We start from the raw sequence: 57,671 nt of genomic DNA, 5'->3' as shown, positions 1-57,671 counted from the left end.
GCAGCAAATCAACTTTACAGGTAATGTGGGTCAAGCTCTTGACGAAACGATGAATACGAAGCAACATGCTCAAAAGAAACAAACTGATCAGAAGCAGCAAAATCGATAAGCTGGTAACTTGTGATTAATATTACATGTGACCCATAATGGAAATCCATATCATAGCAATGGATTTCCCTTTTATTTTCCGTTCGGATAATAATACTAATCATAAAACGTATGGTGAAAAAATGAATGGAAATAGGACATTGCTACTAAGTGTCAACTCGCTTATCACCTTGATAAGCTATTAACCGACCTGAAAATTCAAGTATGAAATCAACCAAAATTCAAAAAATAACAATAGAAATTAAATATTGTACGAGCTTCAATCATACACGGAGGACCCGATGAAAAAATATCTATACACTATATTACTAACCCTCTCATTATTCACTTTATTTGGCTTCAATGCTTTTAACCATACAATAGACAATCAACAAAAAAATAAAAACCTAGTAAATATTGATTTAAAAACTAGCCAATCCTCCCAACAAGTCAATCAACAATATCAAGCCTCAAAAACTTATAACGACAATGAACAGGGCCTTTCAAAAAATTATCATGGCCATATCGAACGACGTCCCGAGTTGCCACTCAATCGCAATAAAGAGAAAGAAAACCCGCAATACAAGCAAATCCAGCTACTTGGGATTAATGATTTGCACGGTCAATTAAATGTCACCAGACAAGTCAATGGCAAGCCTGCAGGACGTGCGGATTATCTTGCAGCATATTTATTGCAGCGTACTCACGAAAATAAAAACACATTATTCGTACATGTTGGTGATATGATTGGAGCCAGTCCGCCGATTTCCTCATTACTGCAGGATGAGCCAACAATTGAATTTTTAAATACAATAAACATTACAATTGGAACAGTTGGAAATCATGAATTTGATAAAGGAATAGCAGAGCTGCTGCTGTTGATAAATGGAGGAAAACATGAAGCAACAGGGGATTTTGCTGGTTCTCAATTTCCGTGGGTTGCGGCAAATGTGATTGATAAAAAAACAGGTAAAACCATTCTCCCTCCATATAAAATTTTAAAAAACAATGGGATGAAGCTTGGATTTATCGGAGTTGTAACAACAGACACGCCAAGCTTAGTTGTACCAAGCGGTGTGGAAGGAATTACGTTTCTTGATGAAGCAGAATCCATAAACAAGGCTGCTGCAGAGTTAAAAGAACAAGGTGTTAAAGCAATTATCGTCCTTGCACATAACCCTGGAACATCAAAGGATAATGGCGAGCAAGCAACAGGAGAAATCGTTAATATAGCAAAAGCGGTTGATGATGAAGTCGATATTATTTTTGGCGGTCATAATCATGCCTATTTAAATGCTTTTGTTGATGGAAAACTATTGGTTCAATCTTATTCATATGGTACAGCTTTTTCTGATGTTGATATTGAAATAGATCCGCAAACAGGTGACATTGTTGGGAAGCGATCTGAAATTGTTACGGTTTACCAAGAAGGGATCTCGCCACATCCTGAGACAAAGCAGATGATTGAGAAATATGAAGAGAAAATAGAACCGATTGTAAGTCGTGTCATCGGGACAGCTGAAACTTCGATCACAGCTGCGCAAAATGAAAACGGCGAATCTGCATTGGGCAATTTGATTGCAGATGCCCAGCGCGAGGCAATGAAGGCGGATATTGCATTAATGAACCCAGGAGGAATCAGGGCAGACTTGGATGCTGGAGAAGTGACATGGAGGCAATTATATGTTGTCCAACCCTTTAAAAACAATTTAATTAAAATGAGTTTAACTGGGCAACAAATTCAAAAGATATTGAATCAACAATGGCAAGCAAGCAGGACGAAAATGCTCCAAATCTCTGGGTTCACGTATACTTGGGATGCGAACCAGCCTGCAGGAGCTAAAATCATTTCCATGCAGCTGCCTGATAGATCAGATATGGATCCCAACAAAAGCTACACAGTTGTTGCCAATGCTTTCTTAGCAGAGGGAGGGGACAACTTTACAGGCTTCCGTAAAGGGAAAAATCGAAAAACTGGACCAGTTGATGTAGATGCACTTGTTGATTATATCAAATCAATGAAACATCCGTTTGCTGCACAAATCGAGGGGAGAATTCAACAAATTAACTAATAGAGGGTGAATTATTTCACCCTCTACATCCTACTTTACAATCGTCACCAATTTACTAGCTTCTAATGTCTCTTTCAGCACTGCTTTTTCACCATTGTTCAAAGGAATCATGGGTAAGCGAACCCCGCCAACATTGACACCAATCATATTTAATGCCTCTTTGACCGGCGTTGGGTTTGGCGCTGCAAATAATGCGTTCATAACCGGGAGCAGCTTGCGATGCAAGGATGCCGCTTGCTGAACATCGCCATTTTTAAAATGATTGATCATTTCCTGCATCTCATTGCCGATGATGTGGGAAGCAACCGAGACAATACCAGTTCCGCCGATGGATAAAACAGGAAGCGTTAAGCCGTCATCTCCACTATACAGCGTAAAATTTTCAGGAGTTTTGCTAATGATCTCTGCCATCGCATCTAAATCACCGCTCGCTTCCTTTATTGAGACAATATTATCAATGTTAGAAAGATGAACAATGGTATCAACAGACAGATTCACTACACTTCGTCCAGGAATATTATAAAGCATGACCGGCAAGGATGTTGCTTCAGCAATTGCTTTGAAATGTTGGTACAATCCTTCCTGTGATGGCTTGTTATAATAAGGAGTCACAAGCATAATCCCATCGACTCCTGCTTCCTCCGCAAGTCTCGTTAAGCTGATCGATGCCTTCGTATTATTAGATCCAGTTCCTGCGATTACCGGCACTTTTTTATTTACGACCTTTACAACAAACTTAAAAAACTCGACTTTTTCCTCGGTTGTTAACGTAGGGGACTCACCAGTTGTACCTGTTATCACAAGTCCATCAGTTCCATTTTCAATTAAATAATTAACTAATTGTTCTGTTGCGTTAAAATCTACCTCGCCATTTTGATCAAACGGGGTAACCATTGCTGTTAGTACTTGCCCGAAATTCATAGCTTCACACCCTTTATCGTATTTTCATAAGGATAGGTGTTTAGAGCCATTCAAAAAGAAACGCAAAAAAGCAGCAACGAGGGGAATCGCTGCTGCAGTAGAGACAATATCAAGAAATATCGTTTCCGTGCGTAAGATAGCCCTCCATATAGTGACCTATATGACAGTTCTGTATTTATTCAATAACAGAACCAGCTTCAAGAACATGAGATTCTTTCTGCTTCGGCAAATTCCCCTTTCCACAATCATCACAGGATCTCATTCTCCTCAGAATGTGTACTCATGAACTTTGCACCTCTATCCTCACTTCAAAAAGTATTGAAATAAGAAAAATTTAATTATTGGTAATATATCATGAACTTCCTTCTCTTACAAGGATTTTATGTTAAGAAGTCCATATTGACCACTTTAGAATAATAGATAGTGAAACAAAAAAGTTCTACCAGTAGTCATATTTCCTAGTACTTGTCGGAGATAGACACCCAATTTTATGTGCTTTAATGAAAATCAGAAAGGAACTCTTTTACATTTAAATCAATAAGTCTATCATTTAAAATAGTACTTATAGAAATTAAATAAGGATGATGACGTTTGGATCCAACTATGAAAAAGATTATCGAGGCTAGCTATTTAACAGCAGATTCTGCGGCACACTATCGAACGATCTTAAGATATTTTTATCATCAGCATGAAAGAATGAGAGATTTCATTGCTCCTGAAGAAATACTAGATCATATGCGCTCAATTCCAGCATTTTTTGATTATGAAGAGGAGCAACTTCATCAACAATTAGCTCAATTGGTAAAATGGAATAATTTAATCGCTCGCCAAGATATGGCGAATGCCAAAACAATTGAAGAGTATAAGAAAAAAAGGTTTCGATATCAATGCACACCATATACTGTTGAAATTGAGAGAATGCTTGTGCAATTGGAGACAATAGGCGATACGTTTCAAGGCTCTTTGGAACGTTCTCAGTTTGACAGGCTCCTCCAAGCTCTTATAACCCTTCAAAATGAACTGAATTTAGAATTAATTAAACCAGCAGAAGAATACATGCGGATTTGGGAGGATGTATTTCGATATTTTCAATCAATTCGAACAAGTACAGCAGATTATATTGCCTATATTAACAGTGAACAAACGGATCAACGAATGCAAACCGAGGCATTTCTTGTATATAAAAATCAATTTACAACATATTTACGCGATTTTATTGTGTCCCTTCAAAAAACATCTCTGCAAATACAGCAGAGGTTAGGGGAACTGTCTTTGGCGAAACTACAGTCTTATTTTCAAAAGTTAATCGAACATCGGAGGTCGATTCCTCGTCTTGAGGACATATCGTCTTCATCAGCGGAGTGGCTGGTTGAATATGAGGAATATTGGGATTCGCTTCGAAGCTGGTTTTTAGGATCAGGTACCCAGCAAAGTGAGCTTGAGGTACTTCAGTGGCAAACAAATGAAATGATACGGAGGATGACAAGATACGTACAACGTATTGGTGAAAGACAACAACATTTTCGCAGTCGAAAGAAAGACTACTTACATTTAGCAAAATGGTTTGCAGAAAGCCAGAATTTAGAAGAAGCTCATAAAATTTCATCTGTCGTATTTGGGGCGATGACGATTCAACATCTTCAGCTTGAAGATGGAACAACAGAAAATCTTCATGTCGATCCATGGGATGAGGTTCCTACGCTCCTTACGATTAAACCGAGGACTAATCGATATCGTAAAAAAACAAAGCCTGGCTCAATGAAATCAAATGAAGAAAAGAAAAAACAACAGAGAGAACAATATTTAAGGGAACGTGAACAGGAAAAGAAATTAATAGAAAAATATATGGAGCAAGGGGTTATTAAACTTTCATCCCTTTCTACAGTTGAACCGTTCATCAGAAAGGTTTTATTAAGCTGGATCGGAAAATCTATGACTTCTAAGGATCGAGTTGTCAAAACGGATTATGGTTTATTAGTTAAGGTAAAGCTTGATCAAGAACGTACCATTACTTTGCAAGCTGAAGATGGAAATCTCCTAATGCCTGATGCAACATTTCAGTTTGAACAGCAGGGGTGATAAGAATGGAGCAATTCGATGTTTTTGATGAAAAAGCAAGACAAGGAATGGATTTGTTGTTCCATCATTATTGGATTTTACGTGCGAAACATCCAGAATGGTATCAGCTTATTCGTGAGCGGGAAAAGGTATTGCGCCGCTATATTAATGAAAAATTCGGGTTACGGCTTATTGTTCACCAATATTTTATTAAATTAGAAAAAATCCCTGTAGAGCCGGAACGTTGGATGGGGATTCAGCATTTCCAAGAGCCTATGGATTATGCTATTTTCTGTTGTGCTCTTTCCTTTTTAGAAGGAAAGGAGGTTGATGAGCAATTTCTTCTGTCAGAGTTATGTCAAGAGATACAAAGTGATTACCCTGGGGATTATCCACTTGATTGGACCCTTTTTACTCATAGAAAATCTTTGATTAGGGCTGTCAACATTTTAATCGATTTTCAGTTGATTCATACAATTGATGGTGATATTGGGCGTTTTGATCATAACGAAGAGCAAGAAGTTTTATATGAAGCAACGATATATAGTCGGTATTTCATGAGAACATATCCAGAAGATTTTTCGACTTATTCTCATTGGAATGAGCTCCTGCAAGATGATTGGAAGCTAAACCAAGAGGATGAGCGTCGTAAACGGGTGTATCGTAAACTATTCTTTTCTCCAGGCTTGCACCGTAAAGACCAGCAAGACCCAGACTTCCTCTATATTCGAAATTTCCGGAATCGGCTCGCAGAGGACATTGAAAAGCATAGTGATTATCAGCTTCATGTTTATAAGAATACGGCATTTCTATCAATCTCTGAACCTAGACAATATCATCAGCTTTATCCTAATACGAAGGCATCTACGGATATCCTTTTACAGCTAGCAAAGGAGATTCACGGACAGCCCGAACGGTTCGTCCCTAATGAAAACGGTGAAATCCTTGTGACAGAAGGAGAGTTTGAGCAAATAATAGATACTTTACGTGAAAGCTATGGCTCGGGTTGGTCGAAGTATTTTCGTGAAAAAAGCACGAGTGCAATTCGTACAGAGCTAGTTGCTGCAATGAAAGACTGGATGATGGCAGATGTAGACGAGGACACCTCGCTTATTCGAATAAGACCACTGTTAGGCGTAATCACTGGTGAGTACCCAGCTGATTTTTAAGAAAGGCGGAGAAAAATGACAAATTCAAAATGGGTAATGAACCGGGCAGGGTTATTAAACTTTTGGTATTATGATGATGAAATTTTTACGTTTTCGGATGGAAAACTTCTCCTTCGCGGCACAAATGGATCAGGAAAATCGGTTACGATGCAAAGTTTTTTACCTGTGTTATTAGATGGGAAAAAGACACCTGACCGTTTAGATCCGTTTGGATCGAAGGCACGAAGAATGGAAGATTATTTGCTTGGTGAAAAGGAAGTTGTCAATCGTGATGAGCGTACAGGCTATTTATTTATTGAATATAAAAAACAAGGTACGGAACAGTATGTTACAACCGGAATAGGCATGCAGGCTAAAAGACATAAAGGGATAAAATCGTGGTATTTTCTCTTAACAGACAATCGACGAATTGGGCATGATTTTCAGCTTGCGCAAACTCATCTAGGAGATCGGGTACCATTTTCGGCTAAAGAGTTAGAAAATCGCATTGGCCAAGGTGGGAATGTTGTCCATACGCAAAGGGAATATATGGAGCTAGTTAATAAATACATTTTCGGCTTCGAATCAATCGAAGCTTATGAGGATCTCATTAAACTGCTTATTCAACTCAGAAGTCCTAAATTGTCTAAAGACTTTAAACCAACGGTTATTTATGAAATATTAGAGTCTGCTCTACCGCCCCTAACGGATGACGAGCTCAGGCATTTATCTGATACGATTGAAAGCATGGATCAAACCCAGCAACAGCTTGAACAATTAGAGAGAGAATACGAATCAAGTCGCAAGCTAGTCAATCAATACCATCTTTATAATCAGTATATTTTAGCAGAGCGAGCTGCTCAGTGGCATGCTGCACAAAAGAGACATAAAGATGCAGACGATCAAGTCAAAGCTTTGGTAAAACAAGATCAAGAACTAGAAAATGAAATCAATCAACTTGAGAAAGAAAAAGAACAAGTTCAGCAGCAAAAGCTTATTGCAGAAAATGAAAAAGATCGATTACAAGGTCATGAGGTGTGGAAACTTGAAAAGGATTTGACCGAAAAGAAAAAAGAATTTGTTACGTTAAATGAAGATCTTCAAGCACTTAACGTTAAATGGGATTCTAAAAAGAAGCTACATAGTCGTGATTGGCGAGAAAGAGAGCAAATTCAAGAAGAATTAAGAAAGCAGGAAACCGTTGTAAAAGACGTGCTAGAGGAATTGCATTTGGATGCGGAAGAAGCGGCATTTCCGCTGCACGAGGTAAATGTAAATGATTTTGAACGTCAAAAGGAAGATGAATTTGACTTTACGGTTTGGATTCAGGAAGCGGGAAATCATGACAGATTACTAACTTCCTTGAAACAACTTGCAGAAGAAGAGGCTCGCCTATCAGAAGAACACCTACGACTAGGGCGACTATCTTCTGAGAAAAAGCAGGAGATAGATGAGTTGCGGAAGGAACAAGATCATTTAGAGCAGTGGTTTACCGAACAGAAGCAACAGTTAGAGCATGAAGTATTTAGCTGGATTGAACATCATCCAAAGCTTTTATTTTCTAATGAGAGGCTTCAGGAAATCGCACGTTCTTTACAAGGTTTATATGAAGTGAATCGCTATGATGATGTACGCGAACAATTATTTACTGCTATTAATGATTATGTAGCCGAGATGAAAACAGAGAAAAACCTTACCGAAAAACGAAAAGTTACAAAAGAACAGGAGATTGAAATTGTAAAAGATGAGCTCCACCAATGGAAGACAATGAAGATAGCTAATCCAGAGCGTGCCAAAGATACAGAGGAGTTTCGAAAGAAGCTACATGACAAAAATCAATCATATGTTCCCTTTTATGCAGCGGTCGAGTTTCAAGACCATGTGACAGATGAGCAAAAAGAAAGATTAGAGTCTGCGTTAAATCATATTGGATTGTTAGATAGTTTGATTACCGATCAACAAATTTTACCGACCCATGATCGGGTAATTCAAAAAGAGCCATTGATACTCAAGCCTACATTAGCGGATTATTTGCGTCCGGATCTAGACGAAGATAGTCTAATTTCTAACCATCATGTCGATGAAGTATTAAGAAGCATTCCACTTAAACAAGAAGGTACAAGGTTTCACGTTGATGTCGATGGAACGTATTCTATCGGATGTTTAGTAGGACATGCCCCAAATCAAGGGCCATCAAAGTATATTGGCCGATCTTCCCGCAAACGATATCAGCAAGAAAAAATTCATGAATGCGAGCAGCAGCTAAGGGAACTACATGTCGAACTAGAAACAATAAAGCATCAGTTGTTGCAAGTTGAAGATGAGCTTCAGAATGCTGATGAGTGGAAAAGGAAGATACCATCGGACAAAGTTTTAAGTGAGCTAAATGTTGATATTGAAACGAATGATCATCGTCTGAAACAACAGCAAAAGACTCTGCTCGAGGTGGATAATCAGTGGAAAAAGGTTCATCAACAAATCCAAATGATTAAACTTAAGCTCCACCAGCAAGGAAGTCAGCTTAATCTCACCTTAACAAGAGAATCGATTGGACAAGCATTACAGGCGGCAAATCGTTATCGAGATCATGTTCATGAGCTTCGCGGAGCATTTCAAAAATGCTTATTTTCTCGTCAACGTATTGAAGATCTTCATAGTAGAATTCAAGAAAAAGAAGAGGAAATGGATGAAATTAAAGGGGAGCAAAATGTAAAAAATTCTCAACTTTTTCAAACAAAGGCTGAAATTAATTCGATTGAACAACAATTGAAATTAAAAGGAATTGATGAGGTTAGAGCACGTATTCAAGAGGTACAGCTGCTACTTGCAGATGCCGAGAAAAGAATGGAACATATCCAAGAAACTCTTCCACAGAAAAGAGTGAATCGAGACACATGTGAAAAAGAGCTAGAAGGAGCAAAAACAAGTGCTGAATTCTGGTCGAATATGGCTGCAGAATGGGGAAAAATCGTAAAAGGTGAGGTAGCCCGCGGCTTTATTGAAATCGATAAGATTAACCCTTCTGCCATTCTCACACAGCTTGAAGCAATTGTTGCAAAATATGATCGTTCAAAGCTAAATGAACAACTTACAAAAGTTTTCTTTAATGAACAGTTACATCTAACAGAGTATCGAATGTTTGAATACACAGAAGAAGCTGAAAGACCTGACTGGTTTTCTATCGAAAGAGGAGATTACTACGAACCTTTTAAAAATGAGTGGAATCAGTTGCGTGGACGACGAATTATCCAAATGGAATACCATGGTCAACGGGTAAGTCCTTATTATGTATTAAAATCATTAGAAAAAGAATTAGAAGATCAAAAAGGATGGCTAGATGAGCAGGATCGCCAGCTATATGAAGATATTATTGTAAATACAGTTGGAATCATCCTCCGCAACCGAATCCATCGGGCGGAAAAATGGGTCCGTGAAATGAACAAAATTATGGAAAGTCGAGACAACTCTTCAGGATTAACATTCTCAATAGCATGGAAGCCCTTAACAGCAGAATCTGAACAAGAACTAGATACGAAAGACCTTGTAGAACTTTTACAACGGAACAGTAAATTTTTAAACGAAGAGGATTTAAATCGAATTACAAAGCACTTCCAATCTAGGATCGAGAAGGCAAAAGAATTAATCCAGCTGCGAAATGAAGGATCAACATTACATCAAGTATTAAAAGAAGTGTTAGATTATCGAAAATGGTTCACATTTGTCCTATCTTTTAAGCGTGTCAATGAACCAAAACGAGAACTAACAAACAATGCCTTCTTTAAATTTAGCGGAGGAGAAAAGGCGATGGCCATGTATATTCCTCTCTTTACAGCCGCTTATTCACGTTACAAGGAAGCAGGAGATATGGCTCCGTTTATCATTTCTCTTGATGAAGCTTTTGCAGGTGTAGATGAAAACAATATTCGTGATATGTTTGAAGTCGTTGAACAGCTCGGATTTAGTTATATTATGAATTCTCAAGCATTGTGGGGGGATTATGATACCATATCAAATTTATCAATATGTGAACTTGTACGACCTAAAAACGCTGACTTTGTCACCGTCATCCGCTATCAGTGGGATGGGAAAAAACGAACATTAGTTTTTGACAAGGAGCCTGTACAGGAGTTGGTTACGAATGAATGACAATGTACAAGTCTTCAGGGAGGAACCTGGATTTCTCAAGCTATTTACTTTATTTAAGGAAAAGTATCGTTCCCTCGGTCGTGTCGGGGGAGCGGTAAGTATCATTGATTTTTCTAATGAGGAAGTAGAATCGATCGCAGGATTTATCGGTCAGTCTGTTGATACACTGCGGGATAAGGGGAAAATTTCTTTACTTTCCTTTGAAAAGGCAATAGCACGTACTCCTTTTGCTAATTATTCACTCACTCAGTTACTTGAGGAAGTGCTGCAAGAATCGATCCTCACAAAAAATGAAGAACAAGCATTTGACAAAGAGAGGGAAAGGTCTTTCTTTCAATCACTATGTTCAATGTTTCAAGATGGAAAGTGGTGGTGGGACTGGATCCAGTCTAAATCCTCAGATACTAGATGGATTTGGTCACTTTATAAACAGGATCCTAATCGCTTACTTGAAAAATTAACAGCTGTATTTAAAGCATTTCAACAACTTCCTACCAATGGTGAATTTGAACGGCTTCCTTTATTTGCCCAAAGAACTACAGGGAATCCTCATTTTTTTGATTATGACCAAGTGACAGGAAAATTGCTGATACACTGTTTACATGTTGATCAAGCTATAAAGGGATTTCGTGAATCGGGTATGCCAAAAACAACAGAAGAATTAAATGATTTACTTGGTCAATATGGATTAATGCGAGACGACTTATGGAGCTTTGTAACATGTCGGGGACTTTTAGCAGAAGATGAATACGGAGTTCATCCAGTTTGGAAAGCCGCAGCTAACAAAGATACGGTTTTAAACGTACCTATTAAGGAACTATTAAAAGTGAAAAAAGTATCGCCAGTTAAAGGTGATAAAGTCTGGGTCATTGAAAATTCAAGTGTATGTTCTACAATTGTCGACGAAGTACCTGCAGCTCCGATTATTTGTACCCATGGTCAATTTAGAACAGCCAGCTGGGTATTGTTAGATCACCTTATTCAAACTGGCTGTTCCATTTACTATTCAGGAGATATAGATCCTGAGGGACTTACAATGGCACAAAGACTTAAAGACCGTTATCAAGATCGTGTGACTTTTTGGAGAATGGATAAAGATTCTTATGAAAACATGCTATCTGAAGAAGACATATCTACTAGACTCACAAAAATTGATTCAGTAACATCGCCAGAACTTAAAGAAGTAGTAAGGTCAATAAAAGTAAGAAAAAAAGCAGCTTACCAAGAAGGGATAGTAAGTAAGCTCATTCATGATATTAAAGAAGAATTTATAAAATGATTAACACACAATAGACTAATGTCAATATGTAAATGTCACCTTCGATATTTCATTTTGCTAAGTTTAAATATCTTTAAGAAGAAAACATTAGGCTCCTTGCTATATGGAGCAGCTTTGGGAGCAACTGGAATATTTTTCACTGCTTGCACTTTATTATTCGCCCAGCTTTCAGAAAATGCCCGAGGGACCATTGGCCAACCCTTTACATTCCTTGTGGCAGCATATTTACTGCGTGCAATCGGGGATGTCAGTAATGAAATTCTCTCGTGGTTATCACCGTTTGGCTGGATTTTAGGGACGGAAGTGTATGTTAACAATATTTGGTGGCCTATCGCTTTGACAGTTGAGATTTCCTTCGTATTGGGAGCTTCATACGGATCTGTGTTTGGTGATTTAGAGACGTTTTTTTCGAATATTGAAATGATGACAAATCTATTAAAATCAGGTGACGGGTTATCGTTAACCGAACAATTTTTATCCATGCTTATGTCTGTTCTTTCAATGATGTGTACGATTCCTACGTTGATGATCATGCTTAAGCTGAAGGCTGAAGAAAAAAGGAACCGGACAGAGCATTTATTATCTCGCGCAGTTTCCCATACAAAAGTAATGGGAAGCTACCTTTTCCTTTCAATCGTATTCGGATTTGTTATGTTATTCCTAGCGTTAATTGGTTTATGGTCTGCAGCCTCTCCGGCGATGGAGGATCCGATTTCCTTTGAAATGATGTTTGAAGCAGCAATGGTTTACTTACCAGCTATCTCGATCATGATTGACTTGGCTGTCCTGCTTATCGGCTTATTCCCACACTTAACCGGGATGATCTGGTTGTATTTAGGTTATTCCTTCTTTGTTGTTTATTTAGGAGGTTTGCTGAAGCTCCCTGAATGGATGGAAAAACTCTCGCCATTTGGACAGATTCCTCAATTGCCGGCTGAAGAGATGAATGGTTTAAAAGTAAGTATGTTAACCTGTATTGCAGCCATTCTTATGCTAATAGGGTTCATCGGCTACAAAAAACGTGATATCACAGGATAGATTTCTATTTTTTAAGCCATTTGTTTAGCTTACAATATGAACAAATGGTTTATACTTTTAGTAAGGTAAACAACCGGCAAAACTTCATCTTTTTTCTAAAAAATAATAAGGAAAAAAGTTTCAGATAAAGAAGTACCCTGCAAAACCGTGCATGAAATGTCGGATGAACTTTTTTCACTCCTGCTATTCTATTGATAACGGAGGTCACATAAATGGATATGCTGAAACATTTTAATAACGCAATGTCGTATGTAGAAGAAAGTCTGACAAATGACATTGACTATAAAGAGGTTGCAAGGCTGGCTCTTTGTTCCGAATATCATTTTAAAAGAATGTTTTCCTTCCTTGCTGGAATAACATTATCAGAATACATCCGCCGCAAACGACTTACTCTTGCAGCATTTGAGCTTAGAGATAGCAGCATAAAAGTGATTGATGTTGCAGTGAAATACGGATACAACTCACCAGATTCGTTTGCAAGAGCTTTTCAAAACCTTCATGGCTAACCCCATCAGAAGTAAGAAACAGCAGCCACCCGCTTAAAGCGTATCCTAGGATGACCTTCCAATTATCCATTAAAGGAGGAAGTTCTATGAACTATCGTATTGAAGAAAAAGAAGGATTTAACATCGTTGGGCTAAAGAAACGTGTTCCGATCATTTTTAACGGAGTAAATCCTGAGATCGCAGAGATGTGGGAAAGTTTAGATGAGGAAATGATTAGTCAACTTAAAAGCCTATCAAATGTCAAACCTGTGGGACTGCTTAGTGCATCCGCAAACTTTTCTGAAGGTCGCATGGAGGAAAAAGGGGCGCTAGATCATTATATTGGTGTTGCGACAACGAAGGAATGTCCAACAAACCTAGCGAAGCTTGAAGTCTCTGCCTCAACCTGGGCTGTATTTGAAGTGGTCGGGCCATTCCCAGATACCCTTCAAAATATTTGGGGACGGATTTATTCCGAATGGTTTCCATCATCAAACTATGAAATTAATGAGGGTCCAGAAATCTTATGGAATGAAAATAAAGACGTTACTTCACCAACGTTTAAAAGTGAAATATGGATACCGGTTTTGAAAAAATAAAATAGTTAACAAGGATATGATGAGCTGTTTTGGCAGCTCATTTTATTATTTTTTCAGAAATACGAGCAGTAGATAAAGAAAAATCTTGTTTACTGTTGTGAAAGTTTTAATTATATTAATAAAATATACATACTAATATAAATTTCATCACATAGAAATTGATACTTGCTGCTAATTCAGTAAAATGTAGATTTTGCTTTAATTATATAATATTATATATTCTATCCGGTTACTGCTATTTATGCATTATACAAAGTATGTGACTATCGAAGTGGAAGAAGGTGTTTAAATTGGCTAAACCGATCTACGAACAAATATATGAAACCATTAAAACAGCGATTGTTGAAGGTAAATATAAGGAAGGTGAACGTATTCCTTCTGAAAAAGAACTGGCTGATACTTGGAATGTGAGTGTTATCACTCCTAGAAAATCATTAGAAATGTTAGCATCCGAGGGCTTAATCTTCCGACAGGTAGGTAGAGGTTCTTTCGTTAAGGAACTGGCCATTAATGAAACGAAAGTTGATTCCTCAGTCCGAGTTAAACCGGTTATTGGTGTGATCATGACGGACTTTGACGAAAGTTATGGAATAGGATTGTTAAATGGAATCGAGCATGCTGCAGAAGAGAGAGCATTTATCGTTTTGCGCCGCACATTTGGAAGCGTTGAGAAAGAACAAGCCGCTATTCGCGATTTGATGGAGCTGGGAATAGATGGATTAATTATTCTTCCATCACAGGCAACTTTTTTTAATTCCGAAATTTTAAAGCTTATCGTTGACCAGTTTCCTTTCGTCCTCCTCGATCGTTATTTAAAAGGAGTTGCAGCATCTGCGGTAAGTACAGATAATATTGGAGCAGCAAAGAAAGGAACAGACTATTTGTTTGGTCTTGGACATAAAACAATTACATTATTAAGTCCTCCCCCTGTAAGCGCTACTGCCATTGAAGATCGCATTGAAGGTTTTGTTCGAGCACACATAGAAAAAGGAATGACAAAAAAACCTCTAATGCTGACTGAACTTATTTCAACCTTGCCTGATTCCTTTAAGGAGCCTAATATTTCTAATGATTTAAAAAAGATTAAGGATCACTTGCAAAAAAACAAGAATATTTCGGCTTTATTTGCGCTTGAGTACAATATTGCTCTTTTAGCTAAACAAGCCGTAGAAGAACTTGGACTATCAGTACCAAAGGATATTTCCATACTTTGTTTTGATAGTCCTCCATGTAAACCAGGCGCTTTTACATTTACCCATTTACTCCAAAATCAAGAGAAAATGGGACGGATAGCAGTAGAACAATTACTAGGAGTAATTAATAATGCCAAAAGTTTGCAAACGACGCTGCTTGACACCAAATTAATCGAAGGCCAATCTACTACAAAAAAATAAAAGAGGTATAAATGAAAGCATAGGTTTGAAAAAACCTATGCTTTTTCACATTAAAAAACATATAAAATATATTGACCTATATAAGTAATATGCATATTATTATAAGTAATTCTAACAATGGAGGAAAGTCATGATCAACCAACTATTTGATAAATCAGCAGTTGAGTCGTTTTCACGCAAAATTGAAGAGAAAATGAACGCACACCCTAAAGCGGTTCAGTTATTCAAAAATTGTTTTAAAGATACACTTGATCGAACTATGAAACGCTTGGATAATGGCACAGTCTTTATGGTAACCGGTGATATTCCTGCGATGTGGCTTCGGGATTCATCCGCTCAGTTAAGACCCTATTTAAGAATAGCCAAACAAGATTTGCAATTATCATCTTTAATTAAAGGGGTGATCAAGCAACAGATTACATACATTTTACATGATCCCTACGCTAATGCATTTAATGAGACAGAGAATGGCAATGGGCACCAAAATGATCTAACTGACATGTCGCCCATAGTATGGGAACGAAAATATGAAATTGACTCATTATGCTATCCGATCCAGCTTGCTTTTCTCTATTGGAAGCAAACCGATAACAAAGAACCGTTCGATCAAGCATTTTTAAAAGCACTTTATATGATCATCGAAGTTTGGACCACGGAACAAGATCATGAAAATCGATCACCTTACCGTTTTGAAAGACGGAATTGTCCTGAGTCCGATACTCTTCCACGTGATGGAAAAGGAGCAGAAGTAATACCAACTGGAATGACATGGTCAGGTTTTCGGCCAAGTGATGATGCATGTAAATATGGATACTTAATTCCTTCTAATATGTTCGCAACCGTAGTACTTGGTTATATAGCAGAAATCGCGGACACCATTTACAATAATTCCCATTTAGCTAAAAAGGCTTTTCTTCTAAAAGAGGAGATTAAACAGGGCATTCAAAACTACGGAATATACCAGCACCCGGTATATGGGAAAATTTACGCTTATGAAACTGATGGGATGGGTAACTACAACTTGATGGATGATGCAAATGTTCCAAGCCTTTTATCTATGCCATTTCTCGGTTACTGCAAGGCAGAGGATGAAATCTATCAAAACACTCGAGCTTTTCTCCTTAGTAAAGAAAACCCTTATTATTATGAGGGGGAAGCCGCTTCAGGCATCGGAAGTCCTCACACCCCCCATAGATATATTTGGCACATCGCATTGGCAATCCAAGGCTTGACTGCTACCACGCTTGATGAGAAGGAAAAAATATTACGTTTATTCGAACAGACTGATGGAGATACGGGACTCATGCATGAAGGGTTCCACGCTGATGATCCGACACTATTCACTCGCCCTTGGTTTTCATGGGCTAACGCTATGTATTGCGAATTTGTCATCGATTATTGTGAGAGCGCTTTTATGAGTGTAGAAAAATAAAATAATAGTAGATTAAAAGACAAAGCAAAAGGTTAGCATCTTTCATGCAGATGATTATATAACGATATGTTTGTAGGAGAATAATAAATTGAGAGAATTCAATACCTTTAAACTTACATGATGCTATATATAACCATCTTTTGTCCAGAAGCAAGTTTATATTACTTTGAGGAGGAGATGAAATGCCTAAACCGTTATTTATATTGACCGTCTTATCACTCTTGTTAGTTTCCATTGCATTTCCTGGTCTAAACGCTGAAGCTGCACCACTCAAACAGAAAAATTTGGAGCGTGCCATCGATTCTTATCAGGCTCTGCAAAAATACTTCTATCTGCCGGACTCTAAGCTTTACCTTGAGGAATATCCGCATAACGGCGGTAATCCATATTCTTATGTATGGCCATTCTCGCGTGCCATGGCAACGACAATTGATATGTCACAACTTGACAAGGTAGGAGATACTTACAAGGATGATGTACAGGATCGCTTGCAAGGGGTTGAATTGTACTGGAACAATGAAACAGACCCGCCAGGCTATGATTCCTACGTCCGTCCTCCTCTTGGCAACGGTGGAGATAAGTTTTATGATGACAATCATTGGCTTGCGCTCAACTTTATCAAAATATATGATACAACAGGTGATGAAGCCGCATTAAACCGAGCGAAACAACTTTTCGATCTGGCTGTTTACGGCTGGGATAACGATCCTTCTCACCCTTGTGCAGGCGGTGTATTCTGGACTCAGGCACCATGGAGTAATGACCGAAATACTATTTCGAATGCCCCGGCAGCTGAAATAGGTCTGTTGTTATATGACATCACAGGAGAGCAGTATTATTTAGATTGGTCTAAGAAAATGTATGATTGGGTAAACAGCTGCATGCTTGCACCGAATGGACTGTACTGGGATCATATTGATCTTGAAGGTAATATTAACAAAAGACAATGGACCTATAATCAAGGTGTTATGATAGGAGCCAGTGTTTTATTTTATAAGGCTACAGGCGACCTTACGTATTTGAAACGTGCCGAAGATATCGCGGATAAGGCGCTCGAATATTATGGCGGCTCCCGTCTATTTTCAGATCCGCCATATTTTAACGCCATATTCTTTAAGAATCTGCAACTGTTAGAGTCTGTAAACAATAATCAGACCTATCGTAAATTTATGCAAGCATATGCTGATGAAATGTGGAAAACCGTTCGTGATCCAGAAACCGGTTTATTCAAATTAGACCCGAACAGATCAGTCTCACTTTTAGAACAGTCAGCAATGGTGGAGATTTACGCTAATCTTGCTACTAAAGAATCAATCTTGAACATTGATAAGAAGTGATTTGCGACAAACAAATTGATGATATAACTTTTATAAGCCAAATAATAGAGGGTATGCGAGATTCGTATACCCTTTTTGGTATGCCATGAGGTATTAAAAAATGATTTGTTGACCGAATAATAAAAATATCTCAGCAAATATTATAGTTCTAATATTTCCTCGAAACCATATCTTATATTAATTAAATAATTTTATATAAACTTATATTGATACACATATTAATATTAGTTATTATATCAATTATAATGAAAACGCTATCATTTTTTTTAAATGATAGATTAAGAGGAGGGGAAATGAAACCATTTTCTATGAGTTATCGTCTTCAATGATTCTATTAATGAGAAAGTAATATTTGGGATGTAACGTTTTATTGAGATATTGGAGGGGAGGGGTTTTTGATGGCTTCTGAATTGAATCAAGCCACATCTAATAAGATTCCACATTTATCAACGAAAAGGAAGAAAGAATTAAAAATAGAAAATCGAAAGAAAACATTAAAAGACATCGCTAGAAGTTGGGAATTATATGTATTTCTATTACCAGCATTTCTATATTTTTTAATCTTTCATTATGTTCCTTTATACGGTGTTCTTATTGCTTTTAAAGACTTTAATCCCGCTTTGGGAGTTTGGGACAGTCCTTGGGTTGGATTTATGTGGTTTGAAGATTTTTTTAGCTCTTACTATTTTTGGGATTTGATAAAGAATACGATTGGTATCAGTCTTTATTCGCTTGTTATAGGGTTTCCAATGCCGATCATTTTAGCATTGGCTTTTAACGAAGTAAAGGATGGGATGTATAAACGGGGATTACAAACGATTACATATGCACCTCATTTTATTTCACTCGTTGTTATGGTCGGTATGATCATTGCATTTCTTTCACCTCAAACTGGCCTGATTAATCATATTCTAGGTTTATTTGGAGTTGAACCGATCGATTTTATGCAGGATCCAGGATGGTTTAAAACCGTTTTTGTATTATCTGGCGTATGGCAAGGGATGGGATGGGATGGGGAGCCATTATCTATATCGCTGCATTGTCTGGTGTTGATCCCCAGCTGCATGAATCTGCCAAAGTTGACGGTGCTTCAAGATTGCAACGGATTTGGCATATTAACATTCCGGCACTGCTTCCAACCATTATTATTTTGTTTATCTTAGATATGGGTAGTTTGTTGTCGGTTGGGTTTCAAAAGATTTTACTCATGCAAAATGATTTAAATATGGAGTCTTCAGATGTTATTGCAACCTTTGTCTATCGAACAGGTATTTTAGATGCCCAATATAGCTATTCTACTGCAGTTGGTTTGTTTGATGCTGTCATAAATGCAACGATTCTCGTCATCGTTAATCAGATTGCTAGAAAACGGAGTGAGACAAGTCTTTGGTAGGCAGAAAGGAGAGGTAAAATGTCCGCGATTAGAGAAAGTCGATCAGATCTAATTTTTAAGTTTTTTGTTCATTGCTTTCTATTTGTCATCTTGGTGATGATTTTATATCCGCTGATCTATATTGTAAGCGCTTCGATAAGTGATCCAACTTTGGTCAACCAAGGAAAAATGTGGCTATTGCCTAAGGGCATCACCTTTGTAGGGTATGAATTGCTTTTTCAATATGATGAGATCTGGATCGGTTATCGAAATACAATTTTTTATACGTTATTAGGTGTATCAATAAACTTATTTGTCACTTTACCGGCAGCTTATGCTTTATCTCGAAAAAAATTAGTCGGCCGGAATTTTTTTATGATGATGTTTGTGTTTACGATGTTTTTCAGCGGCGGCCTGATTCCATCTTATTTACTCGTTAAAAATTTAGGAATGATTAATACCGTTTGGGCACTCGTCATTCCTAATGCAGCCTCCATTTGGAATATCATTTTATGTCGAACATTTTTTCAAGTAACCATTCCGAAAGAATTAGAAGATGCAGCAAGTATCGATGGTTGCACAAATACAAAACTGTTTTTTAAAATCGTTCTCCCATTGTCAATGCCTATTGTCGCGGTAATGGCTCTGTTTTACGGTGTGGGGCATTGGAATGAATACTTTAGTGCTTTAATTTACCTGAATGATGAGGCGAAGTATCCATTGCAAATGGTATTAAGAAAAATTCTTGTCCTCCAAGAAATATCCACAGAGACAATGGACCCTGCTATGGCTATAGCTAATGCAGAGGTTATGAATCAGAAAGCAGACCTCTCAGCGGTCTTAAAATATGCAGTCATTATTGTTTCAACTTTGCCGATGCTTATCGCGTACCCGTTCCTGCAAAGATATTTTGTTAAAGGTGTCATGATCGGTTCGATTAAGGGTTAAGTTGGCACCCCATGATGAGGTCTGTTACACACTATGAAGGGAGGGGATATCCATAAGGGTTGTATTTAGGCAAGTAGTACCCAGGAAGTTAGTAAAGTCTTTTTCAAGACGTTAGAAGGGAGTTTTTTACATAAGAAAAAAGATACCTGTTTTCTTGATGACAACAGTGTTAATGTCAAGCGTGTTGTTTGGCTGTAAATCCAATGAGGCTAGCAATGAAACTTCAAAAAATGAACCTAAAGCAGCCATTAACGAGAGCGGTTTTCCAATCGTTGATGAAAAAATCACTTTAACAATGGTCGGTCCTCACGTTGGAAAAGGGGAATGGAAAGATAGAGAGTATTTTAAGGAAATGGAGAAACTTACAAATATTAACTTCAAGTTCGAAACACCTCCACGAGATGATTTCCTAACGAAGAAGCAATTATTATTAGCCAGCGGAGATCTGCCTGATATCTTCTACGCATCTGATATCAATCACCAGGAACAAATTAAATATGGCGGCAACGGAATTTTAATTCCTCTTGAAGATTTGATTGACAAGTACGCTCCAAATATTAAAAAGATGCTGGAAGAAAGCCCAGAAGTAAAAAAAGCGATTACAGCACCTGATGGTCATATATATGCTTTGCCTTCAGTTGATGATCAACCTTCCTATTGGCATATGTGGTACAACGGTGAATGGTTGAAAAATCTTGGTGTAACAGAATTACCAAAAACAACTGACGAATTTTACAATCTGCTTAAACGCTTTAAAACTGAAGATCCCAACAAAAATGGAAAAGCTGATGAACTTCCTTTAAGCAATCATAACGGTGTAGGTGAATTTGATTCCTATTTGCTTGCAGCCTTTGGTCTAACAGGCAGCGGGATATCACTAAAAGATGGTGAAGTTGTATATAGTCCTGTTCGGGAAGAGTATAAAGCTTATTTAGAATACATGAATAAACTTTGGGAAGAAGACTTATTTGATCATGAATCATTTTCTCAAACAAATCCACAAAAAAGGCGAAAGGACACGAAAATTTAATCGGGGTCTTTGCTGATGCTCATCCGGCGTTTGTTTTAGGAGGATCCACCGATCGAACTGACAACCCGGTATTTCACCCATTGACTAGTGAATTCATCGATCAGCCAATTGTACCGGAATCTACTGGAATTGGCCATGGTACATTCGCAATTACAAAGGAAAATGAACATCCAGAAGCTACGATCAGATGGGTGGATTACTCCTATTCAATAGAAGGGGCGGATCTTCTTCATAATGGGGTAGAAGGTACCTATTGGGAGTGGAAAGATGCAAATACGAAGCAGGAAAGGTTAATAAAAGATGCTCCTTCAGGCTTTGACAGCCCTGAGGATTTTCGATCATCCATTTCTCCAGACTGGGGAATTGGCGTACCGATTCGAAGATTTGCACAAGATCAGTTAGGCTGGAAATGGGGTAATGACAAATTTGGCGAATGGGTGCGTGAGGAAGATAAGAAAAAATTGATTCCTTATGAGACACCGGTTTATCCAAGCGTTTATTTTAAAGATGATGAATTAAAAACGATCACCCGTATTGAACGGGATTTAAATACGTACGTCACACAAATGAGAGCAAAATTCATTACTGGTGAATCCTCATTGTCTGAATGGGATAAATATGTCAAAACCATCGAAGACATGGATTTAGACAAGCTAATTGATATCTACAAGCAGGCATATGAACGTCATCAGAAAAATTGATTAATAAACGACAAATTTTATAGAGGAGTGGAATCGGATATGAGCAAAATTCGCGTAGGATTTATTGGTACTGGCGGGATTGCCCACCTTCATGCTGGGCAGTTATTGGAATTAGAAGAGGTGGAAATAAAGGCGATTACAGATGTAAATGTTCAAGCTAGGGAACGATTTGTTACGAAATTTGGGCTGCAAGATATCCAGCAATTTTCCGAATACCGCGACATGCTTGAAGATGCTACTCTCGATGCTGTCGTCATCTGCTCTCCACATACTTTGCATTTTCAACAAGCAACAGATGTCTTGAACGAAGGACTTCATGTCTTAATTGAAAAGCCGATGACGTGTTCATCAACAGAGGCAAAGCAACTAATCGAAACTGCCGAACAATCGGGCAAAGTGATGCAAGTATCGTATCAGCGTCATTTCCAACCTGAATTCATTTATATTCGTGATGTGATCGCAAAAGGGGAAATCGGGAAGCTCACTTCGATTACTGCTTCATTATACCAACAATGGTGGAGAGGTCAGGGACAGAATATTTCATGGCGGCAAGTACCGAATTTATCAGGAGGCGGGTTTCTGATGGACTCAGGCAGCCATATCATTGATGTCCTGCTTTGGACAACAGGTTTAACACCGATAGAAGTTTATTCGCAGTTATCGAACCAAGGTGCACCGGTCGAAATCGATACGTTTACCTCTATTCGTTTCGAAGAAGGGGTTGTGGCAGGTCTAAACCTAATTGGACGCGCACCTACCTGGCATGAAACCTATGTATTTTGCGGTGAAAATGGCGGCATTTTTTATGATAATGGCAAGATCACACTGCATCGTTCAGGTCATGAGCCGATTGTTCCTGAATTACCAGAACAAACAACCAATCAAGACAAAAGCTTTATCGATGCCATTCTGGGACGGCACGAAGTAAAGGTTCCAGGAGAGTTCGCATTAAAAGTTGTCAAGTTTTCGGAAATGGTTTATGAAGCAGCAGGCTATAACCCGTACACAACAATGAAAGCGAATCATTAGAGGAGGAACTAAAGCCATGAAATGTCAAATTGGGATGCGCATTCCACCTAAGATTGGGGCAGAAGGAATCGAAAGTGCTGCTGCATGGGCTGCACAGGTTGGATTGGATACCCTTGATGTTCCGCGTTTAACACCAGAAACAAAAGAAGCATGTCAAAAAGCTGGTATAGGCATCGGTTCTGTCGATGCAAGGAATGGGGCCAGTCTATTAAGTTAGGATGAAAACAGACGTATAAATGCGGTAGAAGATCTGAAAAAGCAGATGACAGACATTGCACAATTAGGAGGGCGCGTGTTATTCATGTGTCTGGTTCCTGAGGATCATACAATGCCACGCAAGGAAGGATTTGCGATCTGGAAAGAAACGTTTCCGGAAATTATCAGGCATGCAGAACAGATGGGGATCTACATCGCTATTGAAGGCTGGCCGGGACCAGCGCCCCATTATCCAACATTAGGTTGTACTCCTGAAATGTTGAGAGCCATGTTTGAAACGGTACCATCAAAACATTTCGGGATGACCTATGACCCCTCTCATCTTGTCCGTTTAGGAATTGATTATGTAAGAGTATTAACTGAATTCGGTGAAAGAATTAATCACTGTCACGGAAAGGACACCGAAATTTTGCAAGATGAGCTTTATGAATGTGGTGTAATTCACGCTACGTTTGGTGAAAAGTATAGTTTTTCAGAAGGCTCATGGCGCTATACCATTCCTGGACGCGGCGAGGTAGACTGGGGGAAAGTGGCTGTTCGATTAGACCTTCTCGGTTATCAGGGGGCAATTAGTATCGAATTAGAAGATCATAGTTATTGGGGCTCGATCGAAGCGGAACGAAAAGGGATTGAAAAAGCGTTTCACCATTTAAGACAGTACTTTAAATAATAAAAACCTATTTTTATAGAATCCATGATGCCGATCCATCGATTTTCTGCCTTTGCTGGAAGATTGGGGGATCGGCAAAAAGTATATGAGAAAGGAAAATGATATGAACGAAACCGTCCGAGTAGGTATTATTGGCTTTGGTTTTGCAGCTCGCACCTTTCACGCTCCAGTTATATCATCGATCCCTCAATTGAACATACAGAAAATCGTTAGTCGGAGTGGAAAGAGTGATAAGGAACGCTATCCATCTGTGGAATACGTTCAGCATGTTGAAAACTTATATCAAGATGAAGAAATCGATCTTATTGTTGTTACAACTCCAAGCACTGACCATGTCACGTTTGTACGGGACGCATTGTTAGCAGGAAAGCACGTGGTCGTTGAAAAGCCTTTTACGACAACCACAGCTGAAGCGGATATGCTAATTTCTTTAGCGAAAAAAAGGAATAGGGTGCTTAGTGTATTTCATAACCGCAGATGGGATGGAGATTTTCTGACCATCCAAAACATTGTGAAGGAAAACTTGCTGGGGAGAATGACTGAAGTTGAATTTCGCTGGGACAGATTCAGCCCAATAGCAGGTACAAATTGGAGAGACAGCACGTCCATCGGTGCTGGCCAGCTTTATGATTTAGGTGTCCATTTTCTTGATCAAGCCCTATGTCTTTTTGGCAAGCCGAAAACGATTCAGGCAAATCTTCGTACGTTGCGGCCAAATACCCAAGCAGACGATTATTTCGATGTAAAGTTAGGTTATCAAAATGGATTACATGTAAGATTGATTTCTTCATTGGTTGCACGAGAACAAGGTCCTCGCTATAAACTTCATGGAACAAGTGGATCTTTTGTTAAATACGGAATCGATCCCCAGGAGGAAGCATTAAAACAAGGATTGACTCCTCATTCACCGGCTTGGGGAAGAGAATCAAAAGAGTGGTGGGGAACATTGAACACAGACATTAACAATCTACATGTTATTGGGCGTGTTGAAACCATTCCAGGTTCTTACCAATCATACTACCAAAATATTTACGAACATATTATGGGACGTGAGGAACTTGTCGTTAAGCCGGAACAAGCTCGATTAGCGATCTTGTTGATTGAGATGGCGAAACAGAGTCACTTAGAAAAAAGAACATTGGAAGTGAACTAACCGGAAAAGAAAATATTTCATTTCTTAATAAGGAGGGAAAATTTTTGTTCCATTTTAAGCTGGCCTTGAACACATCTACGTTGATTCCTTTTAAATTAGATGTAAAAGAACAAGTAAATATTGCTGCTGAAGCAGGTTATGATGGGATTGAACTTTGGGTCAAAGATATTGAAGAATATCTCGATAATGGCGGATCCATTAAAGAACTCAGAGGCTTGATAGAAGATAGCGGTATTTCAGTTGTTAACGCCATTACTTTTTTTAAGTGGACAGATGTTAATGAAGAAATTCGTAAAAAAGGTCTGGACCAAGCAGAACGAGAAATCACGTTGTTAAAGAAATTAGGCTGCAAGGCAGTTGCCGCTCCCCCCAGCGGTCACGTTGAAGGGGTTTCATTAGAGACTATTGCACTTCATTTTGGTCAATTAGCGAATCTTGCACGCAGAATAGGTGTTGAGCCATATCTAGAATTCTGGGGAAAATCAAAAAGGCTCTCCAAATTGAGTGAAGCACTCTTCATAGCTATGGAAAGCGGAGTACCAGACGTTAAAGTTTTACTAGACCCTTTTCATATGTATACGGGTGGAAGCAAGATAGAGAATTTGGATTATTTACGTGCAAATAATATCGGGATCGTCCATGTCAACGATTATCCCTCTACTCCAAAGAGAGAACATATCAGTGACCGTGATCGCGTATTTCCAGGAGATGGCATCGCACCAAACAAAAAACTGGCATCACTTTTAAATCAAATAGGCTACAATGGCTTTTTATCCTTGGAATTATTTTGTGAAAACTTCGATCATCAATCTCCATTAGAGGTTGCATCCAAAGGTATAGAAAAGATTAAACAAGCTTACATTTTAGAAGATTGATTGAAATGTAATGGAGGTATGACGAATGGTTGTAGATACTATATCTGAATTAATATTAAAACCATTAACGACAAATGAAATTAAACCAAAAGGATGGCTTTTGCGTCAAATACAAATACAAGCAGAAGGTCTAAGCGGGAACCTTGATAAATTTTGGCCGGATATTAAAGAAAGTAAGTGGATTGGCGGTGATAAAGAAGGATGGGAACGTGTACCTTACTGGTTAGATGGTTTTATCCCATTAGCGTATCTATTAAATGATGACGATATGAAAAAACGAGCTAAAAAGTATATAGATGCGATCATTCATGGGCAAGAGGATGATGGCTGGATATGCCCATGCTCTAAAGTAGAGAGAGAACGATATGACATGTGGGCATTATTTCTCCTATTAAAAGTGTTAGTCGTCTATTATGAGTGCAGTAAGGATGGAAGGATAGAAGAGGTTATCTATAAGGCTACGAAAAATTTGGATCGGCATATTGATAGGTTCACAATCTTCAATTGGGCGTCCACAAGATGGTTTGAAATGCTCATCCCAATCTATTGGTTATACGAAAGAAGAAACGAAGACTGGTTACTAAACCTGGCCATAAAGATGAAAGCTCAAGGTTTTGATTATCAAGCTCTATATGAAAATTGGCCTTATGAAAAACCACAAGCATTTGGCCACTGGAGTCAAATGAATCATGTCGTAAACCAAGCGATGGCAATAAAATCTTTAGCTCTATTTAGCAGAATCAGCAAGCAAGAGGAAGATAAGACATTTGCAGAATTGATGATAGAAAAATTATTTGAATATCACGGCACAGCAACAGGCATTTTTACTGGAGATGAGTGTCTTTCAGGCAACAGTCCAATCCAAGGAACTGAATTATGCTCTGTAGCTGAGTTTATGTATTCATTAGAGCATCTTATTCAAATAACAGGTGAAACGAAATGGGCAGACAAGCTGGAATATATCGCTTATAACGCTCTGCCTGCAACGATCAGTCCTGATATGTGGACACATCAATATGATCAACTCGTCAATCAGGTTGAATGCAGTAGAATCGAAGAAGGCTCCCAACCGTTCAACACAAATAATGGTGAAGCTCATTTATATGGACTCGAGCCCCATTACGGATGTTGCACCTCAAATTTTAATCAAGCATGGCCAAAATTTGCGTTATCTGCATTTATGACGACAGACAAAGGGATTGCCTGTGTTACACTAGCACCTTCAACAGTGGAAACGGCTATTAACGATGTTGATGTAAAAATAAGCTTATCTACTGACTATCCATTTCATAATAAATTGATTTTCTGTGTGAACGTAAGTGAGCCAGTTGAGTTTGCATTTGATATAAGGATTCCGGGCTTTAGTTCAAGTGCAACAGTAAATGGTGCAGATACGAAAAGTGGAGAATTTTATACGATTTCAAAGACTTGGAATAATGAAGAAACCATTGAAGTCGTCCTGCAGTTTGAAACAGAATTTATCGAAAGACCGGAAAATATGGTTGCAGTTAGAAGAGGTCCGCTATTATATAGCATTGCTATTGAGGAAGAATGGAAGATGGTTAATTATGGAAATAAAGAAAAGTTGCGGGTATTCCCTCACTGTGATTATGAACTCTTCCCTAAATCACAGTGGAATTATGGGTATGCTGACAAAAAGATAGAATACACATTTAATGGTGTAAGCGATATTCCATTTAGTACAAAAGAAGCCCCAATAAAGGCGAAAGCAAAAGTAGTTGAAATAGATTGGCCTAAAACAAATGGCGTTGTAACAAAAGTGCCAGTAGATAGAAAACCCATTAGCCAATTAATAAAAGAGGTAACACTGTTGCCATATGGTTGTACAAACTTAAGAATGACAGAAGTTCCTTATATTGATTTAGAAAAATAGGAAGATCGGGAACTCAGCTATGGATCCATACTTTCAAAAAATGGTAAAAGCTTCCCGCTAACAAGATTAAATAAAATTACGCTTAAAGTGAAAAATGATCAACAAAAGTCTCAGATACCTTTTATGGCATTGAGGCTTTTCTTTTATTTTTAAGTTATTACCTGTTTTTTGCTTCCTTTTTATAATATCCACAGTCGTTTGTCTCCCCATCGATACGATTAAAATGTTTATTCTGTATAAAAATACCTTCTAACTATATTTTTTAAAAGAATCTCCTTGCAAATAACGATATAATATATAAATAAAATAAAGATTTCGATAATGTATGCTGTATGACATTCCATATATCGTAAAAAATAAGATATAAAGCCTAATAAGGAGTTTTTTATGGACGATTTTCTATCAAAACACTACCAAAAAGCTGTCGAGCGTACACAGGAGATGGCATTTAACGATCTATATAAATATCTTGAAACAAAAGAAAGCCTGCCCACCTATGAACAATACGTAAGAGAAAGAGGCCAATATCTTGATCAAATCTGGTTAAATGCCTGGCTTAATTCTGCGACAAGCCATGCCTCTTATTCTGAAAAGAAAGCATATCTTGCTGAAAATGGCTATGACCTTGAGGGGTTAAGCAAAAAACAAATCAATCAAATGTTTCGTAATGAAATAAGAGAGATAAAACCATTTGATCTATTTGGCTGGCTAGACGACACCTTTTTAAATCAAGTGGACAAGTGGGAGCAACAATATATTCAGGCTAGGGAAGCCTTCCAAAGTCGAATGAAGCTTCAGCTGCAACGGGAGGAAAGGAGAAAATATCTTCATAAGCTTGAATATTATATTGATAAACTGCTTAATGAGCATTATGAAGATCTCTATCTCTATGTTCGTTATTTACTTGGCTCTCATCTGGCCATCGAAATTGAACAAAGAGGGAGTATACTTTCCTCTGAGGACATCCTTTTTTCTAATTATATAGAGCATGAACTTGAGCAAGCCTCTAATAGAAATCGATATTCAAATGATCTAACGGAAAAATATGAACGTCTAATTTCAGGCTATTTGTTTGACTTTGGAACCAATTGGCTAAAAGACCATCTTCCCGTCCACCTTTTTGAGGAATATAGGAACATCTACCATGAAGCTTTTCCTGATTCCCTTATAAAAGAATCAGCCTTTCAACCATTTGTAGAGCTCGGGCAAGAATTTTTTGAAGATTTGTTAGAGGAGTACATATCAGATCTGACAAGATTACTTGACATTCCCTTTGACCTTGTCACACATCAAAAGCAATATGAGAAAGATCTTTCTGAAAGAGAACGAAAAGCTGTTCAGGAGCTAGAGGCAATCAGACGGCGGAAAGAAGAAGAGGCAAGGATGATTGAGGATATTTTCGGAAGAGAATACAATCCTCCTGCTGGCCGTAATATTCAATATGTTCTACATGTTGGAGAAACTAACACCGGGAAAACCTTTCAGGCGATTAAACGAATGAAGGAAGCGAGCAGCGGAATTTATTTAGCACCGCTTCGCCTTTTAGCACTCGAGATTTATGATACATTAAATGAAGAAGGGGTTCCTTGCTCTTTGAAAACGGGTGAGGAGGAGAAGCTGGTGATGGATGCCAATCATCTTGCATGTACGGTTGAAATCTTTCATGAAAAAGATTTTTATGAAGTGGTTGTTATCGATGAAGCGCAAATGATTGCGGATAAAGATCGCGGCTTTTCTTGGTATAAAGCCATCACAAAAGCAAATGCAAAAGAGATCCATATAATTTGCAGCTTTAACGCTAAACCAATGATCCTGCAGCTTCTCGGTGAATCCAATGTTGAGGTTTATGAATATGTTCGCGATATTCCCCTTGAAGTGGAATCACAGGTTTTCAAGATTGGCCAAGCCCGTAAAGGAGACGCACTTGTTTGCTTTTCCAGAAAACGTGTACTTGAAACAGCTTCCGAGTTGCAAAGAAAAGGGCGCAAGGTGAGTATGATCTATGGCAGCATGCCCCCGGAAACGAGAAAAAAGCAGATGCAGCGGTTCATCAAAGGGGAAACTAACATCATCGTCGCGACTGATGCAATTGGAATGGGATTAAACTTACCGATTAGACGGATTGTTTTTCTAGAAAATGATAAATTCGACGGTACACGAAGAAGATGGCTTACTTCTCAGGAAGTTAAGCAAATCGCCGGCCGGGCAGGGCGCAGAGGTATTTACGATATCGGGAAAGTGGCTTTTACAAGCAATGTAAAAACAATGGTCCGTCTTCTTGAAGAAGAGGATGAACCGCTTCATGGCTTTGCCATTGCACCAACTTCAGCTGTACTTGAGAGATTCCAAAAATACTCACGTAAGCTTGGCCTGTTCTTTTCCTTATGGGATCAATTTCATAGTCCAAAAGGGACAAAAAAAGCATCATTATACGATGAAAAGCTTTTATACGAGATGATTGAGGATTCAATGATTGAGGCCAAGCTCTCTGTACCTGATTTATATAGTTTTTTGCATTTACCTTTTTCGGCAAATGAGCCATCCTTGAGAGTTCAGTGGAAGCAAAAGCTGCAAGCAATTGTAGATGGGGAAGAATTACCAGAGCCGGTGGTGAAGGAATCTGGACTTGAAGAGCTTGAATTATCCTATAAATCAGTTGGTCTCCATCTCTTATTTTTATATAAGCTCGGAAAAAATACAGAAGCTCACTATTGGGAAAGAATTCGAATCGACATTAGTGATAAGATCAATGACCAACTAAAAAAGGGTGTACAACTAAAAAAAATATGTAAGCATTGCGGAAAAAATCTTTCTCAGCATTTTAAATTCCAGGTATGTGATGAGTGTCATTACATACGAAGGGAAAGAAAAAATCACTTCTAAACAATGATACATTTGAAATACAGGACCGATGATGATTCGGACCTGCATTTTTTTATGGATTTAATAAACATCATCTCTATTATGAATGGATATTTATTCCCTAGTTGCGAATCCTAACTACTAGCCTGCTAAAAATGCAAGAGGGCATTAAATACATTGCTGAAAGGGAGGAAGTATATTGAATATAGCGAACGTCTTAACAATTATTGGTTTTATTTTTTGTACGGTGATCCTGCTTGTCCTCATAATCATTTCCATTTATTTGTATATCAAAGACAGAACGCAGAAGCAGCATCCGATTCTTCGTAATTATCCTGTGATAGGACGTGTAAGATATTTCTTAGAAACGATTGGCCCTGAGCTGCGTCAATATTTATTCAACAATGATCTAGAGGGCAAGCCTTTTTCTAGAAATGAATACCAGCATATTGTAAGAAAAGCAAAATATAAACGTGATGTGTTAGGGTTTGGTTCACAAAGAGATTTTGAAGAGGCAGGATTTTATATTCGAAACTCGATGTTTCCAAAATTGAATGAAGAGATCAAAATGGATCGAAAAACAAAACAAACAACAGAACGCTATTTACTAGTAAAAGAACCTTTATTTACACAGAAAAAGGAGTACCTAGAGAAAGAAGAATCACTTGTATATTTGCTCGATGAAGAGGATGCCATTGTGATTGGGCAAAATTGCAGAAGCCCGTTTATCGTTAAAGGCCAGATTGGCATGTCGGCCATGAGTTACGGTTCTTTAGGTGATCGCGCCATTACAGCACTTTCAGAAGGGTTGGCCATCGCAAAAGGCACCTGGATGAATACAGGTGAAGGCGGCATTTCTGATTACCATTTAAAGGGCGGCGTTGACCTGATCATGCAAATTGGTCCGGGGCTATTTGGTGTTAGGGATAAAGAAGGGAATTTTAGCTGGGAGGCTTTAACGGAAAAAAGTCAAATTCCTCAAGTGAAGGCATTTGAAATCAAGTTAGCTCAAGGCGCAAAAACACGAGGAGGGCATATTGATGCGGAAAAGGTAACCGAGGAAATTGCCAGAATACGAATGGTCGAACCATTTAAATCAATTGATAGTCCAAATCGTTTCCGGGAATTTAGCGACTTTCCATCACTCTTTCATTTTATCGAGCGGATCCGTGAGCATACTGGCAAACCTGTCGGAATGAAGGTAGTTATCGGAAGCAAGGAAGAAGCAGATAAATTAGCGAGAAGTATAAAAGAAACAGGAAAAGGTCCGGATTTTATTACAGTAGACGGCGGAGAAGGTGGAACGGGTGCTTCCTACCAAGAACTGGCTGATAGTGTCGGCTTGCCGATCAAATCTGCCTTACCATTAATGGATCATGCCCTAAAAAAATATGGAGTACGTGATAAAGTAAAAATTATTGCATCGGGTAAGCTGTTTTCCCCAGATCGAGTTGCCATTGCACTTGCGATGGGGGCAGACCTAGTTAATATAGCGCGAGGCTTTATGATAACGGTCGGCTGCATTCAGGCACAAAAATGTGAATCCAATGCATGTCCCGTCGGAGTGGCAACAACAGACCCTGAATTACAAAAAGCACTTGTCATTGATGAAAAGAAATATCGGACAGCAAATTATTTAATCTCTATGCGCAAAGGTCTCTTTCGTGTTGCAGCAGCAGCAGGGTTAGACTCCCCAGTACATTTTAAACCAGAACATGTTGTCTATAAAGATGAAAAAGGCAGGGTTTATTCATTGGAGGAGATTTATGAATCGATCGTTGAAACAGAAAAACGATTACAGCTTACAAAAAGTTAATTTTATAACCACCTTTTTGGTGGTTTTTTCATTTATAAGCTGTTATGCCCTTAAAACGAAATCTCTTCCTGCCGATAATAATTACAGCAAGTAAAACATAGGGAGGCAATTGTTTTGAAAATAAAAGGAAAGCTTATTCTTTTGGTTTCGCTCTTAATAGCCGGGTTGCTTATTACGGGCGTTCTCGCATCCTTTGAACTTAAAAAAACCGAAGAAGCAAATCACGAGATTCAAGAAAAGCAAGAAATCCAGTTGATTTTAAAGTCATTGCAATATCGATTCACAGGGATTTCTAATGATGAAAGAGCATTTCTCCTTACCGGGGATATGGAGCTAGTTGCCGGGATTGAGGAAAAAACAAAGGAAATAAAAACCCATTTTGATGAACTTGAGGGAAATCCAAATCTTAATGGTTCAGAAATAAAAGCAATCAATCAGATGAAAGAAAACCTCTCAGTCTATGGTGAAGCGAATAAAGAAATGGTTGAAACATATTTAAACGGAGATCACGAAAAAGCCAAAACCATTCATATGGAGGAACAAAGAGGGATCCGCAAAGAGCTTGTAGATCCTAGCATTAATAAATTTATTGATGATCTGACAAACAAAATCGAGAGCGAAAAAACGCTTTTAAATGAAAAACAACAAATGGCAATAATCATTTTATATTCCGTTATCATCTTATCTATCATGAGTGGCATTATTTTCTCTTTAGTTATTGTAAGATCGATTATTAAACCTTTAAAAATCGTACATATTCGCCTAAGAGAAATTGCCGAAGGAGAAGGAGACCTTACGCAAAACATCAAATTAACATCCAGTGATGAATTAGGGGATATAGCCCGTTCATATAACCAAATGATTGGCAAGCTTAGAGAGTTAATTAAACAAGTAGGGGAACATGCTGGGCAAGTAGCTGCCGCCTCAGTGCAATTAACTGCCAGTGTACAAGAATCCACCGGTGCCAGTGAGCAAATTTCAGCAACCGTTCAACAGGTTGCAGTAGGAATAGACAAGCAAAACCAAAGTGTAAAAGAAACAGCTATGACAATAAACGATTTATCAACTTCTGTAGGGATCATTGCAGCTAATTCACAAGTTGTTAATACTACAGCTTTACAGGCATCTGAAAAGGCACTTGAAGGCAACAAAGCGGTTGAAACAGTTGTGAGACAAATGAATGAGATCAATGATTCTGTTACGTCTCTTTCACAAGAGGTAAAACTCCTTGGAGAGCGCTCAACCCATATAAACAAAATCGTTGAAGTCATAACTGGCATCGCCGAACAAACAAACCTATTAGCATTAAATGCAGCAATTGAAGCGGCAAGAGCAGGAGAACACGGCCGCGGATTTGCGGTAGTAGCAGATGAAGTACGCAAACTTGCTGAGCAATCCGCCTCATCTGCTGAACAAATCTCAACAGTAATATCATCCATTTTGAAGGATACAAATCAGACCGTTCAATCAATGGATGATACGACAAATAAAGTTGCTGCCGGTATTAGCCTTGTTCATCATGCAGGAAGCTCCTTTGATCAAATCCAACAAGGAGTTGTTGAAGTCTCTTCACAAATTCAAGAGGTAACCTCTGCCGTTCAGGAAATGTATATAGGCACAGAACAAATTGTTCAAGCAATAAAGGTGATTGACGAGACGTCAAATTTGACAGCCACAAGCACAGATAGTATGTCAGGAGCAGTCGAAAAGCAGCTTGCATCGATGGAAGAAATCACCGCATCTTCTGCTGCCTTATCAAAAATGGCGGAAGAACTTCAGGAGTTAATTGGGAAATTTAAAGTGTAAACTTTTTTCTTAGAGACCCACTCAGGTAATTGGTGGGTCTTTTCCTATCTACTAAACCGATTGGCACCAGCTTATTTGTTTCTTTTTGTACCCGTATTGTGTTTTTTAGGATCATCTGCCTTAAAAGCCGACTCTGTTTCATGATCATTTTTTAATTGTTCAAGGCTTGAATTTTGAATTCCTTTTTTCGCCATCATTTCACCACTTTCTAAAGAGAATATAGGATAGAATAGATTCTTCCTTTTTTATTCTGACTCTCGAACCGAGGATTCATTCAAGAAGGATGAATTTTAAACCGGATAAAAAAATAAGGTGCGATTCATACTATCATTGTACTAATAGAAATTTTTTGGCGGTGATGAAAATGACAAGACTTACAACGAAAGAGCTTGCATTTATTGAGGATGAAATTAGAGCTGAGGAAATTGCTGCAAAAACAATCAATTGGTGTGCTTCATTATGTAAAGATGAAGAGCTTCGAAATACGCTAGAACAGATCGCAGAAAATCACCAATTAAAAATAGCAGAGCTTGCGCAATATTTTAACAAGTCAGGAATGATCCAATAAGGAGGTCGGAACATGCCTAACAATATGGCAGGACGAGGATTAACGGAACGTGAAATGCTTCAGTTATGTCTCGAAATAGAAAAAGGAAGATGCCGAAGCATAGCAGGGACGATGTTGGAAACAACTCATAACGAATTACGCGATGTTTATCAGCATTGTTTTGAAAATGCAACCCAAAGCCAATATAAGCTTTTTGAGATCATGAATCAAAAAGGCTGGTACAAAACAGAGCTTGCATCGATTGAACAGATTGGTAAAGTTCAAGAATTAATGCAAAATAACTTACACCCTGATGATCAATTTTAATCAGATCCTTACGATCTAGCCCTTTCTTCATTTACTGATAAAAGGGCTATTTTTTTTGATAAGGAAAACTCCTTAACACGTAAAAACAACAATCCTAGCAAAAATCATGTTAAAGCTGAATATACTTTATTATCATGTAAAAACGAGGGAATATAATGCAAATTACCATTTATCAAGGAAACGATCACCATTTGAGACCATCTGATGTCAACATTGTGATTGATGTGATCCGGGCATTTACAGTTGCCCACTACGCATTTCTTCAAGGTGTAAAAGAAATTTTGCTTGTTGGATCCGTCCAATCTGCTTTAAAAATAAAGGAACACTTTCCAGAAGTCCTTTTAGCAGGTGAGGTGAAAGGCTTACCAATTGCCGGTTTTGATCTAGATAATTCTCCATTTACTATTGCTCATCATTATGGTTTAAAGGGGAAAGTACTAGTACAGAAAACAACAAATGGTGTGAAGGCTGCTCTCAACGCCTTAAACGGAAAAGAAATTTATGTTACCGGGTTTTCCAATGCAAAAACGACGGCGCACTATATAAAAAAGAAATGGACAAATGCAGGGAATCAAACCGAAGTCAATATTGTTGCTTCACATCCGCTCGGTGAGGATGATTTGGCCTGTGCTGAATATATAAAAAACATAATGGAGGAAAGGGATGCTTGTCTCACAAAGGAAGAAGTCATAAACAGGATTCAAAACTCATGTGTGACAGATAAATTTTATGATCCAAAGCAAAAGGAGTTTAATCCAGTAGATATTGAGTACTGCACAAAGGAACTGGATAGTCCGTTTATTATGAGGATTAATAAATCGCGGGAAATACCGACGATCGAAAGGGTGGATATTTAAGATTCGACCCTTTTTTTAATATCAGAATTTATATATTTTCTTAACATAGCTTGCGTTTCTGAATCTAGCTTCAGGCGCCATAGGCGAAGCACAGGACGTGCAAGTGCAGTCAAGAGATAAGGACGTCGCGTTTTTGACTGCCTCTAGGGTCTAGTCAAACAGGAATTGAAGGTAAAGAACACCTTCAATTCCTGTTCGCCTTATGCTTGTCGCCGAATGCTTAGCGCCTTGCGCTTTTTTCAACAAAATTCTAAGCACCTATAATGTTGCCTGTTAAGATGGAGATAAAATACTGTCGAAACTTGTTTTCAATTAATCTTTGAAAATGTAAGCGTTTTCTATTATAATAAAAGTGGGTTGGATGGCATGTGTGGCTGTCAAAGTATTTGGCGTAGGTGGGGCCGATACAATCGTTAGCTGAACAGGAACTGGACTTTAAGGTTTATTAAAACATAACTTTACGATGATATAAGAAGGTCGCCTGAGAATGGAAATATAGTGAAGGAGGTATGATCATGGCGAAAGAATGTAAATTAACATTATCTGATTTTGTAAATAAGGATCGATTTGAACTAAACTCTTACCTTACGTATTTGTTCAATGAATATTATGATAATCAGCTGCAAGCGAAAGAAAAATATGTGAAGCAATAAAACGCAACTCTGGAAAGTTCGTAAGACGAGAATATATGAATGCATAAATTTATTGAAGAGATAACCATTAATAAGTAAGGAAAGGTCAGTCCCACTAACACCAATATGTAGGATTACTAAATGTCCCTATATATTGTGTGTTCTAAGCGGTTCTGACCTTTGGTTTTGTTTAACAAAAAAATAACACGCAGTTCGCGTGTTCAAGAATCCTTATCATTATCTTTCGTTTCCAGAATGGCGACTACAAACATCCCAAAGCTAATCATGAGAGACAAAACTTCAAATGTACTCATTTATCCATCGCCTCCTTATATTCAGCCTTCCCCGATCTATGCTTATCCTATACAAACTTTTTGCAAAGGATTTAGGCGAAATGGAGGGCAAATAAACCGAAGCTGACAGAAAAAAGTAGTTATTACTAAGGTCATAATGTCTAAATGAAAACTTATTAAAATAGAACAAAAATTCTAATTTTCCCATCAATCAATTTCCATAACCATCTTGACAGCTTTTCGTAAGTAGACTAAGCTAAAATCATAACGTGATAGGAACGTTCCCACTTATTCGATCAAAGGGAAGAATGACTGTTTTTATAAAAACTAAAAATGGGAGCGTTCCCAAATTCAGTTTAGGAGGGAGCTGGATTGAACCCAACAATCCACGACGTGGCTAGGCTTGCCAACACATCAAAAAGCACAGTTTCCAGATTTTTAAATGGTCAACCAGTCAAAAAAGAAACAGAACAGGCACTTAAGAAAGCCATAAAAGAATTAAATTATCATCGCAATGTCAATGCAAGGCGTTTAGTTATGAACAAAACGCAAACGATTGGAATTGTTGTTGATGACATTTCAAATTATTTCTATACCCCTGTTTTTAAAGGGATTGAGCGAATCGCAAAAGAAAAAGGATTTCATTGTGTCTTTTATAGTTTAACCTCTAATATTTCCGAAGAGATCTCCTCATTAGAATTTTTATACGAGGGACAAGTTGACGGTCTTATTTTTGTCAGCTTCCTAAAAAGAAAAGATGAAGACCTGCAAAAGATGGCAGAATCAGGCTATCCAATTGTGTTAGTTGGTCATGCCGGATCACTGGAAGTAATAGATTCAGTCGATGTAGATAATGTATATGGCATTACTGAAATGGTCAAATACCTTCACCGTTTAGGGCATCGGCAAATTGCTTACATTTCAGGTCCTGATCATCTATCAGCAACGAAAGACCGGCTCGATGGTTATGAACAAACGATGGCAGAGTTTAAACTCGATGTCATGGTTACCCATTCGGATTGGTCCAATCAAGGCGGCTATTTAGCGATGAATCAATTGTTTGAAATGGGAGACTTTACAGCCATTATCTCATCAAATGATGAGACAGCAATTGGTGCGCTCAAAGCAATTCAAGAACGCGGCTATCAAGTGCCAATTGATTTTTCGTTAACAGGCTTCGATGATATCGCTATTTCAAGTTGGACATACCCTTCTCTTACAACACTAAGGCAGCCTTTTGAGGCCATGGGAATAAAAGCGGCAGAGATTTTATTTAACAAAATCGAAAAGAAACAACTTTCAAGCAAACGCCATTTATTAAAGCCAAAGTTAATCTTACGAGATTCATGTAGAAAAATATGATTAATGAAAAGGAGGGCCATTAATGAAACTAGCAAACAATACAAATCTCATAAGCTTGCAAATAAAAGACAAAAAAGTCTTACAGGATATTCAGCTATCCGTTACGCTTGATAACCTTACAAACATTGAATTAAGGCTCATCAATACGATGACAAGGCCAACATCAAAAGGAGGGGAGGAATACACGGAAACGATCCATACCTTTACTGACAATAAACAGCTTGTTTCAGTAGAATTACGCCTTCATCTCTATCAAAACCTGTTATTAGCATTCATTGATGCTGAGATTAAAAACGAACGGATGCAAAGCAGGCACACTTGTTTTGCCCCTGAAGCTGCCATTACACTTCATGTGGGAAGTATAGGTCAAGCCTCAGGGCTAATGGCTAACTACCAGCACAAAGATTGGTGGACACGCCCGCATTTTTCGCATGATCTAAAGTCCTTGCCTGAACGAACGCAGTCATTATTATGGAAGAATGAAAAGAGCTATATTTATCTCTTACCTGTCGTCGAAAAGATTTTTCGCACAGACCTGTCAGGCAGTACACAAGGAATGGATATAAAGCTTTCTTCCTATACAGGAGGATTTGACCATTGTCAAACATTAGCCTTTGCAATTGGAATTGGAGAACAGCCGTTTAAACTATCCACTAAAACAATCGGAAGTACATTAGAAGTACTAGAATACCCTACCTTACCGCGCCAGAAAAAGCGTTATCCGCACGTATTGGACTATTTAGGCTGGTGCAGCTGGGATGCCTTTTATCATGAAGTAAGCGAAGACGGAATCCTAGCAAAAATGGATGAACTAAAGGAAAAGCAGCTGCCCGTAAAATGGGTGATGATCGATGATGGCTGGCTGGATGTTGAAGATCATCGTCTGCAATCATTTGAAGCAAATCGCCAGAAATTCCCTAACGGACTTCCCTCCATTTCAAAAAAATTAAAGCAGCAATACGGGGTATCATGGGTTGGAGTATGGCATACGATTGCCGGCTATTGGGGAGGAATCCACAAAAAGTTAGCCAGAAGTCTAAATGACTGTGTCTATCCAACAAACAGCCAAAAATATATCCCTCATCCAGAGCTTGATAAAGGATTAAAGTTTTGGAATCAATTCCATTCAAGCTTAAAAAAACAAGGAATTGATTTTGTGAAAGTTGATAGTCAGAGTGCTGTTAAGAACTTTATGATGCACCAAAAATCAGTTGGTGAAGCAGCACATGGCATCCATGCAGGCTTAGAAGCATCTGTAGGGCTTCATTTCGATCATTGTATGATTAACTGCATGGGGATGGCTTCAGAAAATATCTTTCATCGGCCAATATCAGCGATTTCCCGCAATAGTGATGACTTTGTTCCAGGTGAAGAAATTAGCTTTAAAGAGCACGCTCTGCAAAATGCTTATAACTCCTATTACCATGGCGAGTTTTATTGGGGCGATTGGGACATGTTTTGGACAATTCATGAAGAAGGTGTGCAAAATGCGATTTTAAGGGCGGTAAGCGGAGGTCCCGTTTATTTTAGTGATCAAGTAGGGCTAACTGATTCAGAAAAAATTTGGCCGCTTATTTTTAATGACGGGAAAATTTTGCGCGCAGATCAGCCAGGACTGCCAACAGAAGACTGCTTATTTCTAAACCCGAATGAAGAACAAGTACCGTTAAAAGTATGGAATACTGTTCAGAACACTGGTGTTATCGGTGTGTTTAACATTCACTTAAATGGAGAGCAGGTACATGGTGCTTTAAGTTCAGCTGACATTCCGCATTTAACAGGAGATCACTTTGCTGTATTTGATTTTCTAAAGCAAACAGCCACGATTTTAACAAAGGATGAAGCCATGCCATTAACGTTAGAAAAGGACACAGCAGAATTATACCTTATTATGCCGTTTGATGGATTTACTCCAGTCGGGCTTATAAACAAATATTTATCACCAGCGGCTATATTAAAATCCTACAAAGGAGAAAAGTCGGTCATAATCGATTTGGCAGAAGGCGGTATTTTTGGATTCGTATCTGACAAAAAGCCGATTGCTGCATTTGTGAACAAAAAGGAAGCACGAATTCATGCAGTTGATGAACGATTTTATAAGATTGATTGCAGTGAAGAAGATACAGATGTGCAAATTGAGATTTTTATTGACTAGCATATGTACGAGAACCAGGATAAGGGACATAGTCATCGTTATGAAAATAAGGATTTTTGTTGATTTTAGAGTATATTTAATAGGTTCATATTTATCTTGATCAAATCATCAACCTAACTAGCAGTAGAAAACAACATAGAAATTTATCGTATTTTATCAGATAAAAAGATTCAAAATATTATTGACATTGTAAGCGTATACAACGATAATAAAGACAAGTCAACAAAACCTCACATAATCAGTAAACAAATAACACAAAACATGCTGCTGTTAAGTGAAATCAAATCCTGCAACACCGCAAAAATCCAAGTAATTGCCGATCCTGATACTTAATTAGACCTTTACCGATATTGTGGGTTTTTGAATGATGTAAATTCTTACTTTAACAAGGGGGAAAATGTATGATTAGTTACAGAAAATCTTTAACCTTGCTCATGATTTTTATAATGAGTTTGGGAACGTTCCTATCAGGATGTTCAGGAAACAAAGAGACCTCAAAAGAAGAAACGAACGAATCTGGCAGCAAAGGGAAGATTGAACTTGATTTTTGGACCTTCTGGGGCTCTGAAACACGCAGACCAATTATTGAAAAAATCATTGAAGATTTTAATAACTCACAGGATAAAATCCACGTTAAACATACATATCTGCCTTGGGGAGATATCTGGACAAAAGAATTAGCAGCGGTTGCAGCGGGGAATCCTCCAGATGTCATCATCAATGATATTAACACGGTAAGACAACGTGCAGAAAAAAAGCAAAATGAAAGCTTAGGTACATTCTTTGAACAAGATCCAAGCATAAAAGATCAATACTATCCGGAGCTATGGAATGCTGTTACACATGATGGCGTACCATATGCCTTGCCTTTCAATACAGATACTAGATTACTATTTTGGAACAAAGACCTGTTTAAAGAAGTAGGGTTAGATCCTGAACAACCTCCTAAAACGTGGGAAGAAGTAAAAGAGTTTGCAAAAAAAATTGATCAAAAAACCGGAAAACGTTATACGCGAATCGGGTTTTTACCAAGACATAAAATCGGACCGGATATTTGGATGCTTAATGCAACAGGTCACGGCTACTGGGACTATGAAGCTGGAAAACCGGTCGTGAATGATGAAAAAGCGGTTGATGCTTTGCAGTGGGTGTATGATTTCGAACAAATATATGGAGAGGACGTCATTAACGGATTTAAAGCTGAATTTGGTGAAAACCAAGCAGATCCATTTATTTCAGGAAAAATCGGCATGGTCGTAACAACGCCAACAGATGCCTATACTAAAATTCGCGACTTTGGCAATGGGATGAATTTCGGTGTTGCACCAATGCCAGAAATGGAACCTGGAAATGGCCACACAGTATGGGGCGGTGGCTTTGTTGCCGAAGTACCATATGGAGCCAAAAATCCTGAAGCTTCTTGGGAATTTATTAAATACTTGACAGGACCTGAAGCACAGGAATATTGGGCTGTTAAAAACTTTGATAATGTTGCAAACATTCAAGCATCCGAAAATGCCGCAAAAAGCTCTGAGCTTAAAGAAGACGGTAAGAGAGTTTACCGGGCTGCCATTGACAATATGGAACATACGATTTTAACCCCAACACCGCTCGAGGCTCCAGATTATCTTAATCTAATTAATCCTGAGCTGGATAAAGCATTATTAGGTGAAAAAACACCAAAAGAAGCTTTAGAGGATGCCCAGAAAGCAGTGGAGCAGTTAGTTGGAAGCACAAAATAATTGAAGTTCATGGGAGTGTATGTTTCGCTCCCTGATTACTTCATCATAGGAAAAGGGGGACTCTAAACATGCAAACCCAGGCTTCGACTGAAAATAGAGTAAAAATCAAAAATAGAAAAATCATGACACTGGAAAAAAAGGAAAGCTTACAAGGATATATCTTTGTTGCCCCTTGGTTAATAGGCTTTTTAATCCTGACAGCTGGACCAATGCTGTTTTCCTTATATGCAAGTTTTACAAACTATGATGTTACCTCCAGAATGGATTTCATCGGTATAAGTAACTATATCAGAATGTTCACCAATGACGATCTGTTTTGGATTTCATTAGGAAATACCCTCTACTATGTCTTGATATCCGTTCCCATTACCACAGCAGGTGCCGTTCTTTTAGCTGTCTTGCTAAATCAAGGAGTGCCTGGCATGAGATTTTATCGAACGATTTTCTATTTACCTGCTGTCCTATCAGGTGTCGGTGTGTATTTGCTTTGGATGCAATTATTAAGCCCGAACACCGGTCTTATTAATACCGTACTGTCTTGGGTTGGCATTACCGGTCCTGCATGGTTATTTGACCCTAATTGGACAAAACCATCCTTGATCTTTATGAAGCTATGGAGTCTTGGTGGAGGAATGCTCTTATATCTTGCCAGCTTGCAAGGTGTTTCAAAATCGCTTTATGAGGCTGCAGAAATAGATGGTGCTTCTGCATTTAAACGCTTCAGACATATCACCTTACCAATGATTACCCCGGTCATTTTCTTTGATGTTGTCACAAGTTTAATCGGCGGGTTTCAAGTTTTCCAAGAAGCCTATGTCATGAGTGAAAGCGGTAATGGCGGACCCGCAAACTCTTTGGTTTTCTTTAATTTACATATGTGGAATAAAGCCTTTGAAGTGTTTGATATGGGATATGCTATGGCGCTGTCATGGATTTTATTTATCATCATTTTGATTTTAACAGTGATAAATTTAAAACTTGCTCCAAGATGGGTGCACTATGAAGGAGATGATCATAAATGAGTGTATCTGTACAAAAGGAAGCCTATTTCCAAAGTGTCAAGGTGAAAAAACGAATATCCCAGACTATTGTCACCATGATTCTCCTAGGAGGAAGCTTGCTAATTTTGTTGCCTGTTTGGTGGATGTTTGCTACATCAATTAAACATATGGGAGAAATCATGCAATATCCTCCTACCTTTATTCCAAAAGAATGGCATTGGGAAAATTATCTTGAAACGTGGAAAGCTGCGCCCTTTACCCGCTATTTATTTAACACATTACTAATTACTGTCTTTGTCGTCTTAGGCAATGTATTAGCAAATTCGTTTATTGCGTACGGCTTTGCGAAAATCCGCTTTAAAGGGCGCAATTTCTTGTTTGCCGTCGTTTTAGCGACCATGATGATTCCAGGATTTGTCACCATGATTCCGCATTATGTTTTATTTTCGAAATTAGGTTGGTTAAATACGTATTTACCATTGATCATCCCGGCATTCTTCGGAAGCGCCTTCAATATCTTCCTGATCCGGCAATTTTATTTAACAATTCCGAACGAGTTAGTTGAAGCAGCAAAAATTGATGGGGCCAATCATTTCTATATATGGGCAAAAATTATGATTCCCCTCGCAAAGCCTGCGATTGCCACTGTTGCCATTTTCTCGTTTAACGGTGCATGGAATGATTTTTTAGGACCATTACTTTATGTGAACGAAGAATCACTTTACACGTTGCAAATAGGGCTACAAGTATTTAAAGGACAGCTGGCAACACAATGGAACTATTTAATGGCCGGATCACTATTGGTTTTACTGCCAGTTATCATCTTGTTCTTTATCTTTCAACGATACTTTATTGAAGGTATGAACTTAACTGCAGGTTCTAAAGGCTAATAATACAGACTACCTAAAAATAGGAAAGGGAGGGAACTCAGGTGGGCGAAACATTAGCGATCATTCATACCACACATGTTACAGTCGGGCCACTAAAAGATTTAGCTGCTAAATCCTTACCAAATCTTCATGTCATCAATTTTGTTGATGATTCGATTTTGCCACAGCTAGGCCAAAATGGCGGAAAACTTGAAGAAGTGCAAGGAAGACTGATTCAATACGTAAAAAATGCTGAAGCACTAGGAGCTGATATCATTTTAAACGCATGCTCATCAGTTGGAGAAATTGTTCCTATCGCAAGGGAGGAAGTATCGATCCCGATTATCCGAATCGATGAAGCAATGGCAGAAGCAGCGATTATCCGCGCGAAACGAATCGGAGTGGCTGCAACACTTGCAACAACTTTAAATCCAACTATTAGACTTCTTAAAGAAAAAGCGAAGCAGTTCTCAACAAATGCTATCTTTGAACCTGTTCTTATAGAGGAAGCATATAAGCGCTTAATCAATGGGGACAAAACGGGTCATGATGAACTACTTGCCAATGTGCTGACAAATCTTGCTGACCGATCAGAACTTGTTGTTTTAGCACAAGTATCGATGGCAAGAGTGCTTGAAAAGCTTCCAAAACCAATGCAATCGAAATTTTTAACGAGCCCTGAGCTTGGAATAGCGCAAGTTAAACAAGCACTCGAAGAAAGTAAGTGACACAATGGCGTTAATAGGGATTGATCTCGGCACAACACATTGCAAAGCAGGACTTTTTCATGAAAACGGTGATGTTATTCAGATTGCAATACGGCAAATGATTATCCTTCACGATTGCGAAGGGAATCCATTTTATCACCCGGAGGAAATATGGAACAAGATATACGAATGTCTGTCTGAAATCATGTCAAACCGAAGTGTAAAGGTTTCCGTTATCGGAATATCAAGCATGGCTGAAACAGGCTTGTTGCTTGATAGGGAGACAGGGAGAGCAAAAACAGCTTTTATACCATGGTTCAGCAGGTGTGCATTAAATGAAGCGAATCAAATTGGAAAGGAAGATGATCCTTTTCGCCGCTTTCAAAAAACTGGTTTGCATACTAGCTATAAATATGGTCTAGCCAAAATTCTTTCCTTAAAAGGGAAAGATAAAGGGATATTAAAACATGCTGTTTGGTTATCTGCTTCCGACTTTATTGCCTATAAACTGACAGGTAAGCTGGCAACCGATTATACCTTGGCTGCAAGAACGTATGCCTTTCGAATCGATCAAAAAGACTGGGATTTAGAGTGGATAAACCATTTTGAGCTGCCAAAGCAGTTGTTTCCTCAAGCTTTGCCAAGCGGAACGATCATGGGGGAAACCACCATGTCAGATCTTCAAAGGATCGGGATTGGAAAAGGAACTCCTGTTGCCATCGCCGGCCATGATCACGTATGTGCTTCCCTCGCTGTTGGAGCAGTTAAACCTGGTATTGTATTCGATTCAATAGGCACAGCTGAAACGTTAGTAGGAACACTGGAAAAAAGAGATTTATCCAAAAATGATTATGAATCAAGGCTGTCATTTGGATGCCATATCGTAGCCAACCGTTTTTTTTGGATGGGGGGAATTTCCTCCTCTGGTGGTTCAATTGAATGGTTCAGAGATCAATTATCAGACCAAACATTGTCCTATGAAGAAATCATCCGCTTATCGTTACTTGCTAAAGAAGGACCGACAGGGATTCTCTACTATCCATATTTATCTGGCAGTGGTGCACCAAACCATGATCCCGATGCAAAAGCTGCTTTTATCGGTGTTGCTGCCTCACATGAGCGTCAGGATTTGTTAAAGGCAATAATGGAAGGGACTTGTTATGAAATGGAAGCGATTCGAAGATCAGCAGAAAGGATCACAGAACATCCAATCAACCACGTAATTGTCGTTGGCGGAGGAGCCAAAAACAAAGCTTGGCTGAAAATAAAAGCGGATATTACCAACTGCCAATTAACCATTCCAAGTCTTTCAGAAGCAACTTTACTCGGAGCTGCAATGACGGCGGGAATTGGCAGCAAGGTCTATCAAAACGTAGAAGAAGCCATTTCAAGCTTACGTAACCAAAAAAAACGCATTACCCCAAACGAAAAAGCGCATCGTGACTATCGCAAAATCTATGAAATAGGATATATGAAGCTGCAGCATCCATTAAGAGATTACTATCACAGCATGACAGAGTTCGTTACCAAATAAATCATTAAAGGAGTTTACAATAATGGCAAAAAAGACGAAGCCGAAAAATGTCCTTACATTAAAAGAAGCATTAGTAATTGCCGAAAAAAACAGATATGCCATCGGCTCCTTCTCCCCAAGGTAGACACCGATGGTTCGTCCAATTTTGCGCGCGGGCCAAAAAACGCAATCACCTGTCATCGTTCAAATTTCAGAAAAAGAGCTCATACGCTATGGGATTACCCCATGCGAAATTGCGGAAGAATTTTATCAGGCGGTAGAAGAAGAGAACATCACCGTTCCGGTCGTCCTTCATCTTGATCATACAAAGCAGCTTTCCATTATTGAAGCTGCCATTGAAGCTGGTTTCACGTCGATCATGATTGACGCTTCAGAAAAAGAGCTGGATGAAAATATCAAAATAAGTAAAGAAGTCGTTGATTTTGCTCATGCAAGAGGAGTTTCTGTTGAAGCAGAGCTTGGGAAGATCGGGACAACGGACTTTGTCGAGACAGACACAGATGAAGAGCTTTACACAGATCCTCAGGAGGCATGGCAATTTGTCAACGAAACCCGATGTGATGCTTTAGCCGTATCGGTTGGAACCGCACACGGTGTTTATCATGTCCGAAAACCAAAAATAGACCTGAACCGATTAAAAGCTATACGTAATTTAACACCCGTACATTTAGTTCTTCATGGCGGTTCTGGGGTACCTGCGGAAATGATGAGAGAGGCCATCATGATTCGCAATGGAGGAATCAGTAAAGTAAATATTGCTACTGATTTAGAGCTTTCTTTGCTAGAGGCTATAGGGCGGAAGAATAGGATGACAAATCAGGAATGTAAAGCCCTTCATCAGGAGCAGTTAGTAATAGGAAGAAATGCAGTAGAAAATACAGTTATTGAAAAAATTGAACATTTCTTAGGCAGTTCAAACAAAGCGAAATCATTTCAACTTACATAAACGAAGTTTTAAATCAACAGAAATAAAGGTCGTGAATACACATGATGAGGCAAATCTCTACTAATCTTTATATCTATAAAGATACTTGTAACGTTTACGTCATAAAATCAGGGAAAAAAGCAATACTTATCGATTTTGGCAGCGGAGATGTCCTCGTACAACTGCCATCAATCGGGATCGCAGAAGTAACAGACATTTTCATGACCCATCACCATCGTGATCAAGCTCAAGGACTTGAACTTGCAGCTAGGAAAGGAATCCGAATCCGGGTCCCTCATACAGAACAGGATTTATTTCAACAAGTTGATGAGCATTGGAAGGCAAGAGTAATCGACAATAACTATAACATGAGGCAGGATCGCTTTTCCCTCCTCCGATCAGTGCCTGTTTATTCAACGTTAAAAGACTACGAAACACTCATGCTGAATGGAAGATTTTTTACGATTGTACCAACACCAGGCCACACCATTGGCTCCATTGCGATTATTGGAGAAATTGATGGCAAACAAACAGCCTTTACAGGTGATTTGATATATGCACCGGGTAAGGTATGGTCCTTATCTGCAACACAATGGTCCTATAATGGAGGCGAAGGGATTGCTTTAAGTATCCTTTCGCTCTTGGATCTAAAAGACAGAAATCCTGATGTTCTCCTGCCTTCACATGGGGAAGTGATGAATCACCCAAAAGAGGCGATCAATCTTTTAATAGACCGCTTTACAAAGCTTATGGAACAGCGCAAGCAAAATCCAAGACTGTTCCAACTAAGAGAGAATCCGTATGAACGGATCACTGAGAACCTATTAATGAATCGAACTAGTATGGCAAACTCTTATGTGCTTATCTCGAAAAGCGGTAAAGCGTTATTCCTTGATTTTGGCTATGATTTTATTGGCGGAATTCCTGCAGGTTCTGATAGAGCTTCACGTCGTCCATGGTTATATACCATTTCAACACTTAAGAAACAATTTGGAATCGATAAGATAGATGTTGTCATTCCTACACATTACCATGATGACCATGTTGCCGGTATGAATCTACTAAGGGATGTGGAAGGCACAGAAATATGGTGCCCTGAAAACTTTGCTGATATTTTGGAACATCCTAAAACGTATGATCTGCCATGTTTATGGTATGACCCAATAAACGTTGACCGCATTTTACCGCTAAAACAAAAAGTGAGATGGGAAGAGTATGAGTTCACCTTGTATCCACAAGCAGGACATACACTTTTTGCGGCGGCAATCGAGTTTGAAGTAGATGGAAAACGTGTGATCGCCATTGGTGACCAATATCAAGGAAATGAAGATGCTAACTACGTTTACCATAACAAATTTCGTATTTGGGATTATGTTGATAGCGCCTTACTCTACAAAACTCTTAAACCAGATCTCCTTCTTTCAGGACATTGGGATCCGATTTTCGTAACGGACGATTACCTTGAACAAATCGAAAAAAACGGAAGATTACTAGAAAAAATTCATCATGAGCTATTGCCTTTAGAGGAAATCGACTTTGGCGCAGAGGGATTTGGGGCAGTTATTCAACCATACCAGCAGACGGTCAATCAAGGTGAAACATTTACGATGACGATTGAAATAAAAAATCCATTTAACGTGGAAAAAGAAATTACAGCGAAAATACAAGCACCTCATGGCTGGGTAATAGAGATGAGTGAATTTAATGCAATTGTACCTAGTAAAGAAACAAGCCAATTTTCAACAACGGTATCTGTACCAAAAGAAGCCGTTGGCTATCGAGAACGAATCGCTGTTGATATAACCGTTGGGGAGCAGCGCTTTGGTCAGCAGGCCGAAGCATTAATTTCGATTCAACAACCATTAATTTGTTCAACAGCGATGGAACCAAGCTTTAACATGACATTTGGAGGGAAAAAAGATGACTGAAAAAACAACCGTTGTACAGGAAAAACAACGATCCAAAACGAAGGAGCAAACATTGCATATGATAGGAAATGCCCACCTAGACCCTGTTTGGTTATGGCAGTGGCAAGAAGGCTTTCAGGAAACAAAAGCTACGTTTCGTTCAGCACTTGACCGGATGAAGGAATACCCTGATTTTGTGTTTACAAATAGCTCTGCTGCAAATTATGAGTGGATCGAAAATAATGAACCTGAAATGTTTGAAGAAATCAAACAACGAATTAAAGAAGGTCGTTGGGAAATCGTCGGCGGCTGGTGGGTGCAGCCCGACTGCAATTTACCGGGCGGAGAATCCTTTGTTCGTCAAGGACTCTATGGACAACGCTATTTTCAAGAAAAATTCGGGGTGACGGCGAAGGTCGGCTACAATGTTGACAGCTTTGGGCATCATGGCATGCTGCCGCAGATCTTAAAAAAAAGCGGCATGGATTATTACATCTTCATGCGTCCAAGTCCACAAGAAAAAGGGCTCCCAAGCAGGCTGTTCTGGTGGGAATCAGATGACGGCTCCCGGGTATTAGCATTTAGAATCCCTTTTGAATATTGTACCTGGGGCAAAGATTTAGATAAGCATATCCGCCGTAATGCCGGAGAATTAAAAGCACCATTTGATGATTTAATGTGCTTTTACGGTGTCGGTAACCATGGCGGCGGTCCAACGAAGGAAAATATTGAAAGTATCAAACGTTTAAACGAAGATCCAACATTCCCTTCATTAGTCTTTAGCACACCGAATAAGTTCTTTGAGGAATTAATAAAAAAGAATCTTCCATTTCCATCTGTACACGATGACTTACAGCATCATGCCAGCGGTTGTTATGCTGTTCATTCAGGCATTAAAAAATGGAATCGGGAAGCAGAAAACATGTTAATTAAAGCAGAAAAATTCTCTGCTATCGCTAATTGGGTAACGGACCAAATCTATCCAATCCATGAGTATGACCGAGCTTGGAAAAATGTTTTATTCAATCAATTCCATGATATTTTAGCAGGAACGAGCTTAGAGGAAGCGTACGAGGATGCAAGGAATATGCATGGTGAAGCAATGTCAATCGGCAGCAGAGGATTAAATTATGCGGTTCAATCCTTGTCATGGAGAATTGATATTGAGGAAGTAGAGGGAATGAAGCCAATTGTTGTCTTTAATCCGCACTCATGGAATAGCAGGGTGAACGTCGAACTTGAAGTCGGCGGCTTAAAAGAAGGCGATATTTTAGTAGATGAAGAAGGTAAGCAAATTCCATTGCAAACTGTTCAATCACATGCAACAGCAGGCGGACGCTATCGAGTGAGCTTTATCGCAGAGCTTCCATCTATGGGATACCGCGTCTATAAATTGCTGCGCGCTGAAGCTTCAAAAGAGTTTCCTTGCTTACCTTCAATTGATACCATTCTAGAAAACGATACATTCCGGGTTGAAATTGATGCAGAGACTGGTTTTATTACAAGCTTGTTTGATAAAACAAAGGAGCTCGAATTACTGGATGGCCCAGCAGCAAGACCAATTGTCATCCATGACACGAGTGATACTTGGTCACATAATGTTCTCCAGTTTAAAGAAGAAGCAGGCTCATTTAAGGCGAAAAGCGTAAAACGCGTTGAGCATGGACCAGTTAAGTCGGTAATTCGCGTCATTAGTGAATACGGCAAATCCACTCTCGTACAAGACTTTACGATCTATAAAGAATTAGATCAAATTGATGTTCATTGCACGTTAAACTGGCAGGAGCAATTCAAGCTTCTAAAGCTAAAATTCCCAGTAGACCTCGTATTTAGAAAAGCGACCTATGAGATCCCTTATGGAACGATTGTAAGGGAGTGTAATGGAGAAGAAGAGCCTGGCCAGAATTGGATTGATGTATCAGGCACACATCAAAAGACAGGAGAAATGTATGGATTAAGCATTCTGAATGATGGAAAGTATAGCTTTGATATTCATAACAAGGAAATGAGCATGACGGTTCTGCGCAGCCCGATTTACGCTCATCATGATCCATTAGTTCCTGGTGAAGATGGCCATTATTCTTTTATTGATCAAGGAATCCAAACTTTCACCTATTCCATCCTTCCACATAAAGGGAACTGGGAAACAGCCGGAACTGTCAAACGAGCAGCGGAATTAAATCAGAAGCCGGTCACGATCATTGAAACCTATCATAAAGGAGATTTGCCGCAGAAAGATTCCTTTTTATCTGTTGATGTCGACAATGTGATTGTAAGTGTTGTAAAGAAAGCGGAAGACAATGATGATCTCATCGTTCGTGCCTACAAAACAGCAAATGATGCTACAACAGCGATTATCACGCTGCCTAAATGGAACAGACAAATTAAAGCACAGTTTCATCCATCTGAAATTAAGACATTCCGTATTCCCGCAAATGAATCAGAACCAGTAACAGAAACGAATCTACTTGAATGGGAATAATAGCGGACTGTCGCTAAATTTAAAATATTCAGACCTATAGTAATTCAAAGCCAATTTACTTGTGTTTGTTCTTCGGAGGGGGATCTCCCCTCTATAATAGGAAGTGAGGTGCTTCTTTTGATTCCACTTGTTCAAGAATTAAAACAATTAGGACGTTATATGATCAATAAACAGCTTGCATGGGGGAATGCCGGCAATATCAGTGCACGACACGGAGAAGAAAGCTGCTTTATTACCGCTAGCGGTACATATCTTGGAGAATTAGCAGATAATGATCTCATTGAGTGCCAATTTAATGCCTGCCTCTCCGATTATAAGAGAAAGCCATCTAAGGAAATGCCGATGCATCGTGCTGTTTATCAAGAAAGACCTGAAATCCAAGCTGTTCTCCATGCTTCACCATTTTATAGCACGATGGCGGCTTGCACCGGGATCGAACTGCCATCAAATCTCTTTGTTGAATCCATGTATTATCTCGAACGAGTTGAACGAATTCCCTATTATCACCCTGGTTCTAACGAGCTCGGAGAAGCCGTCAGAAAGAAAGCGATTAAAGCTAACATCCTCTTGCTGGAAAATCATGGTGTACTCGTATATGATACGAGTATCAAAGAAGCACGAATGGCGCTTGAAACGTTGGAAATGGTGTCCCGAATGATAATCACCGCAAAGGCGTGTGGGACAGAATTCAAGCCTTTATCTTTTGACACAGCAGAGGATTTTCTTCACTACTCTGGCTATAAACCTAAAAGGAAGTGGCAAATGCAATGATCGGTGTTGTAGCAGATGATATAACAGGTGCAAATGATATAGGAATTATGTTTGCAAAATCAAATTATACCGTTGACGTCTATTCGTCCATCCAGTCCGAAGACAAACAACTAAACGGCACAGATGTCCTTATACTTGATACAAATTCCAGATTTGATGAGGCAAAAACCGCCTATCAGAAGGTTTTTCAAGCAACGAAGGAATTACACAAACGAGGAGTCACACAGTTTTTCAATAAAACCTGCTCTGTGTTTAGGGGGAATATCGGGGCTGAATTTGATGCTATGCTCGATGCACTTGATGAAGATTTTGCGATTGTTGTGCTTGGATTCCCTAAGAACGGGAGAAAAACCATACAGGGCATCCATTATGTACACGGTCAGCCTTTAGAAGATTCAGAGTTCCGCCATGATCCTGTTCACCCTATGACATGCTCTAACTTAGTCGATATACTAAAATCACAGACTAATAGAAAAGTAACAAACATAAAAGAAGGAATTATTAAACAAGGTTCAGAAATACTTAGAGAGATCATTTATGCTCTAAAAAAAGACTATCAATATGTCATTATGGATGTGACAGACCAAGCGGATTTGAAAACAATCGCAAATGCCGTATATGACTTCAAGATATTAGCTGGCAGCTCAGCATTAGCGGAGGAACTTCCAGCTGTAATTGGAAAAAAGCCCGAACAAACGCTTCCAAAAAACGTCCCTGAATACCATCAGGGAAAAGGATTATTTTGTGCTGCAGGAAGCTTGATGCCGCAAACATTTGAACAAATCGAGTATATGAGGGCACGCGGTGCAAGCGTTTTTGAGCTAGACAGCCTTTGCTTACTAGATAAGGAACGATTCACAAGCAGCAAAACACAGCTATTAAATGTGATGGTAACTGAGATCAATCAAGGGAAAAATGTCATACTTCATTCAACAAATGATCCTTTAAAAGTGAAAGAAACAAAACAAAAAGCCTTCCAGCAAGGAATAAGTAATCGAGAAATCTCACAGTTGGTATCAAGCACCCTTGCAGAAATGACAAAAGCTGTTCTTCAACAAACAGGGCAAAAACGATTTGTTATTGCTGGCGGTGATACATCAGCAGCAGTCTGTCACAGACTAAATATAAGCGGGATAAGAGTGTGGAAAGAAATACAGCCTGGTTTGCCATCTTGCATATCTTTAAAAAATGATCCTATGTTATTTGTCTTAAAATCTGGAAGCTTTGGACATCGAGACTTTATTAAACAAGCGTTTCTTCACTTAAAAGAGCAATTACTAGAGCCAGGGGGAGTCGTCAGATGATTGTGGCGGAACGACGTAAGATGATTAGAGAGAAATTAATCAAAAACAAAAGTGTCAAAGTTTCAGAACTCGTAGAATTGCTGCATGTTTCCGAGGAAACGATTCGACGAGATTTAGCACAGCTGGAAAAAGAGGGAATTGCTGAAAAAAATTATGGCGGGGCAATCTTAATCGAAGAGCCGCTAAGCCAATCAATTATTCTTCCGGTAGACGAACGTACGCAACAATTCTCCAAGGAAAAAGAAGCAATTGGAAAAGCGGCTGCCCAATTAGTAAAAGAGGGACAAATTATTATATTGGATGCAGGCTCTACTACTTGGTATGTAGCAAAAAACTTGCCGGAAAGCGGGAATCTGACCGTTATCACAAATGCCATGAACGTAGCGGAAGAATGCAGCAAAGATGATTCAGCTTCTATTTATTTATTAGGGGGAAAATTAAGGAAAAACTCGATGAGCCTTGTCGGACCGCAAGCTGAAATTGAATTACAAAATTATAATGCCGATTATGTATTTCTAGGAACATCTGGAATCTCATTGAGACAAGGCTTTACAAGCTCAGACTTATATGAAGCAAATATGAAAAAAGCAATGGTTCGCGCAGGACAAAAAATCGTTGTTGTTGCAGACCATAGCAAACTCCAAAAAGCCGGTCTGACCACATTTTGTCAATTTGAAGAAACAAATATCTTCATTACGAGCGAACTGGCTAATAAAGAAATGATTAAGGAATTTAAGAATCGGGGCATAGAGGTCATTATTGCTCCTGTAGAATAGGCGGTAGAAAAGATGAATCAGGAATTAACTCGATTAGTAAAAAAATATCCCGAACTAACCGCCTGTATGGCTGATATTGAAGAAGCTTTTCTTATTCTGAAAAATTGTTATTACAAAGGCGGAAAGCTTTTGCTCTGCGGGAATGGCGGGAGCGCTTCTGATTGTGAGCATATTGTTGGAGAATTAATGAAAGGGTTCCTTTTAAAAAGACCTGTTGACCAAAATTTACAAAAAAGTCTTTTTGAGGTTGCTCCGGCTGATGCAGAAAACTTGATCAACCATCTGCAGGGAGCCCTTCCAGCTATATCATTGAGTAACCATTCGGCACTTATGACAGCCTTTGCAAATGATGTTGACCCATCTCTAGTTTTCGCACAGCAGGTTGTGGGCTATGGGAAAAACGGGGATGTGTTATTAGGCATTAGTACTTCAGGCAATTCAAAAAATGTGCTTCAAGCCTTAAAAGTAGCAAAAGCAAAGAGTATGTGCACAATTGGTTTAACCGGGAGAAACGGCGGGGAAATGAACGAAATTTGCGATGTGACGATAAATGTTCCATGGGATGATACACCTTCGATACAGGAAAGACATCTGCCCATTTATCACTCATTATGTATCATGCTGGAGGAGGAGTTTTTTGGGAATGCAAAGAAATCTATTAGCAGGACTTGATATTGGCGGGACAAAATGTGCTGTAACAATTGGCAGCATAATTGATTCTCGGATTGAGATTCTTGAAAAGAAACAATTCCCAACACCGCCATCACCTGAACAAGCAATAAAACAACTGGAAGATATGTTAGATCATATCCTCCAAGCCTTGAATTTAAGCTCGATTAATGCCATTGGGATCAGCTGTGGAGGCCCTCTTAATAGTAAAAGAGGTTTGATCCTTTCCCCCCCTAATCTTTCTAATTGGGATAAGGTAGATATCATAACCCCTTTTCATGAAAAATACGGTGTTCCCGTAGGATTGCAGAATGATGCAAATGCTTGTGCTTTAGCAGAGTGGAAATGGGGAGCAGGTCAAGGTGCATCAAATATGATTTTTTTAACCTTTGGCACAGGGATGGGAGCAGGGCTTATTTTAAATGGGAATTTATATACTGGAACAAATGATATGGCAGGAGAAGTCGGTCATATCCGACTTGCAGAAGAGGGTCCGCTCGGGTATGGAAAATTCGGTTCCTTTGAGGGCTTTTGCAGCGGCGGGGGAATTGCCAATTTAGCAAAAAAGATGACCGAAGCTGCTATTCATAAAGGAAAGACACCATCATTCTGCCCTTCATTGGAGGATAAAGAAAAAATAACAGCAAAAAGCGTTGGAATAGCTGCACAGAACGGCGATCCGCTTGCAATAGAAGTTTATCATGAAGTAGGCCGCAAATTAGGCAGGGGATTAGCCATCTTAGTCGATCTCCTTAATCCGGAAAGAATTATTATCGGCAGTATTTATGGACGTCAACAGAACATATTAGAGCCAATTGTTAAAGAAGAACTCCAAAAAGAATCCTTAAGTATATCACATTCCGTTTGCAAGGTTATACCTTCAGGTTTAGGAGAACATGTTGGAGATTTTGCCAGTTTGTCAGTTGCTTTACATACGATTGAGAAATAAAAAAAGGGTCAAGTTTTTATTTAGGTTTCACACCTATCTATGACGTGAGGGGAGTAAATAACAAATCGCTTCTGTTGTTTATTCCTCTGACATCAATAGATTTCACAACATTTGAAACGATTTCTTTTACTAATTTAAGGAGGTTCTTCCATGTTAAATGTTGCTATGCTAAGCAAATGGCATGTCCATGCTGATGATTATGCACGTCAGGCGTCTGAAAATGAAAACATATCCATTAAAATTGTCTGGGATGAAAACGAGGAACGGGGGAAAAAATGGGCTGAAAAGCTTGATGTGCCCTTTGAAGCTGATTTACTAAAAGTCTTACAAAACCCTGAGATTGATGCCGTTATTGTTGATACACCAACAAATCTACACAAGGAAATCATTATTCTTGCAGCAAAACATAAAAAACATGTTTTCACCGAAAAAGTGTTAGCTTTTACAGTTCAAGATTGTGATGAGATCTTCTCTGCCATTAAGGAAAATAATGTAAAGTTAATGGTGTCATTACCAAGGCTAACAGAAGACTATTACATATTTGCTCAAGAAACCATTGATAAGGGGCTTTTAGGACGTTTAACATCCATCCGGTGCCGTTTAGCACATAATGGCGCAGTTCCTTTCGAAGGAAACCCAACTGGCTGGCTTCCTGGGCATTTCTTCCACAAAGAAGAGTGTGGCGGTGGTTCGTTTATTGACCTCGGCGCCCATCCAATCTACTTAACGAACCGACTTGCTGGTCCTGTAAAAGCTGTAACTGCACGCTTGCAAAACACATTAGGCTATGAGGTGGATGATAATGCAGTCGCAGTCATTGAATATGAATCAGGAGCACTTGGAACTCTAGAAACCGGATTTTTATCAAACGGAAGTCCATTTCAGCTTGAATTGTATGGAACAGAAGGGACATTATTAATTGAAGACCATTCAATTCGTGTGAAAAGCAAGCAGTTAGGTGATGGATGGATTATTCCTGAGCAAATTCCTGAATCGCTTCAAAGTCCGATGGTTCAATGGGTAAATAACATCGTAGGGAATATCGAGCCTTCCATTACTGATGAAGATATTCGAAACTTAACTTTAATAAATCAAGCAGCAAGCCTTTCTAATGAGCAGAAAAGACGAGTAGTAACCACTGAAATAACAAATATAAGGCAACAGGCATAATCAACTAAGAAATATGAAAAGTACAGAGCGGCTATTTAAATGGCCGCTCTCTACTACAAACGGAAATTGTCAGTTTTTGCGCTTCCCCAGGAAATGAATCATTTTATTTGGACTGTTTAATAAGTGCTTCACGGTCATCTGCTTGTGGCGGGTCCTTTGCCAGCCATGTTTGATCAACATTTGTATGACTACTCACAATGTATCCTCTTTTAAAGCTCACCTATCAAAGTCTTTTCCTGTTATCATTCTTCATCCAGTCAAGATTATCCATGATAAATTTACTCAAGGTAAAGTTTAGTTGGATAAGCTCCGCTAAAGCATGCT

45 protein-coding genes, 3 pseudogenes and 1 riboswitch (2 of these 49 cut by a window edge) are annotated in these 57,671 nt (G+C 38.8%); of the genes and pseudogenes, 44 read left to right on the top strand and 4 right to left on the bottom strand.

All coding sequences use genetic code 11. The features are described 5' to 3' along the window. Both Q1B07_RS09970 and Q1B07_RS09965 read left to right on the top strand, forming a co-directional pair. Nucleotides 1-109, top strand: the 3' portion of a protein-coding gene (locus Q1B07_RS09970; protein ID WP_299088794.1) for a hypothetical protein. It extends 23 nt beyond the left edge of the window; 109 of the gene's 132 nt are visible here — the last part of the coding sequence; the start codon falls outside the window, past its left edge; its stop codon occupies nt 107-109. A 280-nt stretch (nt 110-389) separates the two neighbouring features. Further along, nucleotides 390-2,159, top strand: a complete 1,770-nt coding sequence (locus Q1B07_RS09965) for a 5'-nucleotidase C-terminal domain-containing protein (RefSeq protein WP_299088793.1) — start codon at nt 390-392, stop codon at nt 2,157-2,159. Nucleotides 2,160-2,189: 30 nt separating this feature from the next. On the opposite strand, the gene dapA is transcribed toward Q1B07_RS09965, so the two are convergent. After that, nucleotides 2,190-3,080, bottom strand: coding sequence for a 4-hydroxy-tetrahydrodipicolinate synthase (dapA, locus tag Q1B07_RS09960; protein WP_299088791.1), 891 nt, complete (start codon nt 3,078-3,080; stop codon nt 2,190-2,192). A 129-nt stretch (nt 3,081-3,209) separates the two neighbouring features. Then, a riboswitch (Lysine riboswitch) is annotated at nt 3,210-3,388 on the bottom strand. Between the two features lie 283 nt (nt 3,389-3,671). On the opposite strand from dapA, the gene Q1B07_RS09955 reads away from it, so the two are divergent. The 22 genes and pseudogenes from Q1B07_RS09955 (at nt 3,672) to Q1B07_RS09850 (ending at nt 34,368) form a co-directional block, all read left to right on the top strand. Then, entirely contained in the window at nt 3,672-5,159 is a 1,488-nt protein-coding gene (locus Q1B07_RS09955; RefSeq protein ID WP_299088790.1) for a TIGR02677 family protein, read from the top strand. 5 nt (nt 5,160-5,164) lie between these two features. After that, nucleotides 5,165-6,307: a TIGR02678 family protein gene (locus Q1B07_RS09950; protein WP_299088789.1), complete on the top strand. Its 1,143-nt coding sequence runs from the start codon at nt 5,165-5,167 to the stop codon at nt 6,305-6,307. Between the two features lie 15 nt (nt 6,308-6,322). Beyond that, nucleotides 6,323-10,432: a TIGR02680 family protein gene (locus Q1B07_RS09945; protein ID WP_299832668.1), complete on the top strand. Its 4,110-nt coding sequence runs from the start codon at nt 6,323-6,325 to the stop codon at nt 10,430-10,432. Continuing rightward, a complete protein-coding gene (locus tag Q1B07_RS09940; protein WP_299088783.1) occupies nt 10,425-11,711 on the top strand; it encodes a TIGR02679 family protein in 1,287 nt (428 codons plus the stop codon). Before Q1B07_RS09945 ends, Q1B07_RS09940 begins: the two co-directional genes overlap by 8 nt. A gap of 114 nt (nt 11,712-11,825) precedes the next feature. Then, the gene (locus tag Q1B07_RS09935; protein ID WP_299088781.1) at nt 11,826-12,749 is read left to right on the top strand and encodes a hypothetical protein; all 924 of its coding nucleotides are present in this window, start codon (nt 11,826-11,828) and stop codon (nt 12,747-12,749) included. A 212-nt stretch (nt 12,750-12,961) separates the two neighbouring features. Further along, nucleotides 12,962-13,833: pseudogene (locus Q1B07_RS09930) on the top strand (AraC family transcriptional regulator). A 290-nt stretch (nt 13,834-14,123) separates the two neighbouring features. After that, a complete protein-coding gene (locus tag Q1B07_RS09925) occupies nt 14,124-15,227 on the top strand; it encodes a GntR family transcriptional regulator (RefSeq protein WP_299088779.1) in 1,104 nt (367 codons plus the stop codon). Between the two features lie 130 nt (nt 15,228-15,357). Continuing rightward, complete coding sequence (locus tag Q1B07_RS09920; RefSeq protein ID WP_299088777.1) at nt 15,358-16,659, top strand: glycoside hydrolase family 125 protein; 1,302 nt, start codon at nt 15,358-15,360, stop codon at nt 16,657-16,659. A gap of 182 nt (nt 16,660-16,841) precedes the next feature. Beyond that, nucleotides 16,842-17,996, top strand: a complete 1,155-nt coding sequence (locus Q1B07_RS09915) for a glycoside hydrolase family 76 protein (RefSeq protein ID WP_299088776.1) — start codon at nt 16,842-16,844, stop codon at nt 17,994-17,996. 410 nt (nt 17,997-18,406) lie between these two features. Beyond that, nucleotides 18,407-19,389, top strand: a pseudogene (locus tag Q1B07_RS09910) (ABC transporter permease subunit). A gap of 18 nt (nt 19,390-19,407) precedes the next feature. After that, nucleotides 19,408-20,316: a carbohydrate ABC transporter permease gene (locus Q1B07_RS09905; RefSeq protein WP_299088775.1), complete on the top strand. Its 909-nt coding sequence runs from the start codon at nt 19,408-19,410 to the stop codon at nt 20,314-20,316. A gap of 157 nt (nt 20,317-20,473) precedes the next feature. Further along, on the top strand, nt 20,474-21,346 hold the full coding sequence (locus Q1B07_RS09900; RefSeq protein ID WP_299088835.1) for an extracellular solute-binding protein: 873 nt from the start codon (nt 20,474-20,476) through the stop codon (nt 21,344-21,346). Between the two features lie 80 nt (nt 21,347-21,426). Further along, nucleotides 21,427-22,047, top strand: a complete 621-nt coding sequence (locus tag Q1B07_RS09895) for a hypothetical protein (RefSeq protein ID WP_299088774.1) — start codon at nt 21,427-21,429, stop codon at nt 22,045-22,047. A 39-nt stretch (nt 22,048-22,086) separates the two neighbouring features. Next, complete coding sequence (locus Q1B07_RS09890) at nt 22,087-23,076, top strand: Gfo/Idh/MocA family oxidoreductase (protein WP_299088772.1); 990 nt, start codon at nt 22,087-22,089, stop codon at nt 23,074-23,076. 16 nt (nt 23,077-23,092) lie between these two features. Beyond that, nucleotides 23,093-23,293, top strand: coding sequence for a hypothetical protein (locus tag Q1B07_RS09885; protein WP_299088771.1), 201 nt, complete (start codon nt 23,093-23,095; stop codon nt 23,291-23,293). A gap of 12 nt (nt 23,294-23,305) precedes the next feature. Further along, nucleotides 23,306-23,962, top strand: a pseudogene (locus Q1B07_RS09880) (sugar phosphate isomerase/epimerase); the annotation flags it as partial. A 103-nt stretch (nt 23,963-24,065) separates the two neighbouring features. After that, entirely contained in the window at nt 24,066-25,115 is a 1,050-nt protein-coding gene (locus Q1B07_RS09875) for an oxidoreductase (protein WP_299088770.1), read from the top strand. Between the two features lie 44 nt (nt 25,116-25,159). Beyond that, nucleotides 25,160-25,990 (top strand): sugar phosphate isomerase/epimerase, encoded by an 831-nt coding sequence (locus Q1B07_RS09870; protein WP_299088769.1) that lies wholly within the window; start codon nt 25,160-25,162, stop codon nt 25,988-25,990. 25 nt (nt 25,991-26,015) lie between these two features. After that, nucleotides 26,016-27,884: a beta-L-arabinofuranosidase domain-containing protein gene (locus Q1B07_RS09865; RefSeq protein WP_299088768.1), complete on the top strand. Its 1,869-nt coding sequence runs from the start codon at nt 26,016-26,018 to the stop codon at nt 27,882-27,884. A gap of 387 nt (nt 27,885-28,271) precedes the next feature. Further along, nucleotides 28,272-30,767, top strand: coding sequence for a DEAD/DEAH box helicase (locus Q1B07_RS09860; RefSeq protein ID WP_299088767.1), 2,496 nt, complete (start codon nt 28,272-28,274; stop codon nt 30,765-30,767). 178 nt (nt 30,768-30,945) lie between these two features. Beyond that, the gene (locus tag Q1B07_RS09855; RefSeq protein ID WP_299088766.1) at nt 30,946-32,562 is read left to right on the top strand and encodes an FMN-binding glutamate synthase family protein; all 1,617 of its coding nucleotides are present in this window, start codon (nt 30,946-30,948) and stop codon (nt 32,560-32,562) included. Nucleotides 32,563-32,676: 114 nt separating this feature from the next. Further along, entirely contained in the window at nt 32,677-34,368 is a 1,692-nt protein-coding gene (locus Q1B07_RS09850; RefSeq protein ID WP_299088765.1) for a methyl-accepting chemotaxis protein, read from the top strand. Nucleotides 34,369-34,439: 71 nt separating this feature from the next. On the opposite strand, the gene Q1B07_RS09845 is transcribed toward Q1B07_RS09850, so the two are convergent. Then, nucleotides 34,440-34,562 (bottom strand): biofilm-forming protein, encoded by a 123-nt coding sequence (locus Q1B07_RS09845; RefSeq protein WP_299088764.1) that lies wholly within the window; start codon nt 34,560-34,562, stop codon nt 34,440-34,442. Nucleotides 34,563-34,732: 170 nt separating this feature from the next. Here Q1B07_RS09845 and Q1B07_RS09840 point away from each other — a divergent pair, with 170 nt between their 5' ends. The 4 genes from Q1B07_RS09840 to Q1B07_RS09825 all read left to right on the top strand — a co-directional run bounded on the left by Q1B07_RS09840 (nt 34,733) and on the right by Q1B07_RS09825 (nt 36,752). Next, the gene (locus tag Q1B07_RS09840; protein ID WP_299088763.1) at nt 34,733-34,936 is read left to right on the top strand and encodes a hypothetical protein; all 204 of its coding nucleotides are present in this window, start codon (nt 34,733-34,735) and stop codon (nt 34,934-34,936) included. A 12-nt stretch (nt 34,937-34,948) separates the two neighbouring features. Next, the gene (locus tag Q1B07_RS09835) at nt 34,949-35,242 is read left to right on the top strand and encodes a spore coat protein (protein WP_299088761.1); all 294 of its coding nucleotides are present in this window, start codon (nt 34,949-34,951) and stop codon (nt 35,240-35,242) included. A gap of 155 nt (nt 35,243-35,397) precedes the next feature. Then, on the top strand, nt 35,398-36,099 hold the full coding sequence (locus Q1B07_RS09830; RefSeq protein WP_299088759.1) for a 2-phosphosulfolactate phosphatase: 702 nt from the start codon (nt 35,398-35,400) through the stop codon (nt 36,097-36,099). Between the two features lie 515 nt (nt 36,100-36,614). Beyond that, complete coding sequence (locus tag Q1B07_RS09825) at nt 36,615-36,752, top strand: hypothetical protein (protein WP_299088758.1); 138 nt, start codon at nt 36,615-36,617, stop codon at nt 36,750-36,752. 200 nt (nt 36,753-36,952) lie between these two features. On the opposite strand, the gene Q1B07_RS09820 is transcribed toward Q1B07_RS09825, so the two are convergent. Continuing rightward, nucleotides 36,953-37,045, bottom strand: coding sequence for a putative holin-like toxin (locus tag Q1B07_RS09820; protein WP_299088757.1), 93 nt, complete (start codon nt 37,043-37,045; stop codon nt 36,953-36,955). Between the two features lie 351 nt (nt 37,046-37,396). Between Q1B07_RS09820 and Q1B07_RS09815 the strand changes: the two genes are divergently transcribed. The 16 genes from Q1B07_RS09815 (at nt 37,397) to Q1B07_RS09740 (ending at nt 57,347) form a co-directional block, all read left to right on the top strand. Continuing rightward, nucleotides 37,397-38,386, top strand: a complete 990-nt coding sequence (locus tag Q1B07_RS09815) for a LacI family DNA-binding transcriptional regulator (protein ID WP_299088755.1) — start codon at nt 37,397-37,399, stop codon at nt 38,384-38,386. Nucleotides 38,387-38,408: 22 nt separating this feature from the next. Beyond that, the gene (locus tag Q1B07_RS09810) at nt 38,409-40,541 is read left to right on the top strand and encodes a Sip1-related alpha-galactosidase (RefSeq protein WP_299088753.1); all 2,133 of its coding nucleotides are present in this window, start codon (nt 38,409-38,411) and stop codon (nt 40,539-40,541) included. 401 nt (nt 40,542-40,942) lie between these two features. Further along, nucleotides 40,943-42,283: an ABC transporter substrate-binding protein gene (locus Q1B07_RS09805; RefSeq protein WP_299088752.1), complete on the top strand. Its 1,341-nt coding sequence runs from the start codon at nt 40,943-40,945 to the stop codon at nt 42,281-42,283. Between the two features lie 68 nt (nt 42,284-42,351). Beyond that, the gene (locus Q1B07_RS09800; protein WP_299088750.1) at nt 42,352-43,305 is read left to right on the top strand and encodes a carbohydrate ABC transporter permease; all 954 of its coding nucleotides are present in this window, start codon (nt 42,352-42,354) and stop codon (nt 43,303-43,305) included. Further along, nucleotides 43,302-44,174: a carbohydrate ABC transporter permease gene (locus Q1B07_RS09795; RefSeq protein WP_299088749.1), complete on the top strand. Its 873-nt coding sequence runs from the start codon at nt 43,302-43,304 to the stop codon at nt 44,172-44,174. The genes Q1B07_RS09800 and Q1B07_RS09795 overlap by 4 nt, the downstream gene beginning before the upstream one ends. A gap of 41 nt (nt 44,175-44,215) precedes the next feature. Continuing rightward, nucleotides 44,216-44,881, top strand: a complete 666-nt coding sequence (locus tag Q1B07_RS09790) for an aspartate/glutamate racemase family protein (protein ID WP_299088747.1) — start codon at nt 44,216-44,218, stop codon at nt 44,879-44,881. Nucleotides 44,882-44,885: 4 nt separating this feature from the next. Continuing rightward, nucleotides 44,886-46,394, top strand: coding sequence for an FGGY family carbohydrate kinase (locus tag Q1B07_RS09785; RefSeq protein WP_299088746.1), 1,509 nt, complete (start codon nt 44,886-44,888; stop codon nt 46,392-46,394). 130 nt (nt 46,395-46,524) lie between these two features. Then, complete coding sequence (locus tag Q1B07_RS09780; protein WP_299088745.1) at nt 46,525-47,340, top strand: class II fructose-bisphosphate aldolase; 816 nt, start codon at nt 46,525-46,527, stop codon at nt 47,338-47,340. 41 nt (nt 47,341-47,381) lie between these two features. Further along, nucleotides 47,382-49,247, top strand: a complete 1,866-nt coding sequence (locus Q1B07_RS09775; protein WP_299088743.1) for an MBL fold metallo-hydrolase — start codon at nt 47,382-47,384, stop codon at nt 49,245-49,247. Further along, nucleotides 49,240-51,708 carry an alpha-mannosidase gene (locus tag Q1B07_RS09770; protein ID WP_299088741.1) on the top strand — a complete coding sequence of 823 codons (2,469 nt, stop codon included), beginning with the start codon at nt 49,240-49,242 and terminating at the stop codon, nt 51,706-51,708. Before Q1B07_RS09775 ends, Q1B07_RS09770 begins: the two co-directional genes overlap by 8 nt. Nucleotides 51,709-51,816: 108 nt before the next feature. Further along, nucleotides 51,817-52,479: a class II aldolase/adducin family protein gene (locus tag Q1B07_RS09765; RefSeq protein ID WP_299088739.1), complete on the top strand. Its 663-nt coding sequence runs from the start codon at nt 51,817-51,819 to the stop codon at nt 52,477-52,479. Next, on the top strand, nt 52,476-53,783 hold the full coding sequence (locus tag Q1B07_RS09760; protein ID WP_299088738.1) for a four-carbon acid sugar kinase family protein: 1,308 nt from the start codon (nt 52,476-52,478) through the stop codon (nt 53,781-53,783). Before Q1B07_RS09765 ends, Q1B07_RS09760 begins: the two co-directional genes overlap by 4 nt. After that, entirely contained in the window at nt 53,780-54,559 is a 780-nt protein-coding gene (locus Q1B07_RS09755) for a DeoR/GlpR family DNA-binding transcription regulator (RefSeq protein WP_299088737.1), read from the top strand. Before Q1B07_RS09760 ends, Q1B07_RS09755 begins: the two co-directional genes overlap by 4 nt. 12 nt (nt 54,560-54,571) lie before the next feature. Beyond that, nucleotides 54,572-55,231: an SIS domain-containing protein gene (locus Q1B07_RS09750; RefSeq protein WP_299088736.1), complete on the top strand. Its 660-nt coding sequence runs from the start codon at nt 54,572-54,574 to the stop codon at nt 55,229-55,231. After that, on the top strand, nt 55,203-56,177 hold the full coding sequence (locus Q1B07_RS09745) for an ROK family protein (RefSeq protein WP_299088830.1): 975 nt from the start codon (nt 55,203-55,205) through the stop codon (nt 56,175-56,177). The genes Q1B07_RS09750 and Q1B07_RS09745 overlap by 29 nt, the downstream gene beginning before the upstream one ends. Nucleotides 56,178-56,327: 150 nt before the next feature. After that, nucleotides 56,328-57,347 (top strand): Gfo/Idh/MocA family oxidoreductase, encoded by a 1,020-nt coding sequence (locus Q1B07_RS09740; protein WP_299088735.1) that lies wholly within the window; start codon nt 56,328-56,330, stop codon nt 57,345-57,347. A 278-nt stretch (nt 57,348-57,625) separates the two neighbouring features. Here the strand turns inward: Q1B07_RS09740 and purF are convergent, their stop codons facing one another. Next, nucleotides 57,626-57,671 carry the 3' portion of an amidophosphoribosyltransferase gene (gene purF / locus Q1B07_RS09735; RefSeq protein WP_299088733.1) on the bottom strand. Its footprint extends 1,334 nt past the window's final position, so only the last 46 of its 1,380 coding nucleotides appear in the window; its start codon lies off the right edge, out of view; the stop codon is at nt 57,626-57,628.

The organism is uncultured Metabacillus sp., from assembly GCF_947503125.1.
GTDB lineage: Bacteria > Bacillota > Bacilli > Bacillales > Bacillaceae > Metabacillus.
This window is presented reverse-complemented; position numbering and strand designations above follow the sequence as displayed.

Coding starts and splice junctions, on each gene's coding strand:
- Q1B07_RS09750 (WP_299088736.1), top strand. CDS start 54,572: ATGAATCAGGAATTAACTCGATTAGTAAAAAAATATCCCGAACTAACC.
- Q1B07_RS09860 (WP_299088767.1), top strand. CDS start 28,272: ATGGACGATTTTCTATCAAAACACTACCAAAAAGCTGTCGAGCGTACA.
- Q1B07_RS09950 (WP_299088789.1), top strand. CDS start 5,165: ATGGAGCAATTCGATGTTTTTGATGAAAAAGCAAGACAAGGAATGGAT.
- Q1B07_RS09795 (WP_299088749.1), top strand. CDS start 43,302: ATGAGTGTATCTGTACAAAAGGAAGCCTATTTCCAAAGTGTCAAGGTG.
- Q1B07_RS09905 (WP_299088775.1), top strand. CDS start 19,408: ATGTCCGCGATTAGAGAAAGTCGATCAGATCTAATTTTTAAGTTTTTT.
- Q1B07_RS09885 (WP_299088771.1), top strand. CDS start 23,093: ATGAAATGTCAAATTGGGATGCGCATTCCACCTAAGATTGGGGCAGAA.
- Q1B07_RS09845 (WP_299088764.1), bottom strand. CDS start 34,562: ATGGCGAAAAAAGGAATTCAAAATTCAAGCCTTGAACAATTAAAAAAT.
- Q1B07_RS09865 (WP_299088768.1), top strand. CDS start 26,016: ATGGTTGTAGATACTATATCTGAATTAATATTAAAACCATTAACGACA.
- Q1B07_RS09920 (WP_299088777.1), top strand. CDS start 15,358: ATGATCAACCAACTATTTGATAAATCAGCAGTTGAGTCGTTTTCACGC.
- Q1B07_RS09965 (WP_299088793.1), top strand. CDS start 390: ATGAAAAAATATCTATACACTATATTACTAACCCTCTCATTATTCACT.
- Q1B07_RS09830 (WP_299088759.1), top strand. CDS start 35,398: ATGCAAATTACCATTTATCAAGGAAACGATCACCATTTGAGACCATCT.
- Q1B07_RS09755 (WP_299088737.1), top strand. CDS start 53,780: ATGATTGTGGCGGAACGACGTAAGATGATTAGAGAGAAATTAATCAAA.
- Q1B07_RS09780 (WP_299088745.1), top strand. CDS start 46,525: ATGGTTCGTCCAATTTTGCGCGCGGGCCAAAAAACGCAATCACCTGTC.
- Q1B07_RS09940 (WP_299088783.1), top strand. CDS start 10,425: ATGAATGACAATGTACAAGTCTTCAGGGAGGAACCTGGATTTCTCAAG.
- Q1B07_RS09840 (WP_299088763.1), top strand. CDS start 34,733: ATGACAAGACTTACAACGAAAGAGCTTGCATTTATTGAGGATGAAATT.
- Q1B07_RS09775 (WP_299088743.1), top strand. CDS start 47,382: ATGATGAGGCAAATCTCTACTAATCTTTATATCTATAAAGATACTTGT.
- Q1B07_RS09770 (WP_299088741.1), top strand. CDS start 49,240: ATGACTGAAAAAACAACCGTTGTACAGGAAAAACAACGATCCAAAACG.
- Q1B07_RS09745 (WP_299088830.1), top strand. CDS start 55,203: ATGCAAAGAAATCTATTAGCAGGACTTGATATTGGCGGGACAAAATGT.
- Q1B07_RS09820 (WP_299088757.1), bottom strand. CDS start 37,045: ATGAGTACATTTGAAGTTTTGTCTCTCATGATTAGCTTTGGGATGTTT.
- Q1B07_RS09760 (WP_299088738.1), top strand. CDS start 52,476: ATGATCGGTGTTGTAGCAGATGATATAACAGGTGCAAATGATATAGGA.
- Q1B07_RS09915 (WP_299088776.1), top strand. CDS start 16,842: ATGCCTAAACCGTTATTTATATTGACCGTCTTATCACTCTTGTTAGTT.
- Q1B07_RS09825 (WP_299088758.1), top strand. CDS start 36,615: ATGGCGAAAGAATGTAAATTAACATTATCTGATTTTGTAAATAAGGAT.
- Q1B07_RS09785 (WP_299088746.1), top strand. CDS start 44,886: ATGGCGTTAATAGGGATTGATCTCGGCACAACACATTGCAAAGCAGGA.
- Q1B07_RS09805 (WP_299088752.1), top strand. CDS start 40,943: ATGATTAGTTACAGAAAATCTTTAACCTTGCTCATGATTTTTATAATG.
- Q1B07_RS09945 (WP_299832668.1), top strand. CDS start 6,323: ATGACAAATTCAAAATGGGTAATGAACCGGGCAGGGTTATTAAACTTT.
- Q1B07_RS09900 (WP_299088835.1), top strand. CDS start 20,474: ATGACAACAGTGTTAATGTCAAGCGTGTTGTTTGGCTGTAAATCCAAT.
- Q1B07_RS09875 (WP_299088770.1), top strand. CDS start 24,066: ATGAACGAAACCGTCCGAGTAGGTATTATTGGCTTTGGTTTTGCAGCT.
- Q1B07_RS09810 (WP_299088753.1), top strand. CDS start 38,409: ATGAAACTAGCAAACAATACAAATCTCATAAGCTTGCAAATAAAAGAC.
- Q1B07_RS09890 (WP_299088772.1), top strand. CDS start 22,087: ATGAGCAAAATTCGCGTAGGATTTATTGGTACTGGCGGGATTGCCCAC.
- Q1B07_RS09740 (WP_299088735.1), top strand. CDS start 56,328: ATGTTAAATGTTGCTATGCTAAGCAAATGGCATGTCCATGCTGATGAT.
- Q1B07_RS09800 (WP_299088750.1), top strand. CDS start 42,352: ATGCAAACCCAGGCTTCGACTGAAAATAGAGTAAAAATCAAAAATAGA.
- dapA (WP_299088791.1), bottom strand. CDS start 3,080: ATGAATTTCGGGCAAGTACTAACAGCAATGGTTACCCCGTTTGATCAA.
- Q1B07_RS09835 (WP_299088761.1), top strand. CDS start 34,949: ATGCCTAACAATATGGCAGGACGAGGATTAACGGAACGTGAAATGCTT.